The 55,733-nt window shown below is 65.3% G+C and carries 56 protein-coding genes and 1 tRNA gene (1 of these 57 running past the window's edge); 29 read left to right on the top strand and 28 right to left on the bottom strand.

Going from position 1 to position 55,733, the window contains the following annotated elements; all coding sequences use genetic code 11:
* The 3 genes in view from RLDS_RS36570 to RLDS_RS36560 are tightly spaced (at most 5 nt apart) and all read right to left on the bottom strand, a layout consistent with a single transcriptional unit that may run on beyond the window.
* Positions 1-681 carry the 5' portion of a tyrosine recombinase gene (locus RLDS_RS36570; protein ID WP_021225423.1) on the bottom strand. Its footprint begins 252 nt before the window's first position, so the window shows 681 of its 933 coding nt (coding positions 1-681); its start codon is at positions 679-681; the stop codon falls past the left edge of the window.
* Between the two features lies 1 nt (position 682).
* A complete protein-coding gene (locus tag RLDS_RS36565; RefSeq protein ID WP_021225422.1) occupies positions 683-2,527 on the bottom strand; it encodes a hypothetical protein in 1,845 nt (614 codons plus the stop codon).
* 5 nt (positions 2,528-2,532) lie between these two features.
* Positions 2,533-2,721 (bottom strand): hypothetical protein, encoded by a 189-nt coding sequence (locus RLDS_RS36560; RefSeq protein WP_009821167.1) that lies wholly within the window; start codon positions 2,719-2,721, stop codon positions 2,533-2,535.
* Between the two features lie 95 nt (positions 2,722-2,816).
* Here RLDS_RS36560 and RLDS_RS36555 point away from each other — a divergent pair, with 95 nt between their 5' ends.
* Positions 2,817-3,365: a shikimate kinase gene (locus tag RLDS_RS36555; protein ID WP_021225421.1), complete on the top strand. Its 549-nt coding sequence runs from the start codon at positions 2,817-2,819 to the stop codon at positions 3,363-3,365.
* Positions 3,356-4,468 (top strand): 3-dehydroquinate synthase, encoded by a 1,113-nt coding sequence (gene aroB, locus RLDS_RS36550; RefSeq protein WP_021225420.1) that lies wholly within the window; start codon positions 3,356-3,358, stop codon positions 4,466-4,468. The genes RLDS_RS36555 and aroB overlap by 10 nt, the downstream gene beginning before the upstream one ends.
* Before the next feature lie 9 nt (positions 4,469-4,477).
* Here the strand turns inward: aroB and RLDS_RS36545 are convergent, their stop codons facing one another.
* Positions 4,478-5,635, bottom strand: a complete 1,158-nt coding sequence (locus RLDS_RS36545; protein WP_021225419.1) for a GNAT family N-acetyltransferase — start codon at positions 5,633-5,635, stop codon at positions 4,478-4,480.
* A 150-nt stretch (positions 5,636-5,785) separates the two neighbouring features.
* Here RLDS_RS36545 and RLDS_RS36540 point away from each other — a divergent pair, with 150 nt between their 5' ends.
* Positions 5,786-6,856, top strand: a complete 1,071-nt coding sequence (locus RLDS_RS36540) for a fatty acid desaturase family protein (RefSeq protein ID WP_021225417.1) — start codon at positions 5,786-5,788, stop codon at positions 6,854-6,856.
* Between the two features lie 164 nt (positions 6,857-7,020).
* Here RLDS_RS36540 and lptG read toward each other — a convergent pair whose 3' ends face one another.
* Complete coding sequence (lptG, locus tag RLDS_RS36535; RefSeq protein ID WP_021225416.1) at positions 7,021-8,121, bottom strand: LPS export ABC transporter permease LptG; 1,101 nt, start codon at positions 8,119-8,121, stop codon at positions 7,021-7,023.
* A gap of 3 nt (positions 8,122-8,124) precedes the next feature.
* Positions 8,125-9,333, bottom strand: coding sequence for an LPS export ABC transporter permease LptF (gene lptF / locus RLDS_RS36530; RefSeq protein ID WP_021225415.1), 1,209 nt, complete (start codon positions 9,331-9,333; stop codon positions 8,125-8,127).
* 129 nt (positions 9,334-9,462) lie between these two features.
* On the opposite strand from lptF, the gene RLDS_RS36525 reads away from it, so the two are divergent.
* Together RLDS_RS36525 and RLDS_RS36520 are read left to right on the top strand one after the other, a co-directional pair.
* On the top strand, positions 9,463-9,957 hold the full coding sequence (locus RLDS_RS36525) for a DUF2141 domain-containing protein (RefSeq protein WP_031297797.1): 495 nt from the start codon (positions 9,463-9,465) through the stop codon (positions 9,955-9,957).
* A gap of 10 nt (positions 9,958-9,967) precedes the next feature.
* Positions 9,968-10,936 (top strand): diacylglycerol/lipid kinase family protein, encoded by a 969-nt coding sequence (locus RLDS_RS36520; RefSeq protein WP_021225413.1) that lies wholly within the window; start codon positions 9,968-9,970, stop codon positions 10,934-10,936.
* 171 nt (positions 10,937-11,107) lie between these two features.
* Here RLDS_RS36520 and RLDS_RS36515 read toward each other — a convergent pair whose 3' ends face one another.
* From RLDS_RS36515 to RLDS_RS36485, 7 genes are all read right to left on the bottom strand, one after another.
* Positions 11,108-11,629 carry a DUF2239 family protein gene (locus RLDS_RS36515; protein WP_021225411.1) on the bottom strand — a complete coding sequence of 174 codons (522 nt, stop codon included), beginning with the start codon at positions 11,627-11,629 and terminating at the stop codon, positions 11,108-11,110.
* A gap of 66 nt (positions 11,630-11,695) precedes the next feature.
* Entirely contained in the window at positions 11,696-12,472 is a 777-nt protein-coding gene (gene xth / locus RLDS_RS36510; protein WP_021225410.1) for an exodeoxyribonuclease III, read from the bottom strand.
* Between the two features lie 76 nt (positions 12,473-12,548).
* Positions 12,549-12,875, bottom strand: a complete 327-nt coding sequence (gene erpA, locus RLDS_RS36505) for an iron-sulfur cluster insertion protein ErpA (RefSeq protein WP_021225409.1) — start codon at positions 12,873-12,875, stop codon at positions 12,549-12,551.
* An 80-nt stretch (positions 12,876-12,955) separates the two neighbouring features.
* A complete protein-coding gene (locus tag RLDS_RS36500; protein ID WP_031297796.1) occupies positions 12,956-13,684 on the bottom strand; it encodes a M23 family metallopeptidase in 729 nt (242 codons plus the stop codon).
* A 107-nt stretch (positions 13,685-13,791) separates the two neighbouring features.
* A complete protein-coding gene (locus RLDS_RS36495) occupies positions 13,792-14,601 on the bottom strand; it encodes a ferritin-like domain-containing protein (RefSeq protein WP_021225407.1) in 810 nt (269 codons plus the stop codon).
* Positions 14,598-15,059, bottom strand: coding sequence for a thioredoxin-dependent thiol peroxidase (gene bcp, locus RLDS_RS36490; RefSeq protein ID WP_031297793.1), 462 nt, complete (start codon positions 15,057-15,059; stop codon positions 14,598-14,600). Before bcp ends, RLDS_RS36495 begins: the two co-directional genes overlap by 4 nt.
* The gene (locus RLDS_RS36485) at positions 15,059-17,749 is read right to left on the bottom strand and encodes a bifunctional [glutamine synthetase] adenylyltransferase/[glutamine synthetase]-adenylyl-L-tyrosine phosphorylase (protein WP_031297791.1); all 2,691 of its coding nucleotides are present in this window, start codon (positions 17,747-17,749) and stop codon (positions 15,059-15,061) included. The genes bcp and RLDS_RS36485 overlap by 1 nt, the downstream gene beginning before the upstream one ends.
* Positions 17,750-17,849: 100 nt before the next feature.
* On the opposite strand from RLDS_RS36485, the gene RLDS_RS36480 reads away from it, so the two are divergent.
* Both RLDS_RS36480 and RLDS_RS36475 read left to right on the top strand, forming a co-directional pair.
* A complete protein-coding gene (locus tag RLDS_RS36480; protein WP_236616825.1) occupies positions 17,850-18,023 on the top strand; it encodes a hypothetical protein in 174 nt (57 codons plus the stop codon).
* Between the two features lie 73 nt (positions 18,024-18,096).
* A complete protein-coding gene (locus RLDS_RS36475) occupies positions 18,097-18,465 on the top strand; it encodes a hypothetical protein (protein WP_031297789.1) in 369 nt (122 codons plus the stop codon).
* A gap of 44 nt (positions 18,466-18,509) precedes the next feature.
* On the opposite strand, the gene ypfJ is transcribed toward RLDS_RS36475, so the two are convergent.
* Entirely contained in the window at positions 18,510-19,385 is an 876-nt protein-coding gene (ypfJ, locus tag RLDS_RS36470) for a KPN_02809 family neutral zinc metallopeptidase (RefSeq protein ID WP_021225402.1), read from the bottom strand.
* A 148-nt stretch (positions 19,386-19,533) separates the two neighbouring features.
* On the opposite strand from ypfJ, the gene RLDS_RS36465 reads away from it, so the two are divergent.
* From RLDS_RS36465 to RLDS_RS36455, 3 genes are all read left to right on the top strand, one after another.
* Positions 19,534-20,727, top strand: a complete 1,194-nt coding sequence (locus tag RLDS_RS36465) for a patatin-like phospholipase family protein (RefSeq protein ID WP_021225401.1) — start codon at positions 19,534-19,536, stop codon at positions 20,725-20,727.
* Complete coding sequence (locus tag RLDS_RS36460) at positions 20,724-21,515, top strand: 3-hydroxybutyrate dehydrogenase (RefSeq protein WP_021225400.1); 792 nt, start codon at positions 20,724-20,726, stop codon at positions 21,513-21,515. Before RLDS_RS36465 ends, RLDS_RS36460 begins: the two co-directional genes overlap by 4 nt.
* A 560-nt stretch (positions 21,516-22,075) precedes the next feature.
* A complete protein-coding gene (locus RLDS_RS36455) occupies positions 22,076-23,437 on the top strand; it encodes an amidohydrolase (protein ID WP_021225399.1) in 1,362 nt (453 codons plus the stop codon).
* Positions 23,438-23,472: 35 nt separating this feature from the next.
* On the opposite strand, the gene bdcA is transcribed toward RLDS_RS36455, so the two are convergent.
* Positions 23,473-24,186: an SDR family oxidoreductase gene (bdcA, locus tag RLDS_RS36450; RefSeq protein WP_021225398.1), complete on the bottom strand. Its 714-nt coding sequence runs from the start codon at positions 24,184-24,186 to the stop codon at positions 23,473-23,475.
* A gap of 72 nt (positions 24,187-24,258) precedes the next feature.
* Between bdcA and RLDS_RS36445 the strand changes: the two genes are divergently transcribed.
* A complete protein-coding gene (locus tag RLDS_RS36445; RefSeq protein WP_021225397.1) occupies positions 24,259-24,858 on the top strand; it encodes a TetR/AcrR family transcriptional regulator in 600 nt (199 codons plus the stop codon).
* Here the strand turns inward: RLDS_RS36445 and RLDS_RS36440 are convergent.
* The 5 genes from RLDS_RS36440 to RLDS_RS36420 form a co-directional block, all read right to left on the bottom strand.
* Positions 24,855-25,844 (bottom strand): nucleotidyltransferase domain-containing protein, encoded by a 990-nt coding sequence (locus tag RLDS_RS36440; RefSeq protein ID WP_021225396.1) that lies wholly within the window; start codon positions 25,842-25,844, stop codon positions 24,855-24,857. The two genes, RLDS_RS36445 and RLDS_RS36440, sit on opposite strands and share 4 nt — an antisense overlap.
* On the bottom strand, positions 25,841-26,704 hold the full coding sequence (locus RLDS_RS36435; protein WP_021225395.1) for an HprK-related kinase A: 864 nt from the start codon (positions 26,702-26,704) through the stop codon (positions 25,841-25,843). Before RLDS_RS36435 ends, RLDS_RS36440 begins: the two co-directional genes overlap by 4 nt.
* Positions 26,701-27,009 carry an HPr-rel-A system PqqD family peptide chaperone gene (locus RLDS_RS36430; RefSeq protein ID WP_021225394.1) on the bottom strand — a complete coding sequence of 103 codons (309 nt, stop codon included), beginning with the start codon at positions 27,007-27,009 and terminating at the stop codon, positions 26,701-26,703. The genes RLDS_RS36435 and RLDS_RS36430 overlap by 4 nt, the downstream gene beginning before the upstream one ends.
* A 43-nt stretch (positions 27,010-27,052) precedes the next feature.
* Positions 27,053-28,213 (bottom strand): glycosyltransferase, encoded by a 1,161-nt coding sequence (locus RLDS_RS36425; protein WP_021225393.1) that lies wholly within the window; start codon positions 28,211-28,213, stop codon positions 27,053-27,055.
* Positions 28,214-28,319: 106 nt separating this feature from the next.
* Positions 28,320-28,658 (bottom strand): hypothetical protein, encoded by a 339-nt coding sequence (locus RLDS_RS36420; protein WP_236616828.1) that lies wholly within the window; start codon positions 28,656-28,658, stop codon positions 28,320-28,322.
* A 203-nt stretch (positions 28,659-28,861) separates the two neighbouring features.
* On the opposite strand from RLDS_RS36420, the gene RLDS_RS36415 reads away from it, so the two are divergent.
* The 7 genes from RLDS_RS36415 to phoB all read left to right on the top strand — a co-directional run bounded on the left by RLDS_RS36415 (position 28,862) and on the right by phoB (position 36,190).
* A complete protein-coding gene (locus RLDS_RS36415; protein WP_052034104.1) occupies positions 28,862-30,157 on the top strand; it encodes a sensor histidine kinase in 1,296 nt (431 codons plus the stop codon).
* Positions 30,158-30,259: 102 nt separating this feature from the next.
* A complete protein-coding gene (locus tag RLDS_RS36410) occupies positions 30,260-31,312 on the top strand; it encodes a substrate-binding domain-containing protein (RefSeq protein ID WP_040603736.1) in 1,053 nt (350 codons plus the stop codon).
* 10 nt (positions 31,313-31,322) lie between these two features.
* A complete protein-coding gene (gene pstC / locus RLDS_RS36405) occupies positions 31,323-32,717 on the top strand; it encodes a phosphate ABC transporter permease subunit PstC (protein WP_021225389.1) in 1,395 nt (464 codons plus the stop codon).
* Positions 32,714-33,973, top strand: a complete 1,260-nt coding sequence (gene pstA, locus RLDS_RS36400; protein ID WP_031297786.1) for a phosphate ABC transporter permease PstA — start codon at positions 32,714-32,716, stop codon at positions 33,971-33,973. Before pstC ends, pstA begins: the two co-directional genes overlap by 4 nt.
* 8 nt (positions 33,974-33,981) lie before the next feature.
* Positions 33,982-34,770 (top strand): phosphate ABC transporter ATP-binding protein PstB, encoded by a 789-nt coding sequence (gene pstB / locus RLDS_RS36395; protein WP_021225387.1) that lies wholly within the window; start codon positions 33,982-33,984, stop codon positions 34,768-34,770.
* A gap of 20 nt (positions 34,771-34,790) precedes the next feature.
* Positions 34,791-35,486 carry a phosphate signaling complex protein PhoU gene (phoU, locus tag RLDS_RS36390; protein WP_021225386.1) on the top strand — a complete coding sequence of 232 codons (696 nt, stop codon included), beginning with the start codon at positions 34,791-34,793 and terminating at the stop codon, positions 35,484-35,486.
* Between the two features lie 2 nt (positions 35,487-35,488).
* On the top strand, positions 35,489-36,190 hold the full coding sequence (gene phoB / locus RLDS_RS36385; RefSeq protein ID WP_021225385.1) for a phosphate regulon transcriptional regulator PhoB: 702 nt from the start codon (positions 35,489-35,491) through the stop codon (positions 36,188-36,190).
* Positions 36,191-36,368: 178 nt separating this feature from the next.
* Here the strand turns inward: phoB and def are convergent, their stop codons facing one another.
* Entirely contained in the window at positions 36,369-36,899 is a 531-nt protein-coding gene (gene def / locus RLDS_RS36380) for a peptide deformylase (protein ID WP_021225384.1), read from the bottom strand.
* Between the two features lie 60 nt (positions 36,900-36,959).
* Complete coding sequence (gene recR, locus RLDS_RS36375) at positions 36,960-37,556, bottom strand: recombination mediator RecR (protein WP_009821130.1); 597 nt, start codon at positions 37,554-37,556, stop codon at positions 36,960-36,962.
* 54 nt (positions 37,557-37,610) lie between these two features.
* Between recR and fmt the strand changes: the two genes are divergently transcribed.
* Positions 37,611-38,519: a methionyl-tRNA formyltransferase gene (gene fmt, locus RLDS_RS36370; RefSeq protein WP_021225383.1), complete on the top strand. Its 909-nt coding sequence runs from the start codon at positions 37,611-37,613 to the stop codon at positions 38,517-38,519.
* 92 nt (positions 38,520-38,611) lie between these two features.
* Positions 38,612-39,352, top strand: coding sequence for a tRNA pseudouridine(38-40) synthase TruA (gene truA / locus RLDS_RS36365; RefSeq protein WP_021225382.1), 741 nt, complete (start codon positions 38,612-38,614; stop codon positions 39,350-39,352).
* On the opposite strand, the gene RLDS_RS36360 is transcribed toward truA, so the two are convergent.
* Positions 39,343-40,071, bottom strand: a complete 729-nt coding sequence (locus tag RLDS_RS36360) for a queuosine precursor transporter (RefSeq protein ID WP_021225381.1) — start codon at positions 40,069-40,071, stop codon at positions 39,343-39,345. The genes truA and RLDS_RS36360 overlap by 10 nt on opposite strands.
* A gap of 67 nt (positions 40,072-40,138) precedes the next feature.
* Here RLDS_RS36360 and RLDS_RS36355 point away from each other — a divergent pair.
* Positions 40,139-40,215 (top strand) — tRNA-Arg (locus tag RLDS_RS36355).
* Positions 40,216-40,237: 22 nt separating this feature from the next.
* Here RLDS_RS36355 and RLDS_RS36350 read toward each other — a convergent pair.
* From RLDS_RS36350 to fsa, 3 genes are all read right to left on the bottom strand, one after another.
* Complete coding sequence (locus RLDS_RS36350) at positions 40,238-42,151, bottom strand: BCCT family transporter (protein ID WP_031297785.1); 1,914 nt, start codon at positions 42,149-42,151, stop codon at positions 40,238-40,240.
* Positions 42,152-42,296: 145 nt separating this feature from the next.
* Positions 42,297-42,647, bottom strand: coding sequence for an antibiotic biosynthesis monooxygenase family protein (locus RLDS_RS36345; protein ID WP_021225379.1), 351 nt, complete (start codon positions 42,645-42,647; stop codon positions 42,297-42,299).
* A gap of 78 nt (positions 42,648-42,725) precedes the next feature.
* Entirely contained in the window at positions 42,726-43,379 is a 654-nt protein-coding gene (fsa, locus tag RLDS_RS36340) for a fructose-6-phosphate aldolase (protein WP_021225378.1), read from the bottom strand.
* A gap of 122 nt (positions 43,380-43,501) precedes the next feature.
* Between fsa and RLDS_RS36335 the strand changes: the two genes are divergently transcribed.
* The 3 genes from RLDS_RS36335 to RLDS_RS55205 are packed head-to-tail and all read left to right on the top strand — an operon-like array spanning position 43,502 to position 46,567.
* On the top strand, positions 43,502-44,149 hold the full coding sequence (locus RLDS_RS36335) for a DUF2490 domain-containing protein (RefSeq protein WP_021225377.1): 648 nt from the start codon (positions 43,502-43,504) through the stop codon (positions 44,147-44,149).
* A gap of 46 nt (positions 44,150-44,195) precedes the next feature.
* The gene (locus tag RLDS_RS36330; RefSeq protein ID WP_021225376.1) at positions 44,196-46,367 is read left to right on the top strand and encodes a primosomal protein N'; all 2,172 of its coding nucleotides are present in this window, start codon (positions 44,196-44,198) and stop codon (positions 46,365-46,367) included.
* On the top strand, positions 46,295-46,567 hold the full coding sequence (locus RLDS_RS55205; protein ID WP_330217090.1) for a DUF1289 domain-containing protein: 273 nt from the start codon (positions 46,295-46,297) through the stop codon (positions 46,565-46,567). Before RLDS_RS36330 ends, RLDS_RS55205 begins: the two co-directional genes overlap by 73 nt.
* Here the strand turns inward: RLDS_RS55205 and RLDS_RS36325 are convergent.
* Both RLDS_RS36325 and ada read right to left on the bottom strand, forming a co-directional pair.
* A complete protein-coding gene (locus tag RLDS_RS36325) occupies positions 46,503-48,020 on the bottom strand; it encodes a tetratricopeptide repeat protein (RefSeq protein WP_021225375.1) in 1,518 nt (505 codons plus the stop codon). The genes RLDS_RS55205 and RLDS_RS36325 overlap by 65 nt on opposite strands.
* A gap of 71 nt (positions 48,021-48,091) precedes the next feature.
* Entirely contained in the window at positions 48,092-49,147 is a 1,056-nt protein-coding gene (gene ada, locus RLDS_RS36320; protein ID WP_021225374.1) for a bifunctional DNA-binding transcriptional regulator/O6-methylguanine-DNA methyltransferase Ada, read from the bottom strand.
* A 112-nt stretch (positions 49,148-49,259) separates the two neighbouring features.
* Here ada and RLDS_RS36315 point away from each other — a divergent pair, with 112 nt between their 5' ends.
* The 5 genes from RLDS_RS36315 (at position 49,260) to atpD (ending at position 55,663) form a co-directional block, all read left to right on the top strand.
* The gene (locus tag RLDS_RS36315) at positions 49,260-50,819 is read left to right on the top strand and encodes a S1C family serine protease (protein WP_031297784.1); all 1,560 of its coding nucleotides are present in this window, start codon (positions 49,260-49,262) and stop codon (positions 50,817-50,819) included.
* A 187-nt stretch (positions 50,820-51,006) separates the two neighbouring features.
* On the top strand, positions 51,007-51,561 hold the full coding sequence (locus tag RLDS_RS36310) for a F0F1 ATP synthase subunit delta (RefSeq protein WP_021225372.1): 555 nt from the start codon (positions 51,007-51,009) through the stop codon (positions 51,559-51,561).
* A gap of 10 nt (positions 51,562-51,571) precedes the next feature.
* Positions 51,572-53,101, top strand: coding sequence for a F0F1 ATP synthase subunit alpha (atpA, locus tag RLDS_RS36305; protein ID WP_021225371.1), 1,530 nt, complete (start codon positions 51,572-51,574; stop codon positions 53,099-53,101).
* Between the two features lie 132 nt (positions 53,102-53,233).
* Positions 53,234-54,118: a F0F1 ATP synthase subunit gamma gene (locus RLDS_RS36300; protein WP_021225370.1), complete on the top strand. Its 885-nt coding sequence runs from the start codon at positions 53,234-53,236 to the stop codon at positions 54,116-54,118.
* A gap of 99 nt (positions 54,119-54,217) precedes the next feature.
* On the top strand, positions 54,218-55,663 hold the full coding sequence (gene atpD / locus RLDS_RS36295; protein ID WP_021225369.1) for a F0F1 ATP synthase subunit beta: 1,446 nt from the start codon (positions 54,218-54,220) through the stop codon (positions 55,661-55,663).
* The last annotated feature ends 70 nt before the right edge of the window (positions 55,664-55,733 follow it).

Below are 55,733 nucleotides of genomic sequence, written 5' to 3'. Positions count from 1 at the left end.
CGCCCCGGCCAGCGCCTTCACCAGCTGATACAGGCGAATGCGGCTCAGATGGCTTTTCCCCGACGGGAATAGCCAGCCGCTATCCCCCGGCACATGGGCCAGCCAGGCGGATACCGCCGCCCGCGCCCGGTCGGAAATCGGCACCAGCCGCTCGCGCGCGCCCTTGCCCTTCAGGATCAGGAACGGGCGATCCGCCGCCAGCGCGCGGCGCGGCAGCGACACCAGTTCGGTCGCGCGCAAGCCCGATCCATAGAGCAGCTCGATCAGGGCCGACAGCCGCAGGTCCAGCGGCGCGGGGTTTTCCGCCGCCAGCCGCTCGGCGATCAGCGCGAACAGCCGGTCGACCTCGGCGGTGGACAATATCTTGGGCAGCGGCCGGCGCGTCACCGGGCGCGGCAGCGCGGCGGACGGGTTATCCGCCCGCAGCCCCTCTTCCTCCAGAAATCCGTAAAAGGCCCGCAGCGCCGACGCCTTGCGCGCCACCGACGATGCCGCCAAGGGCGCCCAATGGGCCGCCAGCGTCCCCAGCGCCGCCTTGTCCGCGCCGGCCAGTCCGCCCAGCAGGTCGCCCGCGCCGGTCAGGTCGGTGCGATAGGCCATCAGCGTGTTGCGCGACGCCCCGCGTTCCGCCGCCATCATCTCCAGAAAGCGGTCGATCAGGACGGCATCTTCCTGCCCCATATCAGCTGCGGCTGAGCGCCTCGGCCGCGATCATCCGCGCTTCGGGGTCGAGGCCCACCTGATGCAGCGCCGCCACCACATGATAGAGATGCGTCGCGGGCAATCCGCTCCAGTCCTGGCCCTGCATGCCGACCGCCGCCAGCAACGCCACCGTCGCCTTTTCGCCGCGCTGCGCCGCCGCGCCGATCGCGCGCGCCCAGCGGCTGCCCGCCGCCAGCGATAGGCCATTATCCTGCGCCAGCGATCCGGCATCCTGTGGCGACAGGCGCGACAACCCGGCCAGCGCCGCGATCAGCGCCCGGCCTTTGTCCGCGCCCATGACGTCGATATAGGACAACACCCGGCTGCTGCTGATGTCCACAACCGCGCTTGGCGCGCCCACCGCCAGCAAGGCCCAGACCTGGCTGGCGCCATCGCCGTCCAGCTGGCCGATCGCCCGCGCCCAGCGCGCGGCATTGCGATCATAGCCGGCGGTCAGCATCGATCCGACCAGATTGGCGGCATCCTGCCCGTCCGCCTGCGCCACGGGCAAGGCCGCGGCCGCCCGCGCCGTCGCGATCAGCCCGACATAATCGGGCCGCGCTCCGTCGCCCCACCATGTCCGCATCGCCCCGATCCGGTCGCGCACCGTGTTGCCCGCAAAGGCGGTGCGCAGCGCGTCGATCCGATCCGCAACCTCGCCGGAGCTGTCGCCCTCGCTGTCGAGCTGGCTATAGAAACCCACCAGCGCCGCGCTCGAAAACACGCCCAGCCGCGCGGCAATATCCGCGCCCGGCCGGCGTCGCATGGGGCTGAGCGCGGGCGCGCGCGCTTCCCACGCCCGCACATGCGGCCCGACCGTCGCATATAGATCATCGGGTATCTCGACATTGAGCGCGGTCGCCAGACCAAAGCGCCAGGCGGTCAGCCGATCGACCCCGTCCCATTCGATATTGACCGACCGCCGCGCGTTGAACCCGGTGCCGACGACTTTCTCCGCCAGCCGATAATCGATGCCGCGCACCACGCCGCGCCGCTGCGCCTGGTTGAGCGCGCCGCTCGCCGTGCCCTGATCGCCCGACAACGCCGGACAGATCGCCCGCGTCATGTCCCATCCCGGCGCCTTGCTGGTGCGTAGCGCCCCGGCGGAGAGCGGACACAGGCCAGCGGGATCGGCCGCCGCCAGATAGGTTTCCATCGCCACGGCATAGAGGCGCGGCGTGAACTGGTCCGCGTCGACGCTCTGCACGATCAGCCGCGCGCTGTCGGCCTCGCCCATGCGCAGCAACAGCCACGCCCGCTCCGCCGCCCAGTCCGCGCCATTGATCCCGCGCGGCGTATCGGTCGCGCTCAGCAGCGCGCGGCGCAGCAGGATGGAGGCCCAGCGCGACACGATCGGCGCATGGGTGCTGCGCATCAGCGCGGCGAGATATTGGCCCTGTTCATTGCCAAAGGCGTCCGGCTCGAACCCCCGCGTCTGCGGCGTCAGCGGGCCGATGCGGTCAAGCGACCGGCGCGCGCTGTCGGGCAGGTCATATTTGGCCTTTTCCGCCGCGATTTCCTCGGGCGTCAGCGCGTCTTCGGCCGCGTTGGCGGCCTCGTCGCCCGGCGCCGCGCTCAAGGATGGATCGAGCGGCTGCACCATCGGCACTGGCGCGGGAGCCGCTGGCGTTGCCGGCGTCGGCGCAGGCGTGCCGCCCGGCGCTGGCGTCGCGGGGCGCGACGGACGGGGCGCGGGCGTCTCGGGCGCATCGCCAAATCCGGGCGGCAGCAGCGATTCGGGCGCCTGCTGCGCAACCACGGGCAAGGTCAGGGCAAGCGCGAAGCTCCCCAGCGCCCATTTGGCGTTCCCCCGCGGCCAGCGCATCGGCCTTACTGACCCAGCTTCTCGGCGGGGATGACCTTTTCGACGCGCTGCTGCGGCTTTTCACCACCGCGCGACCAGAAGAAGGCGAGCAGCGCGACGACCAGAATGACGATAACGATGGGAATGATCGGCAAGCGGCCGCCACGGCGACGCGCACTGCCCTCGAAACTGCTGAAGGTGCGATTATTCTTCATGGGTCCTTGGCTTGGCTGTCCGGGCCTGCAAGGCCGGGTGACTTGGAAAGATGCGATTTGCCTCAGTGACGGCTGGCTGTATAGCCCCGCCTGCCATGCAACGAAACAGCAAAATCCCGCACAGCCCCGGCAGGCGCGATCCCATCGTCCTGGTGGGCATGATGGGCGTTGGCAAATCCACCGTCGGCCGCCGCCTCGCCGCGCGCCTGGGACTCGCCTTCGTCGATGCGGATGAGGAGATTGAGAAGGCGGCCGACATGAGCGTCAGCGAGATTTTCGAACGCTATGGCGAAGCCTATTTCCGCGACGGCGAACGACGCGTGATCGCCCGCCTGCTCGACGGCGCGCCCAAGGTGATCGCGACCGGCGGCGGCGCCTTCATGCAGGATGAAACCCGCCGCCTGATCCTGGAGGCCGCCATCGCCATCTGGCTCGACGCCGATATCGACATATTGGTCGACCGCGTGTCCCGCCGCGAAAGCCGGCCGCTGCTCAAGGATCGCGATCCGCGCACCGTGCTCACCGAACTGGCGGCGGTGCGCAACCCTGTCTACGCGCTCGCCCCCATTCATGTGAAAAGCATCGCGGCCCCGCACGAAGTCGCGGTCGACCGCATCATGGAGCAATTGACGCAATGGCCTTAGTCCGGGTCGCGCTGGACGCGCGCAGCTACGACATCGTGATCGAACAGGGCGCGCTCGACCGCGCCGGGGACCAGCTTGCCCGTTTCGCCCGGGGCGGCCGGCTTGTGGTCGTCACGGACGCCAACGTTGCCGCCGCGCAGCTGCCTCGCCTCGACGCCAGCCTGCGCGCCGCCAATGTCGGGATCGAACCCATCATCCTGCCGCCGGGCGAACAGACCAAGAGCTGGCGGCATCTGGAACAGTTGCTCGACGCCCTGCTTGGCCTGGAGATCGAACGGGGCGACCATATCGTCGCGCTGGGCGGCGGCGTCATTGGCGATCTGGTCGGCTTTGCCGCCTCCATCCTCAAGCGCGGCTGCCATTTCGTACAGCTGCCCACCACCTTGCTGGCGCAGGTCGATTCGTCGGTCGGCGGCAAGACCGCGATCAACACCCGCGCGGGCAAGAATCTGGTTGGCAGCTTCTACCAGCCCGCACTGGTCCTGATCGACCCCGCCACGCTCGACAGCCTGCCGCCCCGCGAAACCCGCGCCGGCTATGCCGAAGTCGTCAAATATGGCCTGATCGACGATCCCGATTTCTTCGCCTGGTGCGAAAGCGATGGCCACCGCCTGCTTGCGGGCGATGCTGCGGCGCGCACCCATGCCATCGAAAAAAGCGTGGCGGCCAAGGCGGCGATCGTCGCGGATGACGAACGCGAAACCTCCGGCCGCCGCGCCTTGCTCAACCTTGGCCACACATTCGGTCACGCGCTGGAGGCCGATACCGGCTTTTCCGACACGCTGCTGCATGGCGAAGCGGTCGCGGCGGGCATGGCGCTCGCCTTCCGCTACTCCACGCGTCTTGGCCTCTGCCCAACCGAAGACGCCGCGCGCGTCACCGCGCATTTGAAGGCTATCGGCCTGCCGCACGACCTTGCCAGCGCCCATGTCAGCGCAGATGGCGCCACGCTCGTCGGGCATATGCTGCATGACAAGAAGATGGCGGGCGGCACCCTGCCCTTCCTGCTGGCGCGCGGCATCGGCCAGACCTTCCTGTCAAAGGACGTCGCGCTGGACGACGTCGCCGCCTTCCTCGACCAGGATCGCGCCGACGCGCTGTAAGCCCCCGGCCTACAGCGACTTTTCGTAGATCTGGTACACCTTGTTCACCCGGCTCTCGATCGCGTCGGCGATCGCGTTCATGCCCTGATTATCGTCCAGCACCCAGCCGATCTCGCCGCGCGTCGCGCCATAATGGGCGATTGCGTTGCGGCGGATATATTCGATCATCATGAAGGCCAGCTGGCTCGCCATGCGCGAACTTTGCAGCCGCTGCACCACACCCATCAGCGGCACGCGCATCGTGCGCACCTGCGGCTTTTTCAGCCAGCGCAGCAGCTTGATCCAGCCGAACGGAAACAGCGATCCGTTGAGTGGACCGATCGCTTCGTTAAGATCGGGCAGGGTCATCATGAACGCGACCGGCTCGCCATCCAGCTCCGCGATCATGATCAGATCCTCGAACACGATCGGTTTCAGCTTCTTGCCGGTATGCGCGACTTCGGCGTCGGTGATCGGCACGAAGCCCCAATTCTGGCCCCAGGCGTCGTTCAATATGCCAAGGATGATCGCCGCCTCCTGGTCGAACTTCGCCTTGTCGACCTTGCGGATGCGGATGCGGCCATTTTTTTCGCCCGACTGGACGATGCGCTGAATGAGCGGGGGAAATTGCTGCGTGATATCCAGCTCATACGTCTTGAGCTGCTTGACCGGCGCGTATCCCGCACCCTCGATCATCGCCTGATAGGCCGGGCTGTTATGCCCCATCATCACCGTGGGCGGATGGTCATGCCCGTCGATCAGCAGCCCCGGCTCTTCCCAGATGGACAGCGAAATCGGCCCCAGCACGCGCGTCATGCCCTGCGCGCGCAGCCACTGCTCGGCCGCCGCGATCAGCGCCTCGCCAACCTGCGCATCCTCCGCCTCGAACAGGCCGAAATTGCCGGTGCCCGGCCCCATGCCCTGGTCAGCCGGCTGGCCAAGCGCAAGCTCGTCGATATGGGCGGACACGCGCCCCACGACCTGCCCATTGCGGCGCGCCAGGAAATATTGCGCTCTGGCATGACCGAAAAAGGGGTTCTTCCCCGGCGTCAGCAATTCCCTGACCTCGGCTTTCAGCGGCGGAACCCAGTTGGGGTCCTTGGCATAAAGCCGCCAGGGCAGGTCGATGAAAGCCTTCATATCGGCCTTGCCGGAAACGGGGGTGATAACCAGATCAGTATGCGCCACGGATGCCGCCTTCGAAAATAGCAGGGATGCGGTGCAGTTCGGCGCTTGTTTGCGCAATGTCAATCACGTGCATCGCGCCTGCGGTGATGGAGACAAACATGACATGGTGCTGCCATGAATCGAGCGCATTTGGAGATTAGGACGGCCCGCATGACAGTGCATGATCCCATAGTTGCCGCCGCCCAGCGCGCGCGCGCGGCCATTCCCGACGATACGGTGATGCTGCGCGCGGCGGCCGAACTGGCGCGCGACTATGCGCATGCCGACCCGCACATCTACTGGCCCGACCTGCTGGCCTCCGCGCTGATCGGCTGGAGCGCGCTGGCGGGCGCGATCCTGGTCGATAATCTGGCGGTCGCCCTCGCCTGCGGCCTCGTCTCGATGCTGGCCCTCTATCGGGCGGCCAGCTTCATCCATGAGCTGACCCATATCCGCAAGGGCGCGCTGCCGGGGTTCCGCCTGGGATGGAACCTCATCGTGGGCCTGCCGCTGATGATCCCCTCCTTCATGTACGAAGGCGTCCACACTCAGCATCATGCCCGCACCCGCTATGGCACGGCGGAAGACCCTGAATATCTGCCGCTCGCGCTGATGAAGCCCTGGTCGCTGCCGTTGTTCATCTTGGTCGCCGCGCTCGCTCCCATCGGGCTCATCCTGCGCTTTGGCGTGCTGACGCCACTGTCGCTGCTGATCCCCGCGCTGCGCCGCAAGGTGGTGGGGGAATTTTCGGCGCTCTCGATTAACCCTGCCTATCGCCGCCGCGCGCCCGAAGGCGATTTCGCGCGGCAATGGGCCTGGCAGGAAACGGGCACCTGCGTCGTCGCGCTGGCGCTGGTTGGCAGCGTCTTCGTTTTCGGCTGGAGGCCATTGCTCGTCTATATGGCCGTTCATTCCGCCATGACCGTCATCAACCAGTTGCGCACGCTGGTCGCGCATCTCTGGGAAAATGAGGGCGAGGCGATGACCGTCACCGCGCAATATCTCGATTCGGTCAACGTGCCGCCGCCGGCCACCCTGCCCGCGCTCTGGGCGCCTGTCGGCCTGCGCTATCATGCGCTGCACCATCTGCTGCCCAGCGTGCCCTATCATGCGCTCGGCACGGCGCACGCCCGCCTGATGGCCATGATCGACGCACAGTCGCCCTATCACCGGGGCAATTACAGCGGCATGATCCCGCTGGTGGGCAAGATCGCACGCAGCACCATGACGCGCCGAGCCTGAAAAACCCGAAACCGCAAAATTTTTCGGTTGCAGCTTGAAACGGGCAATCGCCTGCCCATATCGCGGTTGTTCCGGCCCTACCCCTCCCCCTCATGAGGGCCGGGACGCCCCCTAGAGGCGAGGCCCCGCGCGACACCCCTTGGTCGCCGGGGCCTTTTTCTTGCCTATTCCTCGGTGCGGAACAACACTGTCTCGCCCACCAGCAGGAACAGGAAGAAGGGCGCCCACGCCGCCAGCACCGGCGGATAGGCCCCCAGATTGCCCATTGCGAGCGAGAAATTGTCGGCAACGAAATAGGCAAAGCCCAGCGCCATGCCCAGCACGGCGCGCATGAACAACTGCCCGGACCGCGCCAGGCCAAAGGCCGCGACCGATCCCAAAATCGGCATCAGCAACGCCGACAAAGGCCCCGACAGCTTGTGCCACAAACTGCCCTCCAATTCCTTGGTCGGCCGGCCTGCGTCGCGCAGGTCGCTGATCGCTGCCTCCAGTTCATGGAATGTCAGCGCGTCGGGGTCGACCCGCGCCAGCGTGAACTGATCGGGCCTGATATCGCGCCCGAACCGGACCGTGCCGATATTGCTGACCGTGCCGCGCGCCACGTCGAACTGGCGCGCGCCTTCCAGCACCCAGCTTTTGGATGCGGCGTCATAATGGCCCTTGGGCGCCTGCACGATCGTCGTTAGCCGGTTATTGATGCGGTTGTAGATTTCCACCTGCCGCAACTGGACGGCGGTGCCGCGTCCCGCGACGATCGCCGCATTGACCAGATTATTGCCGTCGCGCACCCAGGGGTTGGACTTGACCCCGCTGTCGGGCGGCACCGGACCATAATCCACCGCCTCCCATGCGCTGAGCGCAGCGGTTGATCGCACCACGATCCGTTCGTTGAACACGAAGCTGATGATCGACACGCCCAGCGCCGCCAGCACCAGCGGCGCCAATATTTGGTGCGCCGACAGCCCAGCCGCCTTCATCGAGATGATCTCGCTATTCTGGTTCAGCGTCGCCAGCATCACCAGCGTGCCCAGCAGCACGGAAAAGGGCAGGAAAGTAGCGATGATCTGCGGCGCGCGCAGGCCGACATAATGCCATAGCTGCGCGTCGCTATTGCCGGGATAGGCCAGGATGTCGCCCGAATTGCCCAGCAGGTCGAGCGTCTGGAGCACCACCACCAGCATCGCCAGCACGGCGAAGGTGCGGGTCAGGAACAGCCGCGCCATGTAGAGGCTGATCTGGCGCGACGGGAAGAAATTGACATGCATGGGTCAGGCGGCTCCTTCCGCCGAAGGCCGTCGCCGGCCCAGCCGGAGCAACCGGCCGACCTGCTTGCCGATCTTGGCAAAGGCGAATTCCAGCGCGGCGATCGGCTGCCCGCCCGGACGATGGGCGATCACATGATACATCCACAGCACCAGGCCCGACGCCAGCAGGAATGGCCCCCACAGGGCAATGATCGGGTCGATCTTGCCCAAAGCGCCCACACTTTCGCCATATTGATTGACCTTGTGATAGGTCACGATGAACACGATCGACAGGAACACGCCCAGCGCCGATGTCGATCGCTTGGGCGGTATGGCAAAGGCCAGCGCCGCCAGCGGCAGCAACAGCATGAACACCACCTCCACCATGCGGAAATGGAAATTGGCGCGCACTTCGTTGCGCAGCTTGGGCGGCGTCGCCTGATTCTTGCCGATCACCACCAGTTCGGGAATCGTCTTTTCCCGGTCATTGTCGCGTCCGCGGAAACTTTCGATCTGCGGCAGGTCGATCGGCAGGTCATGGCTGGAAAAGGACAGGATGCGCGGCGTCTTATATTTGGGCGCGTCGTTGACCAGCACGCCGTCGCGCAGGCGGAAGATGATGACATCGGGATCGTCCGTTGCCAGGAATGTGCCCTGCGCCGCCGTCACCGCCACCGACTGCCCGTCGCGGCTCGTCGCGCGCACGAAAATGCCCTGCAAATTGCGCCCCTGGTCGCGGCTGCGCTCGATGCGCAGCGTCATGCGCTTGCCCAGATTGGTGAATTCGCCGACCTTGATCGACGCGCCCAGCGCGCCCGACCGCAGCTCGAACCGCAGCGCCTCATAGGCATGGCGCGACAATGGCTGGACGAAACCCACAATGCCGAAATTGATGAGCGCCAGCCCGATCGCAAACAGATAAGGCACGCGCAGCAGCCGGCCGTAGGACAGGCCGACCGCGCGCATCACGTCCAGTTCCGATGACAAAGCAAGCTTGCGGAACGCCAGCAATATGCCCAGCATCAGGCCGATCGGGATGCCGAGCGACAGATATTCGGGCAGCATGTTGGCCAGCATACGCCACACCACGCTGACCGGCCCGCCCTCCGCCGCGACAAAGTCGAACAGGCTCAACATCTTGTCGAGCACCAGCAGCATTGCGGCGATCACCAGCGTGCCCAGCATCGGCACGGCGATCAGGCGGGCGAGATATCGGTCGGTGGCGGTCAGCATTCTCTAAGTCGTCGTCCCATCACCATGTTTTGGCCGCAAAGCCCGCCCATATCGGAACGGGTAAGTTTGCGGGGCGAACAGGGGCTCGCCATCCGATCCATGCGGATGGCTATAGCTTCCAGGAGTCTGATGGTCATGGTAAAAGTTGCAATGGGTCTGATGTCGGTGGCAGCGATGGTGATCGCCGTGCCGGCCCTGGCCCATGGGCAGGAAATCCCGAATAATCTTGAACGCTGCGCGGCCGATGCGAAAGGGCCGGCGGTCCTGGTCGATGTGCGCGGTTTCGTCGCGCCCACGGGCAAGGTGCGCGTGCAATCCTATCCGGGCACGAAGGCGGCCTGGCTGGAAAAGGGCGAATGGCTCTACCGCATCGACGTGCCGGTGAAGCCCACCAATGGCGGCATGCGCTTTTGCATGCCGGTGCCGCATCCGGGCACCTATGGCATCGCCGTGCGCCATGATCGCGACGGCAATGGCAAGACCGACATTTCGCGCGATGGCGGCGGATTTTCCAACAATCCGTCGATCAACATCTTCAACCTGGGCAAGCCGAGCATCAGCAAGGCCGCGTTCCAGGCTGGCCCCGGCGTGACGAAAATCACGATCAACCTCAAATATATGTGAACCAGAGCCCATGGTCTGCGTCGCGCTTCTGTCCAACCCCAAGTCGACGGGCAACCGCCAGACCCTTCCGCGCGTCCGCAGCTATTGCGCCAGCAACCCCGACATCTTCCATTATGAAGTGGAGCATGTCGATCAGATCGGCCGGGCGTTCCAGACGATCGCCCGCGTCGATCCGGCCGTCATCGTCATCAATGGCGGCGACGGCACGGTGCAGGCGTCGCTGACCGAACTTTATCAGGGCGAACATTTCACCGGCCGGGTGCCGCCGATCGCGGTGCTCCCCAATGGCAAGACCAACCTGATCGCGCTGGACCTTGGCATCCATGGCGACCCCATAAAGGCGCTGGAGCGCATCGTCGCCATCGCCAAGTCGGGCGTCGACGATCATGTCGTCGCGCGCGAACTCATCGCCCTGTCCGACGGTGCGGCGGGCAGCCGCCCGGTGCTCGGAATGTTCCTCGGCGGCGCGGGCCTGGCCGACTATATGCTTTATTGTCGCAACCAGATTTATCCGCTGGGCCTGTCCAATGGCCTCAGCCATTTCATCACCGCGCTCGCGGTCATCGTCTCGCTTCTGTTCGGCATCCGCGCGCGGTTCCTGCCACCATCGGGCAAGCCCGTCAGCATTTCCCTGATTCGCGACGGCCAGATCGCCGGGCGGTTCGCCGTGTTGATCGTGACGACGCTTGAACGACTATTGCTCGGCGTTCAGCCAGGCGGCAGCAGCCGGGGCAACATGAAACTGATGGCGGTGGACCAGAATTTGCCCGCCCTGCTGCGCCTCATCTGGGCCAGCCTCTGGGGCCGCGTGGGCAAGGCCAAGATGCACGGCATCCATCTGGAACAGGGCGACATGATCCGGATTGAGGGCGATCATAGCAGCGTCATCCTCGACGGCGAATTGTTCGAAGCATCCGAGGGCAAGCCCATCGTCCTGCGCTCGACCGAACCCGTTCCCTTCCTAAGGCTGGCGGCGTAAGGCCAGGTTTGGGTGGGAAGGAAGCGCAGGGGCGGCCTTGCGATTTCCTGGTCGTCATGCCGGGCTTGACCCGGCATCCCGCTTTCGTTGCAACCATCGAACAAGGCAAGACGCGGGATCAAGCCTGTACCGAGCCTTTTGACGAATCCGGGTGACGCCGGCGGGTCATCATCATCCCCCAAGCGCCGGCGCCGCCAGCGCTCTGGCATGATCGCGAATGCCCGAAGGCCATTCCTGCGTCAGCGTGGCGAACTGCGCCCCATCCTTCGCGAACAGCGCGCGGATCGCCGCTTCATAACCGGGGCGATCGCCCGCTATCGCCGTCATGAAGTGATAGGCCGCATCCATCGCCGCGCGCGGGTCGGGCGTGGCGGCGCTGGCCTTGCGCGCCTGTTCGACCAGGCGGCGTAGCGTGGCCGATGCGCCGCCCGGCTGGATGGCGAGCCAGTCCCAGTGGCGCGGCAGCAGCGTCACCTCGCGCGGCTGGACGCCCAGCCTGGGCCGTCCCCTGCCCCGCGCTTGCTCGACTACCGGGCCGCGCAGGTCGATATCCACCTGCCGGCCGGTCGCATCGTCGAACAGCAGGATATTCTGCGCTTCCTCGCCCATGGCGCGCAGCGCCGCGCGCACCTCCCCCTCATCGCCCGTTGCGATCCACAGGTCTCCCGCAAAAGCCGTCAATGTCCGTTCCATGCCGAATCTCCTTCGGCAGCACCATTATTACCCGGATTTTATTGAGTCAATATTACCCCGGTAAAATCAGGCCGGACGCAGCTCCACCCAGGTCGGCGCATGGTCACTGGCCTTTTCCCGGCCGCGAAAGTCCTTGTCCACCTGCGCGTCGATCAGGCGGTCTGCCGCCGCCGGACTGAGCAGCAGATGGTCGATGCGGAACCCCGCGTCGCGCGGCCAGCTATTGGCCTGATAGTCCCAGAAGGTCCACACGCCGCCGGCGGGATGGCGGCTCACTATCGCGTCGGTCCACCCGTCATTCAGCATCCGGCGATAGGCCGCGCGGCTTTCCGGCTGCATCAGCGCATCGTCCGCCATTGCCTTGACCGAGAAGGTGTCCACGTCACGCGGGATGACATTATAATCGCCTGCCAGCACCGCCGGCACTTCGTCCGCCCAGATTTCCGCCGCGCGCCGACGCAGCCGTTCCATCGAGCGCAGTTTGTAATCGAATTTCGGCCCCGGCTGCGGATTGCCGTTGGGCAGGTAGATGGACGCGACCCGCACGCCCTTCACATCCGCCTCCAGATAGCGGCTATGCTCGTCCTCCGGCTCGCCCTCCAGCCCGCGCCGCACCTCGACCGGCATGTCGCCCCGCGCCAGGATGGCGACGCCGTTGAAACCCTTTTGCCCGTGCCATATCGCGCCATAGCCGGCGCCCTCGATATCCTTGATCGGGAAGGTTTCGTCGCTGGTCTTGATTTCTTGCAGGCAAGCGACATCGGGCCGCGTTTCATCCAGCCATTCCAGCAGGCGCGGCAACCGCGCCTTGATGCCGTTGATGTTGAAGGTCGCGATGCGCATGAAGGAGGACATCCGTTGCAAGAGGAACAGGCCCCTGCCTACGCAGCCGCGCCCTGCTTTTCAAACGGAAGACGCGTTAGACCGAAAAGCTGGTGCCGCAACCGCACCCGGCGGTCGCGTTGGGGTTCGTCACCTTGAACGCCTGCCCGCCCAGGTCCGACACGAAATCGACCGCCGATCCGCGCACCAGGTCGATGCTGACATCATCGACCACCAGCGTCACGCCATCGCGCTCCACCGCCATATCCTCAGGCTCGACCGCCTCGGCCAGGCCGAAGCGATATTGAAAGCCCGAACAACCGCCGCCTTCCACCGACAGGCGAAGAATGGCTGGCTTGCCCTGTTTGGCGGCGATCGCCGCGACGCGGGCGGCGGCGGAGGGGGTAAGGTCGATGTCGGCCATGGCGTCTAGATAGGATCAGGCAAAAGGCCCGGCAACCCATAGGGGGCCGGGCCTTTGCGAAAGTGCCGGAAAACGGGGGATCAGTCGGCCGCTTGTTCTTCGGCCTTGGTCGGGCCGCCCATGGCGACCGGCGGTTTGGTGTTCATCGCCACCAGATAATCGGGGCCGGACACGAAAGGAATGGGGTTGATCGCCGCGCCATCGACGCGGACTTCATAATGAAGGTGGCTGCCGGTCGAACGGCCGGTCGATCCCATCAGGCCGATGATCTGGCCGCGCTTCACATAGCTGTTGGGCGACACCAGCAGCTTCGACATATGGCCATAGCGCGTTTCCATGCCGCTGCCATGGGTGATCTGGACCAGATTGCCATAGCCGCTGGCCCATCCGGCGCGGCTGACGACGCCATCGGCGGTGGCATAGATCGGCGTGCCCACGGGCCCCGGAATGTCGATGCCCTTGTGCATCCGCGCGCCGCCGTTGAACGGGTCGGACCGCACGCCGAAATTGGACGTTAGCGACAATTTGGAAACCGGGCGGCCCGACGGGATATACGCAGCCGCCTTGGTCACGCCGTCCAGGCGCTGCAGGCTGGCGAACAGATTGGCAAAGCCCGCGTCATTTTGGCTGGTCTGCGTCGCGGCGGCGGGCACATCACCATAGGGGTCATCATCATCGGTGGCGGCCTGGGCCGGGGCGGCGGCGCTCAGCGCGCCTGCGACTGCCATCCCTCCAACCAGCGTAAAAAATTTCGACACGGTCTGGAACATCATCGAACCGCGCGCATTGACCATATTAGAAACCGACATGCAGACCCCGACTATCAGCCGGAGACTATGTCTCTCGGCGCTTCCCGTGTTGTATGTTTGGCGACAGAATGCCGCCCCCGCTGGTGGTGCAGACTGCAAATCGGCGCTCAGCTTGCAAGCGCGACGTAAAAATCTTCGGTTAAACCGGCCTGTCGACGCGCCGAGTCGTTGAAAGGCGGCTTCAGGCTGCCACGAAAATGCCGTTTCACAAGCATTTGGTAATGGTTCGGGGCGTCCAGCCCCTTTCCGTTCGTCGCCCAGTTGAACCACCCCGTCCCCGCCGCGACATGGCGAATCTCATCATCGACAATCCGGCGAAGGATGCGGCCGGTCACATGATCGCCCGCGCCTTCGAATCGCGTGACGGTCGCGGGCGTGATGTCGAGCGCGCGCGCCTCCAGCACCATCGGCACGATCGCCAGCCGCGCCAGCGCGTCGCCCGCCGTCTCGCGCGCCGCGTCCCACAGCCCGTCATGCGCGGGCAACGCGCCATAATGGCTCCCCATCTGCCGCAGCCGCCGGTCGAGCAGGGCGAAATGCATCGCCTCATCCGCCCCCACCCGCATCCATTCGTCGGTGAAGGCTGCGGGAAATTCCCCACCAAAGCGGCCGATCAGATCGAACGCCAGGTCGATCGCCACAAATTCGATATGCGCCAACGCATGGATCATCGCGATCCGCGACCGCTCGGAGCCGATCCTGCCGCGCCGTGGCATCTGGTTGGGCGGCAGCAGCGTCAGCGCAGCCGGTCGCGCCGGCACGTCGGGCATGGCGGCATCGAACCGATGCGCCAGCCGTCCCAGCCGCCACGCGCGCGCCACCGCCCGCGCCGCCATCAACTTGGCGGGTGGCTCGGACGTCATCAGCACATGGGCACAAGCCGCGCCCACCGTGTCGATATGTGTTGGCAGGGTCAAAGCGCCCGCGCCGCCTCCAGCACCTCGGCCGCGTGGCCCTTCACCTTCACCTTGGGCCAGACCCGCTGCACCGTGCCGTCGGCGCCGACCAGGAAGGTTGCCCGCTCGATGCCCATATAGGTGCGGCCATACATGGATTTTTCGACCCAGGTTCCGAACGCAGCGCAGGCGTCGCCCGGCTCGTCCGAAGCCAATATGACGCTCAGCCCATATTTCTCGGAAAATGTCTTGAGCTTGGCCGGCTTGTCCTTGGAAATGCCGATCACCGGCACGCCGGCGGCGGCATATTCGTCCGCCATCGCGGTAAAGTCCTTCGCCTCGTTGGTGCATCCGGGCGTGTCGGCCTTGGGGTAGAAATAGACCACCAGCGGCTTGCCGCTATAATGATCGAGCGCGAAGTCCACGCCCTCCATGTCCTTGAGCGTCACTGCGGGAATGGCGTCCCCAACTTCCAGCATCATGCGTCCTCCTGATAGGGCGCGGCGATCGCCGCCCATGTTTCGCCCACGCATTGCCGCGCCTGCGCATAGCTTGCAAGCAATGCGTCCCAATCCGCCTGGCCGCAGGCGCGCGCCATCAGCGGCCGTGTGGCTTCTGGCGGTTCGGTCGATCCGGGCGATACCAGTCGCGACACGATCAGATAACGGGTGATGAGGTCATGCGCGTCGATCAGCGCGGCGGGCAGATGCCCCGCCTCGACCAATTGCGACAGCGCCACCGACAGGTCGGGATCGAACGCCATGCCGTGGCGGAACTGGCTGACATGGATCAGAAATTCCAGGTCGACAAGGCCACCGGGCACCAGCTTGACGTCCATGTCGCTGGCGGGCGGCTTGTGCCGGGCGATGTCGCCGCGCATCTTGACCGCCTGCCGCGTCAATTCCTCCTTGTCGCGCGGCCGCTCCAGCGTTTCCCTGAGCACCGCGTCCAGCGCCGCGCGCGCCTGCGCCGAACCAAATACCGGCCGCGCCCGCGTCAGCGCCAGATGCTCCCAGGTCCAGGCTTCCTCACGCTGATAGCGGGCGAAACTGTCCAGGCTGACCGCCAGCAACCCCTGCGTGCCCGATGGCCGCAACCTTGTATCCACCTCATAGAGCGGACCCGACGCGGTATGCACCGACAGCGCGTTGGTGATGCGCTGCCCCAGCCGATTGAAATATTGCGTCGCGCCCAGCGGCTTTGGCCCATCGGATTCGGCCAGGAAATCGCCGGTGAACAGATAGACCAGATCCAGGTCCGACGCATGGGTCAGCACCCCGCCGCCCAGCCGCCCCAGCGCCAGGATCAGCAGTTCGCCGCCCGGCACCTTGCCATGCGCCGCCTCGAACTCGGCGACCGTCGCCGCGCAGAGCGCCTCGATCGCCGCCAGCGCCACGCGGCCATAGCCCCGCCCCGCCTCGATCGGATCGCCGCCCCGGATGATCTGCACGCCCAGGGCAAAGCGCCGGTCGCCGACCTTCTGCCGCACCCGGTCGAGCAGCGTCTGATAATCCTCGCCCGGTTCCAGCGCGGACAATTGCGTCGCCAGTTGAGGCACCGGCGGCGGCGGGTCGAAGGCGCTGGCGTCGATCAGCCCGTCCAGCAATTCCGCCCGCCGCCCCAGCGCGTCCGCCAGCGTCGGCGCATGGCTCAGCACGTCCGCCAGCAATTCGACCAGCGCCGGGCGTGCCGCCAGCAGCTTGAAGAAATTGATCGCGCTCGGCAGCCGGCCGATCATGTCGTCCAGCCGGTTCAATGCACGGGTCGGGTCGGGCGCCTGCGCCAGCGCGCGCATCAGCCCCGGCAGTAATTGCTCCAGCGCGTCGCGCGATGCCGCGCTGCGCAACGCCCGCACCGTTCCTCCGCGCCAGCGCCCGATCCGCGCCAGCGGCGTGTCGGCATCGGCAAAGCCCATGTCGATCAGTTGCGCCTTCAGCTTGTCCTCATCCTGCGACAGGGACGCGTCGTCATTGTCCGGGTTCAACCGGTCATAATTACGGCCTACCCACTCCACTTGCGGCCGCAGCAGGTCCAGCAGGGCCGCGCCGTCGGCCAGCCCATGCAGCCGCGCGACCGTGTCGATGCCGGCCATCGTCGGCGGCAGTTCATGCGTCTGGCGGTCCTCGACCATCTGCAACCGATGCTCGATGGTGCGCAACAGGACATAGGCCTCGTCCAGCCGCGCAGCGACTTGCCCCGCGATCACCCCGGCCTCGGCCAGCGCGCGCAGCGCCTCGCGCGTGTTGCCCGATCGCAGCGACGGGTCGCGCCCGCCATGGATCAGCTGGTGCACCTGCGCGAAAAACTCGACCTCGCGAATGCCACCGCGCCCGCGCTTCAAATCATAGCCCGGCCCGAAGGCCTGCCCCTGCGCATAATGATCGCGGATGCGGCGGGAAATATCGACGATCGCGTCGATCGCGCCGAAGTCCAGGCTGCGCCGCCAGACAAAGGGGCGGATCTGGCGCAGGAACTCCTCGCCCAGCGCCTTGTCCCCGGCCGCCGCCCGCGCGCGGATGAACGCCGCCTGCTCCCATCCCAGGGCGGTCGATTCATAATAGCCGATCGCCGCGTCCACCGGCAGGGCGATCGGCGTCGCTTCGGGCGAGGGCCGCAACCGCAGGTCCACGCGGAACACATAGCCGTCGCCATCGCGGGCGCTCAATAATTCGCTCACCCGCCGGCCGATTCGCACCGCCGCATCCGCCACATCCTCGCGCACGCCGTGCGGCAGGGTGGCGGGGTCGTAGAGCAAAATCGGATCGATATCGGATGAATAATTGAGTTCGCGGCTGCCATGCTTGCCCAGCGCCAGCACGACAAAGCCCCTATGGTCGGCATCGGGATAGCGTTCCTGCATCGCCGCCGCGATCGCTTCCTCCAGCGCCTGATCGGCAAAGTCCGACAAGGCGCGCGTCACCCGATCCAGGTCCCATGCGCCCGACAGGTCGGCCCCCGCCACCGCCAGCGCGATCGCCCCGCGCCGCCGCCGCAATGATCGCGCGACGCCGTCCTGCGGGTCGGCAACGGCATGGGCGGCGGCCAGCGCCCCGTCCATATTCCCCTGCGCCATCTGCGCCACGACGAGGGGGTAGCGTTCCATCGCCCGCGCCAGAAATGGCGAATTTGCGCGGATTCGCGCTTCGGTCTGCGGCCAGTCCAACACCATCTTCTCCTTGTCGGGCGGGGCTATCGCGCGCAAAGCGGATGAATTCCAGAAACTTTTGCGCGCCTCGCCCGTTTCCCACCCCATGGAGATGCAGCGCAAAATGACTGGCCAACCGGCATTGGGACGAGACGGCGAACTCGGCCGCATCGTCACGGTCAGCCTGCCCGCGCCCTATGAAGGCGTCGGGAAAGCGCTGCGGTCAACCTATAAGCCGCCTCGCGACGCCCTGCCGGATGACATGATGGCCTTGCTCGGAAAACTTGATCGACATTAAGTTTAAGCTTTCGGTTACGGTCTGGCCGGCATAATGGCGTCTCATTCGGGCTTGGAACCGGAGTGCCGCCCTCATGATGTATCGCAGCTTTGCCATCGCCACGCTGGTCGCCGCGCCATTGGTCGTCATGGCCGTGCAGAATTTCCTGCCGGCCACGCCGGACGCGCCTGAGGAGCAGGCCACCTCGGCGCCAGTCACGTCTTCCACCCAGCCACCTGTCGCCGCGCCAAGCGTCGTTCAAACACCGCCTGCGCCGCCCCCTGCCCCTGCCGACTTTGCGGCGTCCGCGCCCATGGCGGGGGAACCCCTGCCCGGAGCGGGCCAGCCGATGCTGTCCCCCGGCCAGGGCCTTCCTTCGGCATCCTCATCGGCTAACGGCGGGGCAAACCCCTATTCCACGCCGCAACAGGCGCCGGCCGGATCGCCCAACGCGGAATATTGACGCCCCGGCTCCGTCATTCTGACACCCGCGCCAAGCGCGACAACTCAGATCGCACCGCCGAACGTATCGCATTGCGCCGGATCGCCGGTGCTCAGCCCCTTGCGCAGCCACTCCATGCGCTGGGCGCTCGACCCATGGGTGAAGCTTTCGGGCACCGGCCGCCGCCCGGCCGCTTTCTGCAACGTATCGTCGCCAATCGCCTCCGCCGCGCGCATTCCTTCTTCCAGGTCGCCCGGCTCCATCAGATTTTCATCGCGCGCCGCCCAGACGCCGGCATAGCAGTCCGCCTGCAACTCCATCTTCACCTGAAGGGCGTTGCCCTGCGCTTCCGACACGCGCTGCTGCGCCTTGCGGATGCGGTCGGCCTCGCCGGTGATGGTCTGGATATGATGGCCCACCTCATGCGCGATGATATAGCCGATCGGGAAATCGCCCGGCGCGTTGAACCGCGTTTCCATCTCGCGGAAGAAATCGGTGTCGAGATAGATGCGCTGGTCGGCCGGGCAATAGAAAGGCCCCATGGCCGACATCGCCGCGCCGCAACCCGACTGGCCATTCTGGCTGTAGAAGACCAGCGTCGGCGGCTGATAGGTCTGCCCCTGCGCCCGGAAGATGTCGGCCCAGCGCCGCTCGGTCGATCCCAACACCTTGAGCGACGTGCGCTGCACATCGGTCAGTTCCGAAAGTGAAGGCCGCTCGGTCTGCACCTGCTGCCCGCCACCACCGCCGCCGCCCAGCAGGCTCAATGGATTCATCCCCATGACGACCATGATGACCAGCACGACGACGATGCCGCCGCAGCCAAAGCGGCTGCCGATCAGCGGCAGCAACATGCCCAGCCCGCCGCCGCCAAATCCGCCGCCGCCGCGCCCGTCCTGCACCTCGAAATGACTGCTTTCCTGTTCGTCGTCCAGCCGCATCGCGTCCTCCCTGTTGCCCGCGTCATCGCTTACGCGAAGTGCCGTTGCGCGAAAACCGCCGGTATTCGCGAAGGTTGCGCCGACAGGCTGCTTTCTTGCAAGACATTGAGTTGGAACGTGCGCTGCAATGCCTATATTGCACTGCGACATGGCAGACATAGAACCCACGGCTGCACAGCCCCGTCCGCACCGCCGCGCGCGCACGTCCCTCTCTTTGCCGCGCGAAATCGCGTTGCTGCTTCAGGGCGGGGGGGCGCTCGGGTCTTTCCAGTCCGGGGTGTTCGAACGGCTCGATGAACTGGGCATCGACATCAGCTGGGTCGCGGGCATTTCCATCGGCGCGGTCAACGCCGCCATCATCGCGGGCAGCGAACCGCATCGCCGGCTCAGCCGCCTCAAGAAATTCTGGTACACCGTGTCGGGCGGCATGCCCAACGTCATCCTGCCCGATATCGACCAGATCCGCGAAGTCGCGCATCTGGGCGCGGCCGCCACAGTCGCCAGCTTCGGCGTGCCCGGCATGTTCCGCCCGCGCCTGTGGCCAGCGACGCTGATGCCCGAAGGATCGCCCGGCGCGATCAGCTTCTATGACAGCGCGCCGCTCAAGGACATGCTGGACGCCTGCGTCGACTGGGACCTGCTCAACGACGGGCCGGTGCGGCTGTCGGTCGGCGCGGTCGACGTCGAAAGCGGCAATTTTGCCTATTGGGATACGCGCGGACCGGGCGGCAATACGCGGATCGACGCGCGCCACATCATGGCCTCTGGCGCGCTGCCACCCGGCCTGCCCCCGATCGAGATTGACGGGCGCTGGTATTGGGATGGCGGCATCGTCTCCAACACGCCGCTCGCCCATGTCCTCACCCACCAGACCGAAGACATGCTGGTTTTCCAGGTCGATCTGTTCCCGGCCGAAGGGCCGATGCCGCGGCAGATGACCGATGTCTATTCGCGCATGAAAGACATTCAGTATAGCAGCCGCACCCGCCAGGTGACGGATCAGTATCTGCGGCTGCGCCGCGAACATGGCGCGATCGAGGCGCTGCTCAAGAAACTGCCGCCCGACCTTCAGAATTCAGCCGAAGCCCAGTCGCTGCGCCAATGTCTGGACCAGGGGTCGGTCAATATCGTCCACCTCATCTACCGGTCGCGCAACTGGGAAAGCGGCGCCAAGGATTTCGAATTTTCCCGCTCGACCATGCTCGACCATTGGAGCCAGGGCCGCGAGGCGGTGGAGGAAGTCATGCACAAGGGCGACCTCATCGCCCGCAACATCCTCGACGGCAAAAGCGCGACCTTCGATCTCGACGCACCCGATCACCTCAAGGAGAAGACGGCATGAGCAAGTTCCTCACTGGCAAGACGGCCCTGATCACCGGATCGACCTCCGGCATCGGCCTTGCTTATGCCAAGGCGCTGGCCGGCGAAGGCGCGAACATCGTCATCAACGGCTTCGGCGACGCAGATGCGATAGAGAAGGAACGGCAGGGACTGGAAAACCTGTCCGGCGCCAAGGCGCTCTATTCGGGCCATGATCTCACCAAGGTCGACCAGATCGAGGCGATGATGAAGGACGCTGCCGACGCCTTTGGCGGAGTGGACATTCTCATCAACAATGCCGGCATGCAGCATGTCGCCCCGGTCGAGGAGTTCCCGCTCGACAAATGGGATCTTATCATCGCGCTCAACCTCAACGCCGCCTTCCACACGACGCGCCTCGCCGTGCCCTATATGAAGGAAAAGAAATGGGGCCGGATCATCCAGACGGCCTCCGCCCATTCGCTGGTCGCCTCCCCGTATAAAAGCGCCTATGTGACCGCCAAGCACGGCCTTGCGGGCTTTACCAAGACGGTGGCGCTGGAAGTCGCGACCTTCGGCGTCACCGCCAATTGCATTTCGCCCGGCTATGTCTGGACCCCGCTCGTGGAAAATCAGATTCCCGACACGATGAAGGCGCGGAACATGACGCGCGAGCAGGTGATGAACGACGTGCTGCTCGCGGGGCAACCGACCAAGGAATTCGTCACCGCAGAACAGGTCGCCGCCACCGCCCTCTATCTTTGCAGCGACGCCGCCGCGCAAGTCACCGGCGCGAACCTGTCGATCGACGGCGGCTGGACCGCGCAATAGGATCAGGCGTCAGCGTTCCACAGCGCGATCCGCCATGCTGTAAACCCAACCACCGCCTCCTACGACAGGAAGTGTTTATCACGACAGCGTGACCCCGGGGCAAGCCCAGGGCGACGTGACGCCCAAAGTTCCACCAAAGCGCGCGACCTTCTCCCCTCCCCGCTCGCGTCACCCCGGCCTTGAGCCGGGGTCCCGCTACTTTCTTGTCAGCGGGATAATAATCGGTTCGGCAGAAAATCCTTCCAAAATAGGATTTTTCCTGATCTATCCTCATGGATGACCATCCTGCCCATATCGGCGCGCTCTGTCCCACCTAAAACCTCCTGCGCTGCCCCGCCGCCTGTCGCTATGGTGTCGCTTCGGTGTCGCCTCATGGTCGCTTCGCCGTCGCCTTGTGGTCGCTTCAAGGCGCAGAATGGTGTGAACTTTGCCCTGCGGCTTTGCGCTGGGACAGGACTCGCACCCGCCGGTCGGCCGGCCAATTGGCGGCGACGAAAACTTGGCTCTTCAACCGCGCCAAATTGCCCTTATGCTGCGCGCCAGCAAGGGAGATTTTGATCATGCGCCACACGCTCGCGGCCCTGTTGGCCGTTGCCAGCTTCACGTCCGCCGCCGCCGCTCAGACCAGTCCAGCCACCACAGCCGCCCCCGCGACACCGCCCGCCCAAAGCGCGATCGGTGCGGCCGTCGCCAGGGATATAGACGCCATGATGGCGCTCTATCGCGATCTGCACGCCAATCCCGAATTGTCGCTAAAGGAAGTCAATACCGCCGCCAAGCTCGCCAAGCGGCTGAAGGCCCTTAAATATGACGTGACCGAAAAGGTCGGCGGCACCGGCGTCGTCGCGGTGATGAAGAATGGCACCGGCCCCACGCTGCTGATCCGCGCCGACATGGATGGCCTGCCCGTGGTCGAACAGACGGGCCTCGATTTCGCATCAAAGGTCCGCACCAAGACGCCCGAGGGCGTCGAAACCGGCGTGATGCACGCCTGCGGCCATGACACGCACATGACCGCCTTCATCGAAACCGCCAAGCTGCTCGCCGCGCGCAAGGATGACTGGAAGGGCACGCTGGTCATGATCCTCCAGCCGGCCGAGGAAGTGGGGAAAGGCGCGCGCGACATGCTGGAGGACGGGCTCTATACCCGCTTCCCCCGCCCCACCCATGCGCTCGCCTTCCATGATGCGGCCAATCTGGAAGCGGGTGTCATCGGCTATACGCCCGGCTATGCGCTGGCCAATGTCGACAGCGTCGACATCGATGTGAAGGGCGTGGGCGGCCATGGCGCCTACCCGCAGACCGCCAAGGACCCGATCGTGCTGGGATCGCGCATCGTCGGCACGCTCCAGACTTTGGTCAGCCGCGAACAGGACCCGCAGGACCCCGCCGTGGTGACGGTCGGCAGTTTCCAGGCCGGGGCCAAGCATAATATCATCCCCGACGAAGCCAAGCTGCTGCTGACCGTGCGCAGCTATTCCGACGAAACCCGGCAGAAGCTGATCGACGGGATCAAGCGAGTGGCGCGCGGCGAAGCGATCGCCGCCGGCATGCCCGACGACAAGATGCCGGTGGTGAGCGTCAAGGACGAATTCACCCCTTCCACCTACAACCCGCCTGAATTTGCCGAGGAGATGGCGGGCCTGCTCAAGGCGAATTTTCCCGAAGGGCGCGTCGTCCAAACCAGTGCGGTCATGGGGGGCGAGGATTTCGGCCGCTTCTACCGCGCCGACAAGTCGATCAAGAGCTTCATCTTCTGGGTCGGCGGCGTGCCGGCCGACAAGATGGCCGCGGCCAAGGCCGGGCAGATCAGCCTGCCATCGCTCCACAGCCCCTTCTGGGCGCCCCAGGCCGACAAGGTCATCGCCACCGCCAGCGAGGCGATGACGGTCTTGGCGCTCGACATATTGAAGAAATCGTGACGAACCGGGGCGCCGCAACCGGCGCCCCGCGCGCATCAGGCGCCGAAGCCGCCGTCGATCGTGTGCATCGCGCCGGTGGCATAGGCGGCCTCCGGGCCAGCCAGAAAGGCGGTCAGTCCGGCAATTTCGTCCGCCTTGCCATAGCGCTTGATCGCCATGAACGGCATGACCATGGCTGCGATCTCACCGTCCGCAGGATTCATGTCGGTATCGACCGGGCCTGGCTGGACGACATTGACGGTGATGCCGCGATCGCCCAAATCCCGCGCCAGCCCGCGCGCCATGCCCTGCAAAGCGGATTTGGTCATCGCATAGGCCGCCGCCCCGGCGAAGGGCACCGCGTCGCCATTGACCGATCCGATGACGATGATGCGCCCGCCATCCGCCATGGTCCGCGCCGCCTCGACCGCGGCATGATAGGGCGCGCGCACATTGATATCGATCATCCGGTCGACGGCATCAGGATCGAATGTCAGCGGATCGCCGATCATCGCGACGCCGGCATTGACTACCAAGATATCGAGCGGCCCCTGCTGCGCCACCACATCGATCACCTGCTGCCGGTCGGCCGCGTCGGACCGGATCGCGCTCGCCCCGGTTTCCTGGCTCAGCGCCTGTGCGGCGTCATGCGACCCGGAATAGGTAAAGGCGACCTGCGCCCCATCCTGAACGAAACGCCGCACGATCGCCGCGCCAATGCCACGGCTGCCGCCGATGATCAGGGTCTTTTTGGAAGTCAGGTCAGTCATGTCGGTCATCCTTGAGAATTATGTACCGACCGCTATATAAAATGAGGAAATCAGGGTTCAAGGATTATTATAGTGGTTGATACAGAAAAAATCCGCAAGCGTGGTCGCCCCCGCGCGTTCGACCGGGAAGCGGCGCTGGAAACGGCGCGATCCTTGTTTCACGCCCATGGCTATGAAGGGGTCGGCGTCGCGGCTCTGGCCGAAGCGATGGGGATCAATCCGCCCAGCCTCTACGCCGCTTTCGGCTGCAAGGCGGCGCTCTATGACGAAGTGCTGGCCCGCTATGATGCCGCGGCGGCGCCGCTCCATGCGCTGATGCAGCCGGGCGCCGATCCCGCCGTCACGCTGCCCCAATTGCTGCGCGAGGCCGCGCATATCTATGCTGCCGATCCCCAGATGGCGGGATGCCTGGTGCTGGAGGGCGCGCGCAGCGCCGATCGCGATGCCGCCTGCCGCGCGCGGAACTGGCTGGATTTGGGGCGCGGGCGCATCCGCGACTTCATCGCCTGCACCCATCCGCAAAAGGCGGACGTGGTCGCGGACTATGTCGCGGCGGTCATGTCCGGCATGTCCGCCGATGCGCGCGCGGGCCATCCGCCCGAGCGCCTGGCCGCCGTCGCAGACATGGCCGCCCTGGCGATCCGGGCAATGCTGGCGCCGACGCCCGCCTAGCGCGGTCGATGACCCTTGCGCCACTTGGTCCATAAATGCCGCGCCAGCATCAGCGGCGGCATCCGCAGCCAGTGCGAACGCAGGTAAAAGGCGAAGACCAGCAGCTTGCGCGTCTCCCGCCCCCAGCCGTCGCGGGCGAGCAGGCGGGCACGGACGATACGGTCCCACGGCGTCAGCGCCCCGCCGCCGCCATATAATGCGCCAGCCAGTCGCTGCGCCTGAGCCACATGCCGCCGCAAGCCATGGCGAACCGCCCGTCGATCAAGCGCGACGGGATCGACATCTTCAAGCAGACAATGAATATCCCACAGGTTGCGCAATCCGCCCTGCAAATCGCCATCGGCCAGCATATGCGCGGCGGCGTGGATCACCCGGTCTTCGGGCGACAGCGTCCAGACATTCTCCCCCGCCGGCACCGCGTCGGCCAGTAGGGCATCGGCATCGGGCTTAGGCCGCGCCGTCAGCGGCAATATGGTGTGATGCACGTCGATCATCCGGTCGCGCTCGACATGGATCATCGGCGGCAATTCGTGCATCCACTGCCGATAATAGGCGTCGTCATAGGCGTCTTCCTTCACCCATTCCCACCCTGCCGCCATCAATGCCCGCTCGACCTGCCCCATCGCCGGGCGTGGCACCAGAATATCAAGGTCGCCGATGAAACGCCCCTGCCCCGCCGACAGTCCGGCGGCGGCATAGGCCGTGCCTTTGAGCACCACCATCCGCACGCCGATCGGCGCAAGCGCCGCCGCCGCGCGATCCGCCTCCCAAAGCGCTTGCCGCGCTTCCCGTGCCGCATCCATGCGCGCGTCGCGCAGGATCGGCTGGACGGTTTCTGGCAAGCGCACCCCCTCCACACGCCACGCCAATGTCGCGATCAGCCGCTCCGCCTTCGCCGCCGCGATCAGGCCGTTCCACTGGGCCGCGTCCAGATGCTCGGCAGCGGCCGGATTTCGAAGCACTCGCACCAGCAGGGCCGCGCTCATGCGCCGTCCTCCCACAGCCGGTCGATCATCTCGAACGCGGCTTCCCCTGATGGGAAATCCATCGCGCAGGCGGGCACGCCGGTGACGAAGCGCGTCAGCGCGACAAAGCCCGGTTCGCCCAATGCGACATAATTGGTCGAAGCCTGAGTCAGCCGCATGAAGGCTTCCCCCTGCCCCACGGGCCGGATCGCCGCATCATGGCCAAATCGCGGGAAGAGCAGCATCGCCGGCATCGCCCCTTGCGCCATTTGCGCCACAGCGTCGGGTCGCGGCACCAGATGGCGGATGTCGCCCTTGGCCGTGGCGCGCAGCAGCGGCCCCATGCGCTGCGCGCCCACCACATGCTGCACGAGGCCGATAGCCTGGTTTTTAAGGGAAACGAGGCGCGGAAAAGGCAGGATCGCGCCATTGTCGAGGTCCAGCAGCGCAAACTCGTCGCCCATCAGCCGCCAACCGCGTTCCCCCAGCAATGCCGCCAGCGTCGATTTGCCCGATCCTGATTCGCCCGTCATCACAAGTGCGCGGCCGTCCTTTTCGGCGCTCGACGCATGGAGCAGCAGATGCCGCCGCCATCCCAGCGCCATTTGCAGGTTCATCCCCATTTCCGCCGCCAGCAGTCCGTGGGACAGGCTCATCGGCGCCGCGTCGGCCAGGCCGTGATCGCCAGTGATGAAGATGGACGGCCGTACCCATCGCCGCAGCATATTGGTCGGCTGCAACCGCACCGTGAAGTCGGCAATGGCGCCGGGGCGGTCGGGATAGCCGGCATAAAGATTCGCAAGCTGGTCTATCGGCGCGCGCCAGGCCGACCCGATCCGGAAGGTGGCGGGTCCGATTTGCAGGGTCAGGCTATGCTTCATGCCACGCGCACCAGACCCAGCGCCTCCAGTGCCTCCAGTTGCGCGCCGACCTGCGCCAAAGCATCGTCGCGATCGCCCAGATCATAGCTTTGCGCAAGCCGATGCCACAGGTCGTTCACCGTCATGGTGGCGCCATCCTGCATCGCGCGGAGTATTTCTGGCACGGGGCTGATCACCATGTGCGTCTGCCCCGATCGGCCATGATAGAGCAGAGTCAGATCATCGAGCGCGCAGGTCAGGCACGCGTCGCGCGGGTCGATACGGTAACGCTTTATCTGGTCCAAAGGTCGCTGGTCCTGCGGCATGACCCCACCCATAAGGGGAGAGGGTAGCCAAGACGCTAACGCATCAGGGCCATGCAGGCGAGGGCAGGATCGAAGCTACGGGTGACGGAATGAGATCGGCGAACGCCGCGACATAGGCGTCGAGCGCCTGCGCCGCCCGGTGATCGCGGATCGCCGCTTCAACAAGCGACATGGGCGCGGGACGCGCCAGCGTCCGTTCGATCGCATGGGCCAGCGCCACGCTGTCGCCGGTTGGCACGGGGGGATGCTGGCCAGCGGCGGCCAGAACCGGACGTATATTGGGCGTACTGTCGGTAGCCACGACGTTTGCGCCACAGGCCAGCGCCTCGATCAGGGTGGCGCACAACCCCTCCCAGCGAGAGGGCTGCAACAGCAGGTCCGCCTGCCCCATCAAATCGGCGAGCCTTTCGGGATCGGCGACATAGCCCGTGAAGACGACGCGATCGGCGATGCAGAGCGCTGCCGCCTGCGCTGCCAATGACGCGCGCAGCGGCCCATCGCCCGCGATCGTCAGCCGCCAATCGAGGTGCGACAGCCGCGCCAGCGCCGCCAGTGCCGTTGCATGATCCTTCTGCTCGACCAGTCGCCCGACCATCAGCAGTTGATAAGGCGCGTCGGCATCACGCGGCTGCCGCTCCATCCGCACCTTGTCCATGACCGGGGTCACGGTCGGCCGGGGTAGCAGGCGCACCGTCCCGCTCCGGGCGAGCAATGCGCGATCATGTTCGCCCATGACGATGGTCAGGTCGCTGATCCGGCTGATCGCGCAAAATCGTTTCCACCGCGCCCAGGCTGCCAGATCATGGCGACCGGGCGGGCAGATGGGGTTGGAGATACGCGCCACCGATCGGGTCGTGGTCCCCAGGCACGCCAGCGCGACCAGCATGTTGCTTTGGTTGCCGGCGGAATAGAGGATGTTCGGCCGGTGCCGCCGCACCATTGCGGCCAGCGCGGGGAACTGGGCGATCATCGACAGGCGTCGGTTGCCGCCGGGAGACGTCACCCGTCGCACTGGCACGCGAGCATCGATGAGATGCGCGCTGACGCCGTCGGTATGCGCCATCCATAATTCGACGGCCTTGCCCTGGCGCGCCATGTGATTGGCCAGCATGATGGCGACCCGATCCAGTCCGCCATCGCCGGGTCGGTAGAGATAGATTGCCGCTGACAGGTCGTCCCTTGACCCGACATTATGCTGAAACATTGTGTCTCCACCATCTGAACCAGTATCGCTGGTTTGACGGCATCAACGCGCGCGTTCCGTATCGGCTCCCCCTCGCCCACACCGTGCGACGCGGCGGCAGGTCGCCCTATCGCGGCATCTGCAACGATGCGTAGCAGGTAAAGCCGCTCGTTCCCGACTGGAGTCGGCGGATATAGTTGAGATAGGCCTGGTTCTGATCGTAGCTCGTGCCCGGCAACGGCCGTCCGCGCAGCGCCTGTTTCACCTGCTCGCCGGTATAGCTGCGCCCCGTACCGGGGAAGGCGCCTGGCGTTCCCGGCGGCACGACCTGCCCATTGGGCGCGATATAATTGCCTGCCCGTCCCTGGTCGGGGACCGGGATGGTGCAATTGAGGACCGACGCGGCGGTATTGGCCAGGGCCGGCCGGATGGACACGATGGTCGACGCGGCGACCGCCCCGCCCATCAGCAACTGGCGACGCGACGCGACGCCACCTTCGGCCAAGCCATCGGCGGCGGAGGGCTGATGCGGGACATCCCCGTCCTGATCGGGCTTGGGATCGGTCATATCGCTCCATTTCGCATCGGGCACTTGCCAAAGCGTAAAGATTGCCCGCTATTGGAACAAGACATTCGCAGCAAATGCGCGACAATTCCAGTGCGGTAACCATGAATCGGCTCAGTATCTCGCAAATCACCGCCTCGCTCGCCATGCTGCTGCTAGGCACGGGCGGTGCCCTGATAATGGGCGCGCACCCCCTGCACATCGCCTTGCCGATCCTGGCGGGCGTTCTGGTCCTGATCATCACATCGGGCGATGCGGGCCTGCGACCGACAGAAGCGCCGCTCGCCATCGCCGCACCCGAACAGACCGATATCACCGCGCACCCTGACTTCCCCAGCCTGCTGGAAGGGATTTCCGACCCGCTGATGCTGGTGGAAAAGGGTCGCATCGCCCGCGCCAACCGCGCCGCCATGCGGCTGCTGGGCGCCCATATCGAAGGCGAGGATGCGCGCATCGCCATCCGCCACCCCGCCGCGGCCGAACGTCTGGCCAGCATGGCCCCGCTGGCGGAACCGATCATGATCGAGTTGGTGGGCCTTGGCACCCGCGACCAGCGCTGGCAGATGCGCGTCGCGCCGGTCGGTGCGGTGGAAGCGATGCGGCGACTGGTCCATCTGGTCGATCATAGCGGCACCCACGCCGCCGAGCGGATGCGCGTGGACTTCGTCGCCAATGCAAGCCACGAACTGCGCACGCCCTTGGCTGGCATATTAGGCTTCATCGAAACGCTCGCCGATCCCGAACTGGGCAAGGACGTCGAAACCCGGCAGCGCTTCCTAAAGATCATGGACGGCGAAGCGCGCCGGATGCAGCGATTGATCGACGACCTGATTTCGCTTTCCAGGATCGAGGCCGAAAAATATCGCACGCCCGACAGCGCGGTGGACCTCTCCGAACTGGTGGCCGAAGTCGTCGGCGTGTTCCGTTCCAGTCATGGCGAGCGGGGCCGCGACGTGGAAATGGACATCGGCCCGTCACTGCCGCCGGTGCTGGGCGATCGGGCGCAATTGTCGCAGCTCATTCACAATCTGATTGGCAATTCGGTCAAATATGGCCGGCCCGGAACGCCGATCAAGGTGACGCTGTCCGAAGGGTCGAGCGGCATGGCCCGGCTCTGCGTCGCCGATGAAGGCGAAGGCATCGGCCCCGATCATCTGCCGCGCCTGACCGAGCGCTTCTACCGCGTCGATTCGGGCCGCAGCCGCGCCATGGGCGGTACGGGCCTGGGTCTTGCCATCGTCAAGCATATCGTGGAACGCCATCGCGGCCGCCTGGACATAGCCAGCACGCTGGGCAAGGGGACCAGCATCACCGTGCTGCTGCCGCTGCCGGCGGACGACATGGCGGCGAAGATGGACGAAAAGAAACGCCCATCGGCGCTATCGGGCACGATGTCATGAAAATGAAATGGGAATGTCACAAAGGCGCGACTGTCCGCGACTAAGGCCGGCTCCAAGGGGGGCGGCGACACAGGATTCGCGGCTTCGACAATGGAGATAGACGTGAAGACATTCGCCTTGCTCGCCGCTGCGGCCACGAGCGTCCTCAGCCTTGCCGCCTGCGGAGACCAGTCGGGCAGCGCCGGCAGCACCCGTGATCAGATCCGCGCCGTCGGTTCCTCCACCGTCTATCCCTTCGCCACCGCGGCCGCCGAACTGTTCGTCCAGAGCAATCCCGGCATGAAATCGCCGATCATCGAATCGACCGGCACGGGCGGCGGCATGAAGCTGTTTTGCGCCGGCGTCGGCGCTCAGCATCCCGATATTGAGGACGCGTCGCGCCGGATGAAGAAGTCCGAATTCGATCAGTGTCAGGCCAATGGCGTCAAGGACATCATCGAAGTGCAGATCGGCGTCGACGGTCTGGCCTTCGCCGAATCGAAGGAAGGCCCCGGCCTGTCGCTGACGCCCAAGATCGTCTATGAGGCGCTGGCCGCCAATCCTTATGGCAAGGGCGCGAACAAGGCGCAGACCTGGAAGGATGTCGATGCCAGCCTGCCCGCCATCCCCATTTCCGTCTTCGGCCCGCCCTCGACCAGCGGCACCCGCGATTCGCTCGCTGAACTGATCCTCGAAAAGGGCTGCCAGACCGATCCGGCCATGGCGGCGCTCAAGGAAAAGAATGAGGATGAATATAAGGCGACCTGCACCCGCATTCGCGAAGACGGCAAATATGTCGATTCGGGCGAAAACGACAATCTGATCGTGCAGAAGCTGGGCGCCAATCCCAATGCGGTCGGCGTCTTCGGTTTCAGTTTCCTGGAAGAAAATAAGAACACGCTGAAAGACGTGCCGATCAACGGCATCCAGGCGACCTATGAAACCGTATCGACCGGTCAGTATCCCGGCGCGCGCCCGCTCTACATCTATGTGAAGAAGGCGCATATGCAGGCGGTGCCAGGCCTCCAGGCCTATCTCAACATCTTCGCCTCCAACTGGGGTCCGGGCGGCGTGCTCGCCAAGCGCGGCATGGTCCCGGCGCCCGACGATGTGCGCAAGGCCAATGCCGAGACGGTCAAGTCGCTGACCGTGCTCGACGGCGCCGACCTCAAATAAGCGAAGGCCAATGACCGGACCTGCCATCATCCTGCTGCTCGCAGGCCTGGGCGCTATCGCCTGGGTCAGCGCCCGCGCCCGCGCCATGCGGTTGCAGACCGCCGCGCGCGCGACCGGGCGTCGCGACGCCGTTCACTCGCTGCCCGGCTATCATGGCTGGTATGTGGCGCTGTGGACGCTGATCCCCGCCGGCATTTTCCTGGCGGTCTGGGCCAATGTCGCGCCGGGCCTCGTCACGCAGAGCGTGCTGGCGGACCCGGCGGCCCAGGCCCTGCCCGCCGACGGCTTCGCGCGCTCCGCCATATTGGGCGAAGCGCGCGCCATCGCCAGCGGGCTACAGGCCGGGGCCTTCAATCCCGCGAGCCAGGCGCTGGTCGAACCTTATCGCACGGCGATCAGCGAATATGGCATTGCCGGCGCGGCGCTGGCGCTGATCCTTGCCTTTGCCGGCGGCGCCTATGCCTTCACCCGCATCCGGCCGGACTTTCGCGCCCGCACCCGGGTCGAACGGCTGGTGATGATGGCGTTGCTGCTGGCATCCCTGCTGGCGATTGTGACGACGCTGGGCATTGTCGCGTCGCTGCTGTGGGAAAGCTTCCGCTTTTTCTCGATGGTCAATCCCATCGACTTCCTATTCGGCGTCAAATGGTCGCCGCAGTCGGCCGCCATGGGCTATGGCAATGACGATGCGTTCGGCGCGATCCCGCTATTCTGGGGCACGATCTTCATCGGCGCCATCATCGCCATGATCGTCGCCATCCCTTTGGGGCTGATGAGCGCGGTCTACCTCACCCAATATGCCAGCCCGCCGGTCCGCAAATGGATGAAGCCGCTGCTGGAGGTGCTGGCAGGCGTTCCGACGGTGGTCTATGGCTATTTCGCGGCGTTGACGGTTGCGCCTGCGCTGCGCGACTTTGCCGTCGCCATCGGCATCCAGGGCGCGAGTTCGGAAAGCGCGCTCGCCGCCGGCCTTGTCATGGGCGTGATGATCATCCCCTTCGTATCATCCATGGCCGACGACAGCATCGCCGCCGTTCCCCAGTCGATGCGGGACGGCAGCCTGGCGATGGGCGCGACGACGAGCGAGACAATTAAACGCGTCCTCGTCCCCGCCGCCCTGCCCGGCGTCGTGGGCGGCGTACTGCTGGCCGTCAGCCGCGCGATCGGCGAAACCATGATCGTGGTCATGGCCGCCGGCCTTGCCGCCAACCTTACGCTCAATCCCTTCGCCAGCGTGACGACCGTGACGACGCAAATCGTCCAGTTGCTGACCGGCGACCAGGAGTTTGACAGCGCCAAGACGCTGGCTGCCTTTGCGCTGGGACTTGTCCTGTTTGTCGTCACCTTGCTGCTCAACATCGTGGCCCTGCGGGTCGTGAAAAAATATCGCGAGGCCTACGAATGAGCCCTCCTCTCCATTCTGTCGAACGGCTTCCCACCGACTGGAAGTCCGACGCCATGCGCAAGCGGATCGCGCGGCGCTACGCGGCCGAACGTCGCTTTCGCCTGCTGGGACTGGGCGCGGTGCTGCTGTCCGCCGCCTTCCTCGCTTTCCTGCTAGTGACGATGATGGGCAACGGCCTTCGCGGCTTCACCCGGACCGAAATCGCGCTCAAGGTCGATTTTCCGGCGTCGCCGATGCTGCTCGACCCACAAGCGATCACCGACGAAGCGCTCGCCAACGCCAATCTGCCGATGGTGACGAGCAGCGTCGCGGAAAAGCAATTGGGCGAGGGCGCGGACGCCTTGCTGGCCCCGACGGCGTGGACCAGCCTGCGCGACGCGATCAAGGCTGATCCCACGATCCTCAATCGTACCGAGGTCATCCGCGTCCCCGCCTCGACGGACATTGATCTGGCCGCCAAAAGCGACGGAACGGCCGTCGCAGAGGCCGTCGTCAAGCGGCTTGACCAGGCCGGCATCTTGTCGACGGGCTTCAACTGGAGCTTCCTGTCGGGCAGCGACGGCACGGACCCGACGCAGGTCGGCATCTGGGGCGCGTTCAAGGGATCGTTGCTGACGATGCTGGTGACGCTGGTGCTCAGCTTCCCGATCGGCGTCGCCACCGCCCTGTATCTGGAAGAATATGCGCCCAAGGCCTGGTGGACCGACATCATCGAAGTGTCGATCAACAATCTGGCGGCGGTACCTTCGATCATCTTCGGCCTGCTTGGCCTCTCGATCTTCCTCAATCTCCTGCACCTGCCCCGATCGGCCGCGCTGGTCGGCGGCATGACGCTGGCACTGATGACAATGCCCGTCATCGTCATCGCCGGGCGCAACGCGATCAAGTCCGTGCCGCCCAGCATCCGCGACGCTGCGCTTGGCATCGGCGCGTCGCCGGTACAGGTCGTGTTCCAGCATGTCCTGCCGCTTGCCTTGCCCGGCATCCTGACCGGCACGATCATCGGCATGGCCCGCGCACTCGGCGAAACCGCGCCGCTGCTGATGATCGGGATGCGCGCTTTCATCGCCACGCCGCCGGGCGGTGTGACCGATCCGGCGACCGTGCTGCCGGTGCAGATCTTCCTCTGGTCGGACGAGGTGTCCAAGGGCTTTGTCGAAAAGACATCCGCCGCGATCATCGTGCTGCTGGTCTTCCTGCTCGCGATGAACGGCCTCGCCATCTACCTGCGCAACAAGTTTGAAAAACGGTGGTAATCAGCCCCATGACTGACGAACAAAAAAGCCTGGCCCCGGCCAATCCGAAGATGACCGCGCGTGACGTCAAGGTCTTCTACGGCCCCAAGCAGGCGATCAAGGGCGTCTCCATCGACGTCGACATGGACAATGTCACCGCCTTCATCGGCCCGTCGGGATGCGGCAAGTCCACGTTCCTGCGGACGCTGAACCGCATGAACGACACCGTGGCGTCGGCGCGGGTCGAAGGCACGATCACGCTGGATGGCGAAGATATCTACGCCCCGTCGATGGACGTCGTGCAGCTGCGCGCGCGCGTCGGCATGGTATTCCAGAAACCCAATCCCTTCCCCAAGTCGATCTACGAAAATATCGCCTATGGCCCGCGGATCCACGGCCTGGCCGCGTCGAAAGCGGACATGGACGTGATCGTCGAAAAATCGCTTCGCCGCGCGGGCTTGTGGGAAGAAGTGAAGGACCGGCTACAAGACAGCGGCACAGCCCTGTCGGGTGGGCAGCAGCAGCGCCTGTGCATCGGCCGCGCCATCGCGGTCGAACCAGAAGTCATCCTGATGGACGAACCCTGCTCGGCGCTCGACCCGATCGCGACCGCCAAGATCGAGGAACTGATCCACGAATTGCGCGGCCGTTACGCCATCGTGATCGTTACCCATAATATGCAGCAGGCGGCCCGCGTGTCGCAGCGCACCGCCTTCTTCCATCTGGGCGAACTGGTCGAATATGGCGTGACGTCCGACATCTTCACCAATCCCAAGGCGGAGCGGACCAAGGATTATATCACGGGTCGCTACGGCTGATCCGCGCGGAGAGAAGCATCATGGCAGAACATACAATCAAGGCGTTTGACGAGGAAATCGACCGGCTGCGCGGGCTGATCGCCGAAATGGGGGGCCGGGCTGAGGCGGCCATCGAAAATGCGATGCTCGCGCTGCAACGCCACGACAAGGTCTTGGCCGCGGAGGTCGTCGCCGATGACAGGCGCATCGACGCGATCGAGGCCGAGGTCGAAAAGCTGGTGGTGGAGGTGATCGCGCTGCGCGCGCCGATGGCCAACGACCTGCGCGACGTGATCGCGGCATTGAAGATCGTCAGCGTCGTCGAGCGGATCGGCGACTATGCCAAGAATATTGCCAAGCGCGTGCCGCTGGTCGCGACCAACAGCCGGACCGTCGAGCCGATTTCGCTGCTGCCGTCCATGGGGCAGGTCGCGGGCGAGATGGTGCATGACGTACTCAACGCCTATGCCGCGCGCGACGCTGATCTGGCCTTGGCCGTGGTCGAACGCGATACGGTGGTGGACGATTTCTACAACAGCGTGTTCCGCACACTGGTGACCTACATGGTCGAAAATCCCAAGACGATCAGCGAATGCGCGCATCTGCTGTTCATCGCAAAGAATATCGAACGCATCGGCGATCATTCGACCAACGTCGCTGAAATGGTCTATTATGCCGCAACGGGCAAGACATTGCCCGAACGGGAACGCGGCCCCGACATCCAGATGGAGGATTGAGCATGCCGCGGGCCAAGATGCTGCTGGTGGAAGATGACGCGGCGCTTGCCGAGCTGTTGATCTGGCATTTCAAGCGCGAGGATTTCGACGTGTCCCACACCGTCGATGGCGAAGAAGCGCTGCTGATGGCGCAGGAAAGCGTGCCAGACATCGTCCTGCTCGACTGGATGGTGGAAAGCCTGTCGGGGATCGAAGTATGCCGCCGCCTGCGCCGCATGAGCGGCACCGCCAATGTGCCCATCATCATGCTGACCGCGCGCGGCGAGGAAGAAGATCGCGTGCGCGGCTTGGAAACGGGCGCGGACGATTATGTGACCAAGCCCTTTTCGCCACGCGAACTGGTGGCGCGCGTCGGCGCAGTGCTGCGCCGCGTCCGCCCGGCGCTGGCAGGCGAGACGCTGACCTTTGCCGATGTGGAAATGGACACGGTCGGCCACAAGGTCCGCCGTTCCGGCCAGGTCATCCCGCTTGGCCCCACCGAATTCCGCCTGCTCAAGCATTTCCTGGAGCATCCCGGCTGGGTTTTCTCGCGCGAGCGGCTGCTCGACAGCGTCTGGGGCCAGGATAGCGACATTGAGCTGCGCACGGTCGACGTCCATATCCGCCGCCTGCGCAAGGCGATCAACGCCGATGGGCAATATCAGGATATCATCCGCACCGTGCGATCGGCGGGTTATGCGCTGGACACGGATGGCGTGGCCTGAGGCTGGCGGCTACTCGCCTTTGCTAACGCTGCCCGTTCGTCCTGAGTGGCCATTGAGCTTGTCGAAATGGCGTATCGCAGGATGCTTCGATACGGATCTTCGACTTCGCTCAGCCCCTACTCAGCACGAACGGGGGAGAACGAACGCGATTAGCTAACGCTTTTGGGCACTGCGGCCATCACGCCGCGCGGCGCGCCTTGTTGAGTTTCTTCATCAGCATGTCGCGCTTCAGGCGCGAAAGATGGTCGATGAAGAGGATGCCCTCCAGATGATCCATCTCATGCTGGAGGCAGGTGGCGAGCAACCCGTCCAGCTGTTCCTCATGAATACGGCCTTCGCGGTCCATCCAGCTGGCGCGGATCACGGAGGGCCGTTCGACCTCGGCAAACTGGTCGGGAACCGACAGGCAGCCCTCATTATAGACGGACAGGTCGTCCGATCCTTTGAGGATTTCCGGGTTGATGAACACCATCGGATTCTTGACCGGTGGCGCGCCTTCCTCATCCGATTCAGGTTCCTGCAGGTCGATGACGAGCACCCGCTTGGGCACGTCCACCTGAATGGCAGCAAGGCCGATCCCGGGCGCGTCATACATGGTGTCGAACATATCGTCGATCAGCGTTTGCAGATCGTCGTCGATCGCCTCGACACGGGTCGAAATGGTGCGCAGCCGGGGATCGGGCGCTTCGAGAATGGGACGGATTGCCATACGCCGAACATAGGCGGAACGTGCGGCTTTATCAAGCCGCCTGCAACGCGTCTGCGCGCCTCAGCCCACCGGTCGCCGCGCCCGCAACGCCTGCGCCAGCGTGCCTTCGTCCAGATAGTCCAGCTCTCCCCCCACCGGCACGCCATGGGCCAGTTGCGTCAGCCGGATCGGAAAACGCTCCAGCCGCTCGGCGAGATAATGGGCGGTAGTCTGCCCCTCCAGCGTGGCATTCATCGCCAGCACCACCTCATCAATGCCGCCCGCCTCCACGCGCGCGACCAGCGCATCGATGGTCAGATCCTCCGGCCGGACCCCGTCCAGCGCGGAAAGCCGCCCGCCCAATACATGAAAGCGGCCGGGAAACAGGCGCGACTTGTCGAGCGCCCACAGGTCCGACACATCCTCCACCACGCACAGCGCCCGCGGGTCACGGCGCGGATCGGCACAGATGCCGCAGGGATCGACCGTGTCGACATTGCCGCACAGATGACAGGTGACGAGCCGTTCGTTCACCGCCTCCAAAGCGCGCAGCAATGGCTCCATGGCCCCCTCCCGCCGCTTGAGCAGGTGCAGCACCGCGCGCCGCGCCGACCGGGGGCCAAGGCCGGGCAAGCGGGACAGCGCCTGCGTCAGCGTCTCGATTTCTGGTGAAGCCATAAGGTGAGATAAGGGGTTGCATGTCCCATCGACAAGGGGTTTGAGGAGCCGATCATGCGTATCATCTATATGGGCACCCCCGAATTCGCCGTTCCGGCTCTCGACGCGCTGGTGGCGGCCGGTCATGAGATCGCCGCCGTCTACAGCCAGCCGCCCCGCCCCGCCGGCCGCGGCAAGGGACTGCGCGCGTCGCCCGTGCATCAGCGCGCCGAAGCGCTGGGCCTGGAGGTGCGCACGCCCCTGTCGCTAAAGGACGGCGACACCCAGGCGGCCTTCGCCGCGCTGGAGGCCGATGTCGCGGTGGTGGCGGCCTATGGGCTGATCCTGCCACCGGCCATTTTGGCCGCGCCGCGCCATGGCTGCATGAACATTCACGCCTCGCTGTTACCCCGCTGGCGCGGGGCGGCGCCGATCCAGCGCGCCATCCTGGCGGGCGACAATGTGACCGGCGTCACTATCATGGACATGGAGGCCGGGCTGGACACCGGTCCGATGCGCGCCAAGCATGTCACCCCGATCGAGGGCAAGACGGCGGGCGCGCTGACGCAGGAACTGGCCGATGCCGGGGCGGAATTGATGGTCGAGGTGCTGGACGACCTGACGCTGCATCCGCCCATGCCTCAGCCGGAAGAGGGCGTCACCTATGCCGCCAAGATCGACAAGGCGGAATCGCGCATCGACTTCACGCAGGACGCCCATGCGATCGAGCGGCAGGTCCGCGCCTTCAATCCCTTTCCCGGCGCGTTCTTCGCCTATCAAGGTGAGCGGTTCCGTATCCTGGCCGCCCATGTCGAACATCATGCCGGCGCACCGGGCGAGTTGCTGGATGACAGCCTGCTGATCGGGTGCGGCCATGACGCGATCCGCCCCACGCTGATCCAGCGCGCGGGCAAGGGCGCCATGAGCCCGGGCGAATTGCTGCGCGGCTTTGAGATGCCGGCCGGGAGCCGGGTGGATGGGTAAGAGCACCCCCGGTCGCTTCCATCGTATCGAGATACGGAAAGCGCAACTCAGCCCGTTGCCGCACGCCATTCGAAACGCACGGGGGTAGGATCATGCCCCGCTTTGCCTTCACCGTCGAATTTGACGGCCGACCCTTCATGGGCTGGCAGCGGCAGGCGCATGGGCCGAGCGTCCAGCAGACGATCGAGGATGCAATCGCCGCCGTCACTGGTGAGACGACGGTGATCCATGCCGCCGGACGGACGGATGCCGGGGTGCATGGCCTGGCGATGCGCGCCCATGCCGATATTGGCAAAGACATCACCCCCTTCCGCCTGATGGAGGCGATCAACGCGCGGATGCGGCCCGCACCGGTCGCCATCCTGGCGTGCGAAACGGTGGCGGACGACTGGCATGCGCGCTTTTCCTGCGTCGGGCGATCCTATGTCTACCGCATCGCCAATCGCCGCGCGCCGCTGACCGTCGATGCCGGGCTGGTCTGGCGCGTCATCCAGCCGCTCGATGCCGACGCCATGCACGCAGCGGCGCAGCATCTGGTGGGGAGCCATGATTTCACGACATTCCGGTCCGCCCATTGCCAGGCGCACAGTCCGGTGAAAACGCTAGACCGGCTGGATGTGGAAAGGCTGGGCGACCGCATAGCCATCCATGCCGCCGCCCGCTCCTTCCTGCATCATCAGGTGCGTTCCATGGTGGGCTGCCTCGCCATGGTCGGCATGGGGCGCTGGACCGCCAATGACCTGCGCGACGCCCTGGAGGCGAAGGACCGCGCGGCGCTCGGCCTCAATGCGCCGCCCGATGGCCTGTATTTCGTAAGCGCGACCTATCCCTGAGGGATGCTGGCGCGGAAGGGCGTGAAATTCGTGCCCTCGTCGTAGATGTCCAGCCCTTCCCGCCGCTTGACGAAGCCGACCACCGCATAGGTGACCGGCGTCAATATCGCCTCCCACCCAACCTTCATCGCCCAGTTCGTCACCATGACGGTCGCCACCTGCGCATTGGTCCAGTCGCCGTAGAAAGCAAGCGGGTAGAAAAGCAGGCTGTCCACCCCCTGCCCCACGACCGTCGATCCGATGGTGCGCATCCACAGATGCCGCCCCTGGGTCAGCAGTTTCATCCGCGCCAGCACGAAACTGTTGGCCAGTTCCCCCGCCCAGAAGGCGATGAGCGAGGCAAAGACGATGCGCCAGGTGCTGCCGAACACCGCCTCATAGGCCGCCTGGTCCGGCCAGCCGGCGGCCGGCGGCAAGGCGACGACGACCCAGCTCATCAGCGCCATGAACAGCATCGCGGCAAAGCCCGCCCACACGCACCGGCGCGCGCGGGCATAGCCATAGGCTTCGGTCAGCACGTCGCCCAGCACATAGCCGAGCGGAAAGAAGAGGATGCCAGCGCCGAACGTCACGCCACCCAGCGTCGACAGCTTGGCGGCGCCGATGAGGTTCGACAGCAGCAGGATGGCGACAAAGGCCGCCATGAAGAAATCATAATAGCGCAGCGGCCGCGCGCCGAGCGCCCCCGCCCCGATCCTTTGCACCGCCCCGTCGTCCATGGCTTCCTGCTTATCGGGCGGACAGGCGATTGCAAGCGGCCTTCCCTGCCGCTATCGCGCAAGCCACGGCCCCGTAGCTCAGTTGGATAGAGCATCCGCCTTCTAAGCGGATGGTCGCAGGTTCGAATCCTGCCGGGGTCGCCACGCAGAACCGGTCGGCAGCGCTTTACGGCGCTACGGGACGCCAGCCTTCCAGATGCAGCAATATGTCGTGCGTGATCTGTTCGGTCGACAGGCCGGTAAGATCGCGCTTGCGCTGTTGCCCTTCCGATCCGCCGGACATGATCCAGCCGTGGCTGCGGCGGCTTTCCGACGCCTCCAGCGCGGTATAGGCGGCGAGCGGACGAGACCGGGGGGTCAGATGATAGCGAAAGACGCGCTCAGGCCCGAAGCGGATGGTCAGCACCGCAGCGCCATCCTCCTGCCGTTGCACGTCGCTTTCCGCCCAGCCTTCCTCCAGCATCGCGTCGCGCACCGTTTCCAGCGCGGGCATGCCATTGTCGGCGATCTGGCGCGTGATATCGCTTTTACTGGCCGGCACGAACAGGCGCTTGAGCCTTTCGGTGACGGCGGGCGCATCCTCGCTGATGGCGACGCCTTCCAGATCGGCCGTGGTCTGGCGCACCAGGCCGACGGCCAGCAACAGCATGATGATGCAAAAGGGGAGCGCGGCGAGCAAGGTCGCGGTCTGCAAGGCGCCAAGGCCGCCTGCCAGCAGCAGCAATGTCGCCGTCACGCCCAGCAGCAGGCACCAATAGACACGCTGCCAGCGCGGCGTTTCGTCCGCTCCGCCCGATGCCAGCGTATCGATCACGAGCGCGCCGGAATCGGCGGAGGTGATGAAGAACACCGCGACCAGCGTGATGGCAAGAGCGGACGTGAAGCCCGCGCCGGGCAGATAGGCCAGGAATTTGAACAGCGCAGTCGACAGATTGGCGTCGACCGCCTTGGCGATCGCCCCATGCGCCGCGCCCAAATCCAGCGCGATCGCGGTATTGCCGAACACCGTCATCCACAGGAAGGTGAAGCCCGCCGGCACGAACAGCACGCCGACAACGAATTCCCGGATCGTGCGCCCGCGCGAAATCCGGGCGATGAACATGCCGACAAAGGGCGACCACGCGATCCACCACGCCCAGTAGAAGAGGGTCCAGTCGGCCATCCAGGCGCGCGGTTCATAGGCGTAGAGGGTGAAGGTGCGCTGGATGAAATGATCGAGATAGAGGCCGAAATTCTGCACCAGGGCATTCAGCAGGAACAGGGTCGGCCCCCACAGCATGACGAACAGCATCAGCAGGACAGCGAGCGTGAGATTGAGTTCCGACAGGCGCCGCACGCCCCGATCGGCCCCGCTGAGCACCGAAAGGGTGGCCGCGCCCATGACCACGACAATGACACCCACCTGCAGGGAAATCGTGTCGGCAAGGCCATAATTATAGGCAAGGCCAGCGGTCATCTGCGACACGCCGAAACCCAGCGACGTCGACACGCCGAAGACGGTGCCGCACACCGCGAATATGTCGATCGCATCGCCCATCGGACCGTGAATGCGCTTGCCTAATATCGGGTGCAGCCCCGACCGCAGCGTCAGCGGCAATCCCCGGCGGTAGGAAAAATAGGCCAGGCTGAGCCCCACCAGCGCATAGATCGCCCAGGCGTGGATGCCATAATGGTGGAAGGTGATGGCCATCGCCTCCCGCGCGGCCAATATCGTGCCAGGCTCCGCCTCTGGCGGAGAAATATAATGCTGAACCGGCTCGGCCACCCCAAAATACATGAGGCCGATGCCCATGCCCGCGGCAAACAGCATGGCGAGCCAGGACATATAGGGGAAATCGGGTTCGGAATCGTCGGGGCCAAGGCGCAGCCGTCCGGCCGGTCCAAATCCCAGTACCAGGACGACCACCACGAATGCCGCCACCGAGGCGACGTAGAACCACCCGAATGTGTCGATGGCCCAGCTTTGCGCGGCGCTGAATATCTGGTCCGACGCGCCCGGCGCGATCACCGTGCTGGACAGCATGAGGGCGACGATGATCGATGCCCCCCAGAATACGCGCGGATTCATACGTGTCTTCATCCGCTTCCCCCTAATCTATGTGAGGGCGAAAATCAGCCGCGCGGGCGGATGTTCCGGCGATCATCCATAGAAAAGCATCAGCAACAGGCCGATTGCCGTCAGCAACAGGGAAAACCAGAGGAAGCCGAGGTCGGGCTTGTCAGGATCACGCATGGCTTTGCTCCTCGGCGCTGGCGACCGAACGAGCGAGCAGGTCGTCGGTCACGGTCATGGTGAAAATGGGGTGGGCGTGCGCGGGCACTTCGGCGATGGCGTCGACGAAGGCCGCGCGCGTCGCAGGATCGTCATAGACCATCTTGCGGTCGAAGGCGGCGCGCCAGGTCGCTTCGTCGGGCCATTCGGCATAGCCGACGAAGCGTCCGTCGGCGTCGCGATGCAGGCGCGACCCCAGACTGCCATATTTTTCACGGATAAGGTCGGTGCCGCGCCGCCAGGCGGCGCGAAACTGATCCTCCTTGCCCGGATGGACCCGCCACCAATAGACAGCAACGAACATGCAGCGTGCCTCCTTGTTACGAAGACACAATGAGCCGGACGGGGCAGCGGTTCCGGTCGCGACCCGCCCGATGCCGGTTTAGAGGATGGTCTGGCCGGTCTTCGCCCAGTCGGCGGCGAAGCCTTCCAGCCCCTTGTCGGTCAGCACATGCTTGGACAGCATCTTGATGACAGCGGGCGGGGCGGTGATGACGTCGGCGCCGATCTTCGCGCATTCCAGCACATGAATCGGGTGGCGTAGCGAGGCAGCAAGGATTTCGGTGTCGAACTGATAATTGTCGTAGATGAGGCGAATATCCTCGATCAGCTTCAGGCCATCAAAGCCATTATCGTCGTGACGGCCGACGAAGGGCGAAATGAAGCTGGCCCCCGCCTTCGCCGCGAGCAGCGCCTGGTTGGCCGAGAAGCAGAGGGTGACGTTGACCAGCGTACCTTCGTCCGTCAGCGCCTTGCAGGTCTTGAGCCCGTCGATGGTGAGCGGCACCTTGATGCAGACATTGTCCGCGATCTTCCGCAGGATTTCCGCTTCCTTCATCATCGTTTCATGGTCGAGCGCCACGACTTCGGCGGACACGGGGCCATCGACGATGCCGCAGATTTCCTCCACCACTTCCATGAATTTGCGCCCCGACTTGTGGATCAGGGTCGGGTTGGTGGTGACGCCGTCCAGCAGGCCGGTGGCGGCCAGTTCGCGAATGTCGGCGGTGTCGGCGGTGTCGACGAAGAATTTCATGGGGATGCTCCGGGGCAATTGGCGATTCGGCTCCCTTTAGCCTTTGGGGCCGGGATTCGCCATCGGTTGCCCGGACGACGCCGGGCCGGTAAGGGCGCGATCACCTTTCCAAAGGATCACTGATGCGTTTCCCGATATTGCTGGCCGCGATGGCGCTGCCCCTGACCGTTGCCCCGGCCCGCGCTGCCGAAGATACGCAGCTCTGGATATCGGAAGCGCTGACGTTCAAGGCGGACAATAATGACAGCGTGACACTGGACTTCAGCCAGCGCGCGCGGTCCGATGCGACCAGCGGCGGGGAACAGTCGCTCAGCCGCATCACCTGGGATCACAGGATAGCCGATGGCGTTCAGATCGGCGGCGGCTTTGCCTATCTCAAAAGCGAAGTCGATCAGGAGCTGCGCTTTCACCAGCAACTGACCGTCAGCCAAGGCATATTACAAAGCCGCACCCGGCTGGAGCAGCGCTTCTTCGACAATGCCGATGAAGCCAGCTGGCGTCTGCGCGAACGGATCCAGGCCACGGTTCCGCTGGATGCCGACAAGAAGTGGGCGCTGGTCGGGGCGAGCGAATTCTTCTTTCATCTGAACCGGGCGAAGCCCAGCGACAAGACGGGTCTGGCGGTGATGCGCCTGCAAGGCGGCATTCGTCGATCCCTGAGCAAATCCGTCGATATCCAGCTGCTCTACATGCGCCAGCAGACATTTCGCGACAATAAAGCCGACATGTTCAACCATGTGCCCTGGCTATCGCTCAACTGGCGGATTTAGCGGCGGGGCTGTTTGCGCCGGCTGCGCCAGCGGGTAAGGACGCACCATGTCCTCCCGCGCGCGCGTCCTGCTCCTCAATGCCGCCCTTGGCCCGCTCGACTATCGGGTGCCGCACGGCATGCGGGTCGAGCATGGCAGCATCGTCGTCGCGCCATTGGGGCCGCGCCAGATCGTCGGCGTGGTATGGGAGGAGGACCGCTTTCCCGATGTCGAGAGCGTCGGCGACAATCGCCTGCGCAACCTGCTGGAGGTGGTGGACGCCCCGCCCTTGCCCGAACCGCTGCGCCGGCTGATCGAATGGACGGCGGACTATTATCTCAGCCCCCCGGCCGCGGTGCTGCGCATGGCGCTATCATCCATGTCCGCGCTGGAGGGGGCGCGCACGGTCATTGAATATCGCGCCACCGGCGCGGTGCCCGAACGGATGACCGAACAGCGCGCGCAGGCGCTGGAGCGGATCGGCGAGCGGCAGGGTCTGATACGCGAACTGGCGATGATCGGCGGGGTAAGCGACGCGGTGATCCGAGGCCTGATCAAGCAGGACATATTCGAGCCGGTGGAGGTGAGCGTCGACACGCCCTTCCCCATGCCCGATCCCGATCATGCGCCGCCGGCCCTGTCGGAAGCGCAGCGCGCCGCCGCCGGGCAGATGGCGGACGCGGTGCGGGCGGCCGATTTCGCGCCCTTCCTGCTCGACGGGGTTACCGGGTCGGGCAAGACCGAAGTCTATTTCGAGGGAATCGCGGCGGCGATCCGCGCGGACCGGCAAGTGCTGGTGCTGCTGCCCGAAATCGCGCTGACCGAGCCGTTTCTGGAGCGGTTCGAAAAACGTTTCGGGTGCGTTCCGGTTAATTGGCACAGCGGCCTGCGGCAGAGCGAGCGGCGGCGGGCCTGGCGCGCCATCGCCAGCGGGCGGGCGCAGGTGGTGGTGGGCGCGCGGTCGGCGCTGTTCCTGCCCTATCCGAACCTCAGCCTCATCATTGTCGACGAAGCGCATGAGGCGAGTTTCAAGCAGGAAGACGGCGTCCATTATCATGCCCGCGACGTGGCGGTGATGCGCGGCCTTATCGAAAAATTCCCGGTCGTGCTGGCGTCGGCCACCCCCGCCATCGAAACACGGCATCAGGTGGAACTGGGCCGCTATACCGAAATCAAGCTCCCTTCGCGCTTTGGCGGCGCGGAAATGCCGGACATTCACGGCATCAACCTGCTGACCGACCCGCCCGAGCGCGGCCGCTGGATCTCGCCGCCGCTGGTCGCGGCAATCGACGAGACGATGGGACGGGGCGAACAAAGCCTGTTGTTCCTCAACCGGCGCGGCTATGCGCCACTGACCCTGTGCCGCCATTGCGGCTATCGCTTCCAATGTCCCAATTGCACCGCTTGGATGGTCGAGCATCGGCTGACGCATCGGCTGGCCTGCCATCATTGCGGCCATGTCATCCCCGCGCCGCGCCGCTGCCCGGAATGCAAGGAGGAGGATAGCCTGGTCGCCTGCGGCCCCGGCGTCGAGCGCATCGCCGATGAGGTGAAGGCGCTCTGGCCGCAGGCGCGCACCGCCATCGCCACATCCGATACGCTCTGGTCGCCAGCGCGCGCCGCCGATTTCGTGAAGTCGGTGGAAGGGGGCGATGTCGACATCATCATCGGCACGCAATTGGTGACGAAGGGCTATCATTTCCCCAATCTGACGCTGGTGGGCGTGATCGACGCCGATCTGGGGCTGGAAGGCGGCGACCTGCGCGCCGCTGAACGCACATTCCAGCAGGTGATGCAGGTCGCCGGGCGCGCGGGACGCGGGGAAAAGCCGGGCCATGTCTTCATCCAGACCCGCATGCCCGAAAGCGAGGTCATCCAGGCGCTGATCGACGCGGACCCGGAGCGTTTCTATGCCGTGGAAACGGAAAACAGGCGGCGCGCCAACGCCCCGCCCTTCGGCCGCTTCGCCGCGATCATCGTGTCGAGCGAGGATGCCGACGAAGCGGCGCAGACGGCCCGCCTGATCGGCAAGTCCGCCCCGGTGATCGAGGGGATGCGCGTCTATGGCCCCGCCCCCGCCCCACTGGCCGTGCTGCGCGGGCGGCACCGCCACCGGCTGCTGATCCACGCCAGCCGGCAGGTCGATATTCAGGCGGCGATTCGCGAATGGCTGGGCAATCTGGCCTGGAAATCGGGCACGCGGGTCGCGGTCGACGTCGACCCCTACAGCTTCATGTGATGGCGACGCCGGTCGCCAGCCCGTGCCGCAACCTGTGCGCGCTCGACCGGGACCGCGCGGCCTGCACGGGCTGCGGGCGAACGATCGAGGAAATCATGCACTGGCGCAGCATGACCGATGTTCAGCGCGCCGCCGTCATGGCGCGGGTGCGCGATTTTGCGTTCCCTTCTCCGCCGCCCGCGCGTCGAACCGCGCCTTGAGCCGCAGCGCGGCGTCCCGCATGTCGGACCCGTGCGGCGAATAGGCGATGGGATCGAGCAGGGTGGAGGCGGCTTCATAATCGCCGCGGATCGCCAGCGCGTGGGCGAGGTTGAAGCGGTAATCGGGATTTTGCGGCAGGAGGGTGTAGGCCTTGTAAAGCCCGTCATAGCCAAGGTCGGGCATCTTGCCGCCGCGCATCGCGTGATAGCGGTAGAAGAGCGCCAGCGGCACCGGGTCTTCGGTATCGGCGCGGTTGGCGCGCACGATGGCGGTGAGCGCGGCCTTCCAATCGTCCGCATTGTCGCTGTCATGCGCGCGGTCCAGCATGGCCTGCGCACGCACCGCATAAGCGCGCGAGGATTGCGGGTCGATGGCGATCGCGCGGTCGGCATCGGCAAGGGCAGCCTCGCGCATGTCCGCTTTCCATTCCGCCTCGGCGAGCAATGCCAGAGCAGCGGCGCTTTGCGGGAATTTCGCCGCCGTCGCGCGGATCGACGACACGAGATCGGGCAGGTCCTCGGTCCGGGGACGATGGATCAGATGCAGTTCATCCTCGATCAGCGCGCCGTCAGCCGCATCGACCGGGCTGACGGTGATGGCGCCCAATTGCATCTCGCCGGGCCTCAGCACCAGCATATTGGTCCGATGCCGCATATAGGCCTTGAGGTCCTTTTCCAGTCCCTCCAGCCCGCCTGCGAAATAGCTGTCCGGTTCGCCCGCCTCCCCGCGCGCAAGATCGTTCAGATAGCGCGACAATTCGGCGCTGCGTCCGGTCTTGGCATTGAAATAATAATGGGTCAGCAGCCAGGCCGTGCCATAATATCTGTCGCCATCCGCGCGATTGAGCCCATCGGTGGTCTGCGCGAAAAGCTGCTTGAGCGGATAGGGCTGGCCCAGCACAAGTCCGGGGACACGCGCCATCGGCACCTGCGCGAAGCGGATGGACCCGTCCTTGGGAAAATCGACGACCGAGAAATATTCCGCGAACCCCTCCACATACCAGGCCGGATAGGCAGCGGGAAAATAGTGCAGCATGAAATGATGGGTATATTCGTGGAACAATATCTGTTCCGCGTCGAACCCGAACATCCCGCCCTTCGACGAGCGGGACAGGAAGGCATAGGCGCTGCGATCGGACGTGGTGTAAAAGCCTGCAATGTTCGGATTGCGGGCCAGGTTCTTCACCTTGGCTTCGCTGGACAGAAGATAGACCTTCACCGGGCTTCCCCGGTCCGCGGCTGGCTGGTCCGCAGCGGTCTTGCCCGTCATCTTGCGCAGCAGATAGTCGAATTTTTCCAGCCGCTCCGCAAAGTCGCGCAGCTTGTCGTCGCTGCCTTCGCTATAGACGGTGAAATGGTCGGTCTGTACCTGCCACCACGCCGCCTGCGCATTGCCCGCGCCAGTCAGCAACAGGCCCAATGCCACCAGCAGCCGTCCCCACAAACGCATCATGCTCACCCCCCTCAAGTCCCCGCATCACGGTGGCGCAAAAGGGCATCGGACGAAAGCCTAAATCTTTTCCGCTACTTGCCCTTTTCGCGCGCCAGCAGCGCCTGCTTGCGATCCAGCCCCCAGGCATAGCCGCCCAATGCGCCGTCGCTGCGCCGCACGCGATGGCAAGGGATGAGGACCGCCAGCCGATTATCGCCGCACGCGCTGCCCGCCGCACGCACCGCGCCGGGCCTACCGATGGCGGCGGCAATGTCGCCATAGCTGCGCGTTTCGCCCGGCGGGATCGCGCGCAGCGCCGCCCACACGGCCTGCTGGAAGGCGGTGCCCTGGACATCGGTGGGCAATGTCACATCCGCGCGCGGGTCCTCGACCAGGGCGGCGACCTGGCTGGCCATCGCGTCGAGCGCCGCGTCGGCCGGGCACAGGCGCGCATGGGGGAAGCGCGCGCGCAGGTCCGCCTCGCCCTCCCCAAAGCTGATGCGACACAGCCCCTTGTCCGTGGCAGCGACCAGCACCGGCCCCAGGCTGGTGTCGGCCGTGCGCCAGCGGATCGTGACGCCGCGCCCGCCATCCTTCCAGGCTGACGGCGTCATGCCCAGATGGCGCCGCGCATCGACATAGGCGCGGCTGGCCGCGGCATAGCCCGCGTCATAGATGGCGTCGGTGATTCGCGCCTGCTCCCCCAGCGCTCTCTTCAGCCGCTCGGCCCGCAGCGCGCGGCTCCATCCCGCCGGCGTCATGCCGGTTTCCCGCTTGAACAGCCGATGGAAATGATGCGGGGCGTAACCGACATGGGCGGCGATGGCGTCCAGCCGGGGCGCCTCCTCCGCTGCCTCGATCATCGCGATCGCCGCCTCCACCGCCAACCGGCCCCGCCCGACCTCGTCCGGGCGGCAGCGCAGGCAGGCGCGGAAGCCCGCCGCGCGCGCGGCCGCCGGATCGGGCAGGAAGGACATATTGTCCCGCCGCGGATGACGCGCGGCGCAGCTGGGCTTGCAATAAATGCCGGTGGTGGACACGCAGCCCACGAACCGCCCGTCCATCGCCCGGTCGCGCCGCAGGAAGGCGGCCCAGCAGGCATCGGGATCAGGCATGGCGGTGGCGGCGGGACGAGTCATCTGGTGCATGGATATAGGGGATAAAGACGATGCGCGCGCCCTGCTTCCCGCGCCTTGCGGTCAAAGCATTTCGCCTTTTCCCGATTGCGCCGCGCCCGGCATTGCATATGAATGCGCCACGATGGTCGCCCTACTCCGCCGCTTCGCCCCCTTCCTTGGCCTTATCCTCGCGCTGCTGGCGCCAATGCCGCTCCATGCCGAGCAACAGGACATTGCCGCCGCCGCGCGCGGGGTGGTGCGCGTGGCGCTGGTCGCGACCGATGGGTCCGACGCCTATTTCGTGGGCCATGGCAGCGGCTTTGCAGTCGCGCCGGACAAGGTGCTGACCAACGCCCATGTCGTCGAACTGGCGCGCGAGGAGCGCAATCTGGTGATCGGCGTCATCCCGTCCGAAGGCAGCAAGACCTATGGCGGGCGAATCATCGCCTATTCGCCCGGCAACGACCTGGCGCTCATCCAGCTGGAGGAAGGAAGCCTGCCGGTCAGCACCTTTTACGCGGGCGCGGTGGCGGACGGGCAGCATGTGACCGCCATCGGCTATCCCGGCACGGTCGACCGCGCGCAGGGCCTGGGCCTCAAGCAGATGGTCGAGCCGCTGGCGACAGTCAAGACCAGCGGCAACATATCGTCGGGGCGGGCGAGCCAGAGCTTCGACACGATCCTGCACACTGCGCCGCTTGCTGCGGGCAATAGCGGCGGGCCATTGGTCGATGATTGCGGCCGGGTGCTGGGCGTCAACAGTTTCGGGTCGATTTCCGACGGCAATGACGCGGAATTCGGCTTTGCCGTATCCTGGCGCGAAATCGCGTCCTTCCTGCGGCAGGCGGGCGTGGCGTCGCTGCACACCGTCGTCCCCTGCCGGTCGATGGCGGAGGCCGACGCCGCCGAAGCGTCGCTGACGCAGCGCGAGGCGCAGGCGAGCGAGCAAAAGGACCGCGCCGCCAGCCAGGCACGCGACGCCGCGCTGGCCCGGGCGCGCGACGATGCGGAGCGCGATATCATCACCGCGCGCGAAAATGCGATGGCGGGCGCGGCGGTGCTGCTGGCCATCGCGGTGTTGGGGCTGGGCGCGGGCGGCCTGTTTTATACGCAGGGCAAGGAACGGCAGGCGACCTGGCTGCTGGCGGGCGGCGGCGTGGCGTTGCTGAGCGCGCTCGGCCTGTTCGTCTTCAAGCCCAGCTTCGACAGCATCGACGAGCGGGTGAAACTGCCGCAGGACAAGGGCGTGACCGCCAACAGCGCTTTTGCCTGGGCGGGCGACAATATCTGCAAGGTTGACCTGCCCCGCAGCCGCCTGACGGTGTCGCAGCCCAATGACATCCCCTTCAACTGGGCCGAGGGCGGCTGCGTCAATGGCGAGACGCAATATGGCGCGGACGGGACCGCGTGGCAGCGCACGACTGTTCCAGCAGAGGGCAATTATGTCTCTTCCAGCCGGTTCGACCCGTCCACCGGCACCTTGCGCGTGGAACGCTGGCTGCCTGACCTTGATACGATGGAAAAGCTGCGCGCGCTGGTGAAGGACAAGCCGATCAAGGGATGCGGCAGCGACCCCGAACTGCTGCGCCAGATCGCCACGCTGCGGTCCGACGCCGCCGCGCTGTTGCCGGCCCAGCCCAATGAACGCATCGTCTATCATTGTCAGAAGGGACGGCTCGCGCCAGCCGACGACGCGCGCTGAGCCGAACGCGGCGCTGGAAAAACTCAGGCAAATAGTCCCCTGTCCGACCTTAGGCCGGAATCGTGTCACATGACTTGCATAGTCATATGGGCACTGCTAACCGGCCCGCGACAGGGGTTCGGGACGGCATCACACCGCGCCCCTCTTTTTTGCACGAACTGCAAATATAGCGGAGGACGGAAAGCGCGTGGAGACTAGCGGCGGGATACAGGCCAGCCTCAGCGGCCGCTATGCGGTGGCGCTGTTCGATCTGGCGCGCGACACGCAGTCGCTCGACACCGTGGCCGGCAGCCTGGCCGCGCTGAAGGCGGCGCTGGCCGAATCGGCGGACTTCAAGGCGCTGATCAACAATCCGGTGTTGAGCCGCGACGCATCGGGCAAGACGATCGCCGCCGTCGCATCCGCCATGGGCACCGACCCACTGACCACGAAATTCCTGGGCGTGCTGGCGCAGAACCGTCGCCTGGCGCAGTTGCCCGCGATAATCCGCGCCTATGAAACCTTGCTGTCGAATCACAAGGGCGAGGCCCGCGCCGAAGTGACCAGCGCCCATCCGCTCGACGCCGATCAGGTCGCCGCCCTCGCCCGCAATTTGCGCGCCCGCGTCGGCCGGGACGTGGCGGTCAGCACCAAGGTCGATCCCGCGATCCTGGGCGGGCTGGTCGTCAAGATCGGCAGCCAGATGATCGATTCCTCCATTCGTACCCGTTTGAACACGCTCGCCCACGCGATGAAAGGCTGAAAGGCTGAACATGGATATCAACGCCGCAGAAATTTCGAAGGTCATCAAGGACCAGATCGCCAATTTCGGCACCGAAGCGCAGGTGAGCGAAGTCGGTTCCGTGCTGACCGTGGGTGACGGCATCGCCCGCGTCCATGGCCTCGACAATGTCCAGGCGGGCGAAATGGTCGAGTTCGCCAATGGCGTGCAGGGCATGGCGCTGAACCTGGAAGCCGACAATGTCGGCGTCGTGATCTTCGGCTCGGACGCCGAGATCAAGGAAGGCGACACCGTCAAGCGCACCGGCACCATCGTCGACGTGCCCGTGGGCAAGGGCCTGCTGGGCCGCGTCGTGGACGGCCTCGGCAACCCGATCGATGGCAAGGGGCCGATCGTCTACACCGAGCGCAAGCGCGTGGAAGTCAAAGCGCCGGGCATCATCCCCCGCAAGTCGGTGCACGAGCCCGTGCAGACGGGCCTCAAGGCCATCGACGCCCTGGTCCCCGTCGGCCGCGGCCAGCGCGAGCTGATCATCGGCGACCGCCAGACCGGCAAGACCGCCGTGGCGATCGACACCTTCATCAACCAGAAGGGCATCAACGCGGGCGACGACGAGAGCAAGAAGCTCTACTGCATCTACGTCGCGGTCGGCCAGAAGCGCTCGACCGTCGCGCAGATCGTCAAGCAGCTCGAGGAAAATGGCGCGATGGACTATTCCATCGTCGTCGCCGCGACCGCTTCGGAACCCGCGCCGCTCCAGTATCTCGCGCCCTATACCGGCGTCACCATGGGCGAATTCTTCCGCGACCACGGCATGCACGCCGTCATCGTCTATGACGACCTGTCCAAGCAGGCCGTCGCCTATCGCCAGATGTCGCTCCTGCTGCGTCGTCCTCCGGGCCGCGAAGCCTATCCGGGCGACGTTTTCTACCTGCACAGCCGCCTGCTGGAGCGCGCGGCCAAGATGAACGACGCCAATGGCGCCGGCTCGCTGACCGCGCTGCCGATCATCGAGACGCAGGCGGGCGACGTGTCGGCCTATATTCCGACCAACGTGATCTCGATCACCGACGGCCAGATTTTCCTCGAAACCAACCTCTTCTACCAGGGCATCCGTCCGGCCATCAACGTGGGCCTGTCGGTGTCGCGCGTCGGTTCCGCCGCGCAGACCAAGGCGATGAAGAAGGTGTCGGGCAGCATCAAGCTGGAGCTGGCGCAGTATCGCGAAATGGCGGCCTTTGCGCAGTTCGGTTCGGACCTCGACGCCTCGACGCAGAAGCTGCTCAATCGCGGCGCGCGCCTCACCGAATTGCTCAAGCAGCCGCAATTCTCGCCCCTGCCCTTCGAAGAGCAGACCGCGTCGATCTTCGCCGGCACCAACGGCTATCTCGACAATGTCGCCGTCAAGGATGTGACCCGCTACGAGGAAATGATGCTGGCCTATCTGCGCCACGATCATCCCGAAGTGCTGGCCGCGATCCGCGACAGCAAGGATCTGGGCGACGACGCCAAGGGCAAGCTCAAGGCCGCGCTCGACAGCTTCGGCAAGACTTTCGCGTAACAGTTAAACCCGTCATCCCAGCGAAGGCTGGGATCTCAGGCCACACAGGTCCGACCTGGAGGCACGAGATCCTGAAATGAGGCAAGTGACCCGTTTCAGCCTTCGTCAGGATGACGAACCAAAAGGTTCGTCATGCCCAGCCTCAAGGAACTGAAAATCCGGATCGGGTCGGTCAAATCGACCCAGAAGATCACGAAGGCCAAGCAGATGGTCGCCGCCGCGAAGCTGCGCAAGGCGCAGGCCGCGGCCGAAGCCGCGCGCCCCTATAGCGAGCGGCTGGAAGCGGTCGTCGCCAGCCTGGCGACCAAGATTGCCGGTGGTTCGGGTGAAGGCGCCTCGCCGCTGCTCGCGGGCACCGGCAAGGATGAGGTGCATCTGCTGGTCGTCGCCAACTCCGACCGTGGCCTTGCCGGCGCGTTCAACGCGAACATCGTCAAGGCCGCGCTCGCCAAGGCGCGCGCGCTGGAGCTGGACGGCAAGAAGGTGCAGTTTTACCTGATCGGGCGGAAGGGCCGTCCGGTCATCAACCGCACCTACCCCGGCAAGATCGTCGCGCAGTTCGACACCACGGGGGTCAAGGAACCCGGCTTCGATCAGGCCCAGGCGATCGCGCATGAGCTGACCGACATGTATCTGAACGGCAAGTTCGACGTCGCGCACCTCTTCTATTCGCGCTTCAAGTCGGCCCTGGCGCAGATCCCGACCGAACAGCAGATCATCCCGGTGAAGATCCCCGCCGACGCCGACCGCAATGCCATCCCCGCGACGGTCGAATATGAACCGAGCGAGGAGGCGATCCTGGACGACCTGCTGCCGCGCAACGTGACGGTGCAGATCTTCAAGGCGCTGCTGGAAAACAACGCGTCCGAACAGGGCGCGTCGATGACCGCGATGGACAATGCGACCCGCAACGCCGGCGACCTCATCAACAAACTGACCATCCAGTATAACCGCAGCCGCCAGGCCGCGATCACCACCGAACTGGTCGAGATTATTTCGGGCGCAGAGGCGCTGTAACCGGATGCCGCGTGCTCCTGCGAAAGCAGGAGCCCAGGGCCCTAGGCTCCTGCTTTCGCAGGAGCACGGAAGAGACGAAGAAGGCAAGGAAACGAAGTCATGGCAACCACCAACAATGTAGGCCGCATTTCGCAGGTCATCGGCGCCGTCGTCGACGTGACCTTCCCCGATGCGCTCCCGGCGATCCTTTCGGCGCTGGAAACCAGCAACAACGGCCAGCGCCTCGTGCTGGAAGTCGCCCAGCATCTGGGTGAGAACACCGTCCGCACCATCGCGATGGACTCGACCGACGGCCTGACCCGTGGGCAGGAAGTGACCGACACCGGCGCGCAGATCAGCGTGCCTGTCGGCCCGGCGACGCTCGGCCGCATCCTTAACGTCGTCGGCGAGCCGATCGACGAGCGCGGACCCGTAGCGACGGAGCTCAAGTCGCCGATCCACGCCAAGGCCCCCGAGTTCGTCGACCAGTCGACCGACGCGTCGATCCTCGTCACCGGCATCAAGGTCATCGACCTTCTGGCCCCCTATGCCAAGGGCGGCAAGATCGGCCTGTTCGGCGGCGCGGGCGTGGGCAAGACCGTGCTCATCCAGGAACTGATCAACAACATCGCGAAGGGCCATGGCGGCACGTCGGTGTTCGCTGGCGTGGGTGAGCGCACCCGTGAGGGCAACGACCTCTATCACGAATTCCTCGACGCCGGCGTCATCGCCAAGGATGCCGACGGCAACGCGATCAGCGAAGGGTCGAAGGTTGCCCTGGTCTATGGCCAGATGAACGAACCCCCGGGCGCGCGTGCCCGCGTCGCCCTGTCGGGCCTGACGATCGCCGAATATTTCCGCGACGTCGAGAACCAGGACGTGCTGTTCTTCGTCGATAACATCTTTCGCTTCACCCAGGCGGGCGCGGAAGTGTCAGCGCTGCTGGGCCGTATTCCTTCGGCCGTGGGCTATCAGCCGACCCTGTCGACCGACATGGGCGCGCTGCAGGAGCGCATCACCTCGACCAACAAGGGCTCGATCACCTCGGTGCAGGCCGTCTACGTCCCCGCGGACGACTTGACCGACCCGGCGCCGGCGACCAGCTTCGCGCACCTTGACGCGACGACCGTGCTTAACCGCGCCATTTCCGAACTCGGCATCTATCCGGCGGTCGATCCGCTCGATTCGACCAGCCGTGTTCTGGAGCCGCGCGTCGTCGGCCAGGAACATTATGAAACCGCCCGCGCGGTTCAGGCGATCCTCCAGAAGTACAAGTCGCTTCAGGACATCATCGCCATTCTGGGCATGGACGAGCTGTCCGAAGAGGACAAGCTGACCGTCGCCCGCGCGCGCAAGATCCAGAAGTTCCTGTCGCAGCCCTTCCACGTCGCCGAAGTCTTCACCGGCATCAGCGGCAAGTTCGTCCAGATCGAGGACACGGTGAAGTCGTTCAAGGCCGTGGTCGAAGGCGAATATGACCACCTGCCCGAAAACGCCTTCTACATGGTCGGCGGCATCGACGAGGCGGTCGAAAAGGCCAAGAAGCTGGCGGCCGAAGCGGCTTAAGCTATTTCCCTCTCCCCTCAAGGGGAGAGGGTGCCAAGCGAAGCGAAGGCGGGAGAGGGGACTTGCGTAA

This window comes from Sphingobium lactosutens DS20 (genome assembly GCF_000445105.1).
In the GTDB taxonomy this organism is placed as follows: domain Bacteria; phylum Pseudomonadota; class Alphaproteobacteria; order Sphingomonadales; family Sphingomonadaceae; genus Sphingobium; species Sphingobium lactosutens.
The sequence above is the reverse complement of the archived record's forward strand: the minus strand, read 5'-3'. Positions and strand labels throughout refer to the sequence as shown.

Excerpts from the sequence above, each read along its gene's own strand:
- aroB (WP_021225420.1), top strand. The coding sequence starts at position 3,356 with ATGGCCTTAGTCCGGGTCGCGCTGGACGCGCGCAGCTACGACATCGTG.
- RLDS_RS36345 (WP_021225379.1), bottom strand. The coding sequence starts at position 42,647 with ATGTTCGTTGCTGTCTATTGGTGGCGGGTCCATCCGGGCAAGGAGGAT.
- pstC (WP_021225389.1), top strand. The coding sequence starts at position 31,323 with ATGACCGGACCTGCCATCATCCTGCTGCTCGCAGGCCTGGGCGCTATC.
- RLDS_RS36485 (WP_031297791.1), bottom strand. The coding sequence starts at position 17,749 with ATGGTGTTGGACTGGCCGCAGACCGAAGCGCGAATCCGCGCAAATTCG.
- erpA (WP_021225409.1), bottom strand. The coding sequence starts at position 12,875 with ATGGCCGACATCGACCTTACCCCCTCCGCCGCCGCCCGCGTCGCGGCG.
- RLDS_RS36460 (WP_021225400.1), top strand. The coding sequence starts at position 20,724 with ATGAGCAAGTTCCTCACTGGCAAGACGGCCCTGATCACCGGATCGACC.
- RLDS_RS36480 (WP_236616825.1), top strand. The coding sequence starts at position 17,850 with ATGACTGGCCAACCGGCATTGGGACGAGACGGCGAACTCGGCCGCATC.
- RLDS_RS55205 (WP_330217090.1), top strand. The coding sequence starts at position 46,295 with ATGGCTGGGCAATCTGGCCTGGAAATCGGGCACGCGGGTCGCGGTCGA.
- lptG (WP_021225416.1), bottom strand. The coding sequence starts at position 8,121 with ATGCATGTCAATTTCTTCCCGTCGCGCCAGATCAGCCTCTACATGGCG.
- RLDS_RS36540 (WP_021225417.1), top strand. The coding sequence starts at position 5,786 with ATGACAGTGCATGATCCCATAGTTGCCGCCGCCCAGCGCGCGCGCGCG.
- lptF (WP_021225415.1), bottom strand. The coding sequence starts at position 9,333 with ATGCTGACCGCCACCGACCGATATCTCGCCCGCCTGATCGCCGTGCCG.
- def (WP_021225384.1), bottom strand. The coding sequence starts at position 36,899 with ATGGCAATCCGTCCCATTCTCGAAGCGCCCGATCCCCGGCTGCGCACC.
- pstA (WP_031297786.1), top strand. The coding sequence starts at position 32,714 with ATGAGCCCTCCTCTCCATTCTGTCGAACGGCTTCCCACCGACTGGAAG.
- RLDS_RS36565 (WP_021225422.1), bottom strand. The coding sequence starts at position 2,527 with ATGCGCTGGCCGCGGGGGAACGCCAAATGGGCGCTGGGGAGCTTCGCG.
- bdcA (WP_021225398.1), bottom strand. The coding sequence starts at position 24,186 with ATGACTGACCTGACTTCCAAAAAGACCCTGATCATCGGCGGCAGCCGT.
- ada (WP_021225374.1), bottom strand. The coding sequence starts at position 49,147 with ATGCACCAGATGACTCGTCCCGCCGCCACCGCCATGCCTGATCCCGAT.
- RLDS_RS36555 (WP_021225421.1), top strand. The coding sequence starts at position 2,817 with ATGCAACGAAACAGCAAAATCCCGCACAGCCCCGGCAGGCGCGATCCC.
- fmt (WP_021225383.1), top strand. The coding sequence starts at position 37,611 with ATGCGTATCATCTATATGGGCACCCCCGAATTCGCCGTTCCGGCTCTC.
- phoU (WP_021225386.1), top strand. The coding sequence starts at position 34,791 with ATGGCAGAACATACAATCAAGGCGTTTGACGAGGAAATCGACCGGCTG.
- xth (WP_021225410.1), bottom strand. The coding sequence starts at position 12,472 with ATGCGCATCGCGACCTTCAACATCAACGGCATCAAGGCGCGGTTGCCG.
- recR (WP_009821130.1), bottom strand. The coding sequence starts at position 37,556 with ATGGCTTCACCAGAAATCGAGACGCTGACGCAGGCGCTGTCCCGCTTG.
- RLDS_RS36500 (WP_031297796.1), bottom strand. The coding sequence starts at position 13,684 with ATGTCGGTTTCTAATATGGTCAATGCGCGCGGTTCGATGATGTTCCAG.
- RLDS_RS36335 (WP_021225377.1), top strand. The coding sequence starts at position 43,502 with ATGCGTTTCCCGATATTGCTGGCCGCGATGGCGCTGCCCCTGACCGTT.
- RLDS_RS36435 (WP_021225395.1), bottom strand. The coding sequence starts at position 26,704 with ATGAAGCATAGCCTGACCCTGCAAATCGGACCCGCCACCTTCCGGATC.
- phoB (WP_021225385.1), top strand. The coding sequence starts at position 35,489 with ATGCCGCGGGCCAAGATGCTGCTGGTGGAAGATGACGCGGCGCTTGCC.
- fsa (WP_021225378.1), bottom strand. The coding sequence starts at position 43,379 with ATGAAATTCTTCGTCGACACCGCCGACACCGCCGACATTCGCGAACTG.
- RLDS_RS36425 (WP_021225393.1), bottom strand. The coding sequence starts at position 28,213 with ATGTTTCAGCATAATGTCGGGTCAAGGGACGACCTGTCAGCGGCAATC.
- RLDS_RS36415 (WP_052034104.1), top strand. The coding sequence starts at position 28,862 with ATGAATCGGCTCAGTATCTCGCAAATCACCGCCTCGCTCGCCATGCTG.
- RLDS_RS36475 (WP_031297789.1), top strand. The coding sequence starts at position 18,097 with ATGATGTATCGCAGCTTTGCCATCGCCACGCTGGTCGCCGCGCCATTG.
- pstB (WP_021225387.1), top strand. The coding sequence starts at position 33,982 with ATGACTGACGAACAAAAAAGCCTGGCCCCGGCCAATCCGAAGATGACC.
- RLDS_RS36520 (WP_021225413.1), top strand. The coding sequence starts at position 9,968 with ATGGTCTGCGTCGCGCTTCTGTCCAACCCCAAGTCGACGGGCAACCGC.
- atpD (WP_021225369.1), top strand. The coding sequence starts at position 54,218 with ATGGCAACCACCAACAATGTAGGCCGCATTTCGCAGGTCATCGGCGCC.
- RLDS_RS36515 (WP_021225411.1), bottom strand. The coding sequence starts at position 11,629 with ATGGAACGGACATTGACGGCTTTTGCGGGAGACCTGTGGATCGCAACG.
- RLDS_RS36440 (WP_021225396.1), bottom strand. The coding sequence starts at position 25,844 with ATGAGCGCGGCCCTGCTGGTGCGAGTGCTTCGAAATCCGGCCGCTGCC.
- RLDS_RS36420 (WP_236616828.1), bottom strand. The coding sequence starts at position 28,658 with ATGGGCGGGGCGGTCGCCGCGTCGACCATCGTGTCCATCCGGCCGGCC.
- bcp (WP_031297793.1), bottom strand. The coding sequence starts at position 15,059 with ATGCTGGAAGTTGGGGACGCCATTCCCGCAGTGACGCTCAAGGACATG.
- RLDS_RS36315 (WP_031297784.1), top strand. The coding sequence starts at position 49,260 with ATGGTCGCCCTACTCCGCCGCTTCGCCCCCTTCCTTGGCCTTATCCTC.
- RLDS_RS36465 (WP_021225401.1), top strand. The coding sequence starts at position 19,534 with ATGGCAGACATAGAACCCACGGCTGCACAGCCCCGTCCGCACCGCCGC.
- RLDS_RS36455 (WP_021225399.1), top strand. The coding sequence starts at position 22,076 with ATGCGCCACACGCTCGCGGCCCTGTTGGCCGTTGCCAGCTTCACGTCC.
- atpA (WP_021225371.1), top strand. The coding sequence starts at position 51,572 with ATGGATATCAACGCCGCAGAAATTTCGAAGGTCATCAAGGACCAGATC.
- RLDS_RS36300 (WP_021225370.1), top strand. The coding sequence starts at position 53,234 with ATGCCCAGCCTCAAGGAACTGAAAATCCGGATCGGGTCGGTCAAATCG.
- RLDS_RS36430 (WP_021225394.1), bottom strand. The coding sequence starts at position 27,009 with ATGCCGCAGGACCAGCGACCTTTGGACCAGATAAAGCGTTACCGTATC.
- RLDS_RS36560 (WP_009821167.1), bottom strand. The coding sequence starts at position 2,721 with ATGAAGAATAATCGCACCTTCAGCAGTTTCGAGGGCAGTGCGCGTCGC.
- RLDS_RS36350 (WP_031297785.1), bottom strand. The coding sequence starts at position 42,151 with ATGAAGACACGTATGAATCCGCGCGTATTCTGGGGGGCATCGATCATC.
- ypfJ (WP_021225402.1), bottom strand. The coding sequence starts at position 19,385 with ATGCGGCTGGACGACGAACAGGAAAGCAGTCATTTCGAGGTGCAGGAC.
- RLDS_RS36525 (WP_031297797.1), top strand. The coding sequence starts at position 9,463 with ATGGTCATGGTAAAAGTTGCAATGGGTCTGATGTCGGTGGCAGCGATG.
- RLDS_RS36325 (WP_021225375.1), bottom strand. The coding sequence starts at position 48,020 with ATGATGCGTTTGTGGGGACGGCTGCTGGTGGCATTGGGCCTGTTGCTG.
- RLDS_RS36360 (WP_021225381.1), bottom strand. The coding sequence starts at position 40,071 with ATGGACGACGGGGCGGTGCAAAGGATCGGGGCGGGGGCGCTCGGCGCG.
- RLDS_RS36330 (WP_021225376.1), top strand. The coding sequence starts at position 44,196 with ATGTCCTCCCGCGCGCGCGTCCTGCTCCTCAATGCCGCCCTTGGCCCG.
- truA (WP_021225382.1), top strand. The coding sequence starts at position 38,612 with ATGCCCCGCTTTGCCTTCACCGTCGAATTTGACGGCCGACCCTTCATG.